Raw genomic sequence first — 57,671 nt, forward strand, 5'->3', positions numbered from 1 at the left:
GTTTGCTTCCTTCAGATCCCACCTCACGGTGGACACCCTTGCATAGGCTAACGGTTCTCGCTCGACTGAGCCCGTAGAGGACTTTCACCTCCTAGAACAACGCCATGCTCGGCGCACCAATAAAAAAGCGAGCCCACAGGCTCGCTTTCCTTTAGGTTGAACAGTTAACGCTCATTACACCATGGCGGCACCGGCAAACAGCAACACTACGGTCACAACCAATACCATAATCACAAACGGCATCACCCATTTCAGGAAACGCTCGTAAGGGATTTTCGCCAATGCCAAACCGGCAACCAGGTGACCGGCGGTTGGGGCGAAGATGTTGATCCAACCACTTGCTGACTGGTAAGCGGTAATGATCAGATCACGGCCGATCCCCGAGAAGTCCGCCAGCGGTGCCATCAGTGGCATTGACACGGTCGCCAAGCCCGAGGTGGATGGGATGAAAAAGCTGAGCACGATATGGACGAAGTAGGTCACGACCACAAACACACCAGAAGACAGGCCGGTTACCACACCCTCAGCCCAATTGAGGATAGTATCGATGATCACACCGTTATCCATCACGACATAGATACCACGGGCAACCGCGACGACCAATGCAACACCAATCAGATCTTTGGCCCCTTCAATGAAAGTCTTGATGAATTCGCCTTCGTGCATGCGGTTGATCACCGCAATCAAGATGGCTGCGGCCAAGAACAGGGTCGACAGCTCATCAAACCACCACCACAGGGTTGGAATCGCGGTGATCCCCATGTCTTCCCATGGAATAACACCGTAGATCATCACCAGGAAGGCACCGAAGAAGATCCCCATGGTCCATTTCTGCTTGGTGGTGAACTCGCCGGTATCCTCATTGACGTGGGAAAACTCATCGTCGAACTCGATATCCGCCAATACCGAATTGGCTTTATCCGCTTTGACCTTCGAGGCGTAGCGCATCACGTACCAAGAAGCCAGTACAATCAAGATAGCCAGCTGGATAACACGGAGCACAATACCATCACCGATTGGCAGGCCAGCAAAGCCGGACGCGATACCGGTTGCAAATGGGTTGACGGTCGAGGCCAGTACCCCGACACCGGAGCCCAACAGGATGATCCCTGCAGCCACCATGCGATCATACCCCGCCACCGCCATCACCGGCAGGATCACCGCCCAGAATGCCACGGTTTCTTCGGCCATCCCGTAAGTGGAGCCACCCAGGGCGAACAAGGTGATCAACACCGGGATCATCATCTGCTCGCGGCCGCGAAACTTGCGTACAATCGCCGCCACGCCCGAGTCCATCGCGCCGGTGCGCATGGTCACGGCAAGGAAACCACCGATCACCAAGACGAACAGCGCCACATCGACAGCCTTGTGGAAGCCCTTGATCGGTGCCATCAGGATATCAATTACCCCCTGCGGCGAGGACTCCAGCTCCTGGTAGGTGCCGGGAATAGGCAGCAGCCGCTCACCGCCGTCGTAATCCAGCACTTCCGCCGCCGGGATCACCACATCCGTGCCATTGACCAGGTAGTCATATTTACCTGCAGGCATGATCCAGGTCAGCAAGGCCACAAGGGCAATAATGGAAAAAAGAATGGTGTAAACAGTCGGCATTTTGAAAGATCGTTTCATTTTGCCAGCCTCTGTAGTCGTGGTCATAGCTCTACTCCCTGCAGCTGATAAATCGCGTTGGCATACACATTCATTGCTTTGAGCATGTCATCAATAATCAAATATTCATTCGGCATGTGCTCAACCTTGTCGCGGCCGGGGAAAATTGCCCCATAAGCCACGCAGTTTGGGATTGCACGGGCATAGGTTGCCCCACCGGATGTCATCGGCTCGCTGTCCATATCCCCGCTGATTTCTTGATAGGCACTCATCAGGGTTTGGATCACCGGGCTTTCTGCAGGCATATACAAGGAAGGTAGCACATCAAATTCCTCGTAGCGCAGCCCATACTGCTCAGCCACGGCCTGAATATCATTATCAAAGTCGGCTTTTTCGAAAGTCACCGGTACCCGGATATCAATCCCGAGCTTGCTTGCCTGCTCATTGATCTCTAGCTGGGCAACATTGAAGGTCAATCGGCCACTGACATCTGCCACCGGGCCGAAAATCTCTTTGGCATTGGCATCCTCCCCGACCTGCTCGGCCACAAATTTAATGGCAGGATGGGTCACTCCAATCTGGCGCAGTGCTAGGCACAGTCGCGCTATTGCATTGACACCTTTGATATCGCTGGCTGCTGAGTGGGCTGCCTTGCCAAACACCGTGACTTCGGCATCTTCGGCGGTAAAGTCATAACCCAGCTTATCGAGCTGCGAGGCGAGCTCTTCCCAGAGCGGCCCTTCATATTTAGCCAACTCGGGTACGGCATTGAGGGCGCCGCCGCACGCCAGCGACAGCACGTTATCGCCCGGGCCGTGCAGCCAGGACTGGATCAGCATTTTTTCTGCATGGATTAACGGGAAGGCAGAATCTGGGGTAAACCCACAGCTTGGTACTTCTTCTATTTCTAAGTAACGATCAATACAGCGCCACAGGGTTTCTTCATCAGTACCGAAGATAAAGCGGATGCGCTTATTGAGTACCACACCGCTATCGAGCAAGGCTTTGACCGCAAAAATCGCGGCTAAGGTTGGCCCTTTGTCGTCTTGGGTTCCCCGCCCGTAAAGTCGGCCATCTCGGATCTCCGGGCTAAATGGCTCCGAGTGCCAAGCCGACAACTCTCCGGTTGGCACCACATCCAAATGGCCCAACACGCCTATCATTTGTTCGCCATCACCAATTTCGGCATAGCCGTAATACCCTTTGTGGTCCTTATAGATAGCAAACCCCAAGTCGTGGCATAGCCGCAGTGTTTCGTCCAGGCAGTCATCTATCGGCTTACCAAACGGCTTACCGCTATCATCTTCCTGGTAGACACTGGGAATCGCCACCAAACGCTTCACTGCGGCAATATAGTCATCACGCAGCACGTCGATATTTGATGCTATTGTTGCTTTCATCGTATCCCTCTTTGACTTCATCTACTTTTATCTGCACAGACGAACGTCCACCGACAAAAGTAGTGAATCTCTATTTTATGCCAGAATTTTTAGGTAGTTGGATCTCATCTGACCAATTCATTCTGCTACAAGCAGTAAGGAATAACTGTGACTACTTTCACTGCTCGTCCGCGCAAGGTGGGATTGCGGTCAAAATATCGACAAAATGTTTCTGGTTCTTGATTTCGCCCACATTTAGGCATCCGCTGTATTATTAGTTATACTTCGCGCCATTCACACTCCTGTCATGTGACGAGATCGATCATGAAAACACAAATCCCCGGAAAAAACGCCGCGCTGGAAGACACCATCGAACGCTTCCAAACCCAACTAAAAGCGTTTGGTTTTAATCTAAGCAGCATTGACAATGCTTCGTGGCACAACCCGATCCCGAATGTCTGGTCTGTACAGGTTCAAGATATCGATGCACCGATGAACGTCACCATTGGCAAGGGAACAACCCAACAAGCTGCACTGGCATCGGCGCTGGGTAAGCACTTAGAGCGTTTGGCAACCAATGACTTTTATGCCAACCACTACTTGGGAGCAGCCGTCGCAAACGGCGAGTTTGTTCATTACCCAAATGAACAATGGTTCCCGATTGATCTTGAGGAAAATCTGCCACCGGAAGCGATCCTGGACGAGCGCCTAACCCAGTTTTACGATCCGACCCTTGAGTTACTGGGTACCGATTTGATCGATCTGCAATCAAGCAACATGGCACGCGGGATCTGCACCCTGCCGTTTGAGCGCCAGAGTGACAAGCAAGTTATCAACATGCCAGTGAATATCATTGGCAACCTGTATGTATCCAACGGTATCGCCGCGGGTAACACCCTATTCGAAGCCCGCACCCACGCCCTGTGCGAGATCATTGAGCGCCATATCAAGCACCGCATCTTGGCCCAGTCAATTGACCTGCCGGCACTTCCTGAGCGCAGACTCAACCACTCAGCGTCGATTAAAGAGTCGTTTGATGCCCTTAAGGCGCACGGCTTTAGCGTCAATGGCTATGACGCATCTCTTGGCGGTAAATACCCAGTGGTCTGCGTAGCCCTGGGCCTCCAAGGCTGCAACATGCATTTTGCTTCTTTCGCGGCTCATCCATCGTTTGAAATTGCCCTCGAGCGCGCGGTCACTGAACTTGTTCAGGGCCAGAGTATTGATGATCTCAAAGCACTACTGAGCCCCTCTTTGCAAAGCGAAGGCGCCAACGAAGACTTCACACCAGAAATTCAATTGGCCGAGTCAACGGGCCTCATCGCTTCAGCCCAGCTTGATAGTGAATCAGAAATGGAGCCCGCAGCATGGGATCTCAGCGACACCTCTGAAGCACAGTTCAACCATTTGATGGGGCTGTTGCAGGCCGCGGGGGCCGACGCCTACATCGCGGATTATGATCATCTGGGCGTGAATTGCTGCCGCATCATCGTCCCAGGCTGGTCTGAGATTACCCCGGTAGAAGATCTGATTGAAGCCAACAACAACGCTGCCCTGGAGCTGCGAGAGGTGTTGTTGGCGCTACCTGCCATTGAGTGGGATGCCGAGCAGTACGCAGAGATGTTCCACATTGTCGAAGAAGAGTTCGATGACGATACCCTGCTGCACAAACTACTTGGCATGGAAGTTCAGGCCGGGGATGCCTGGCAAACCCTTCGTGTCGGTGAGCTTAAAGGTCTAATTGCTTTAGCAGGCGGCGATCTCGAGCTGGCTCTGGAGTTCGCCAACTGGAGCGTGGCATACAACGCCGCAACCTATAGTGCCGAGCGCCTAAACTTTTTCCGCTGCCTCGTCGACAGTTTAGAGCTGGCGCTGGACGAAGAGCGTGATCCGACAACGTGCAAAGCGGACTTCGAGCGTACATTTGGCAACGATACTGTCGCAGCCGCCTGGGGGGCGATTGAAGGCAATATTCATTTCTACGGCCTGACAGCTGGTGATCTCACCATGAGCCAGTTCCCTGCTCATCAGCAACTGCTGCAGTCTTACCAAAAGCTGCAAGTGGCTAAGAAAGCCGAACAACGCTAATTCCCGCCAGTAATCGCCCAGGTTGGTCACCTTCAACCTGGGCTGTTTTGTACTTTGTTTACAAGCTTGCCGCCCTTCCTGACTCGCCAATCATTCAAAAAAAGTTGAATACAATCTTCAAATTGCTGTTACGTGCCTGCTACTTTTTAGGTAATCCGACTGTAGCCCGCAATATCCGCACGTCAGAATTAAAACCACACTAAAAACAATTACATAAAGACCAATAACCGGCCAAGCACACATTTCACAAATTTACTTTTGTTATAAAGTTTCTTTCATATTTAGCAACAATTGTACTTTGCGCTCAATTTTTTTTGGTTTTTTTCTTACAAAATTTTAGTGAGAGTGATCGAGATCAATTCAATAAAAGTGGACAAGCGGTACACTGCAGCCAAATTTGGTGAAATTAAATTACACTTAACAACTGCTTGGCTTAAATTTCGATGAAATGCAGATATGTTGAGTGAATTTCAACCAGCATATAAATAAAAATTATCTTAAATGTAGAACGAGGCACTTATGTCATCACAAGAAAGAAGTTATCAGGAGCTGCACCGCCCTGCATCTGACTTCGCTAGTCGCTCAGACTATCTTGATCATGAGCTGAAAATCATGAAGCCACGCCGCTGGAAGCTTAACCTTCCAGGCCGTGACTTCCGTTTTGAGCTTGAAGATTTGGTTCCGGCACTAGCGGGTACGATTGCTATTATCGCGATGTACTCATCAGTTGCTATGTCATGGGCTGATGGCCTGACTGCCGCTTGGGATCACGTTGAGCTGGGCAAAACCTTCGCTATCGAAGTTGCCCGTGTAGAGATGCTCATCCCAGCACTTCTTTTCTGTATTCTTGCCTCGGGCTTCTTTAACCCACGTGCCAACCTGGCGGGTAACCACGGTCCAATGATCCCGTTGATCGGTACCATTGCACTGGCAGGTGCTCACCCACTGGCGCTGGCTATCCTGATTGGTGTGTTCGGCCTATTGCTGAGCTACTTCAAAGGGGGCTCGAAACTGGTCAACCTCACCAGTGAAGGTGTGGCCGGTGGTCTGCTTATCTTCCTCGGCTTTACCGGGGCAATGAGCCAGATTGGCGACATCCAGTCTTGGGCTGTGGGTCTTGAAAGTGCTGACGTCGCAAAAGGTAGCTTGGGCTACATCGGCTTGGTGGTTCTGGCGGTAAACATCATTCTCTATGCTTACCTTGCCAAAGTGAACAAGCGCTGGCTGGCGATCCCTGCTTGTGCGGTAACCGGCTTGGTAGTTTCACTTGCACTTGGTGCGGGCTTTGACCTAGTATTCGAAACCGAGACAGGTTTGCCTAACCTAAACCCAGTTTACTGGTGGGGTAGCACAGAGCAAGGTTGGATGCTTGGTCTTCCTGGTGTTGAGCACTTCATTGCTTCTCTACCGTTCGCAATTCTTGCGGTAGCAATGTGGTCACCAGACTTCCTGGGTCACCGTATCTTCCAGGAGCTGAACTACCCGAAAGGCACTGACCGCGTTCTGATGGACGTTGATGACACCATGACAACGTGTTCGCTTCGCCAGATGGTAGGTACCGCGGTTGGTGGTTGTAACATCACGTCATCTTGGGGTACTTACATTATCCCAGCGGGTATTGCCAAGCGTCCGATTCCTGCGGGTGCGATCCTACTAGGTACTTTCTGTATCATCGTAGCGATCCTTGGTTTCCCGATGGACGTAGCAGTATGGCCACCAGTGATGCGTATCGCACTGCTTGTAGGTGTATTCCTACCGCTGCTTGAAGCGGGTGTGCAGATGGTGAAAGACACCAAAGATTCACAAGCTGCTGGTATCTGTGTATTTGCAGCTATCGTTGCTAACCCAGTTCTAGCTTGGGCACTGACCATGCTGCTGGATAACAACGGCCTAATCGGTAACAAAGAACGTGCAGCTAAGCTGTCTGTTGTCGATAAAATCGTCATTCCGGCGGGCGCACTAATCATTTGTTTGGTTGCGATGCTGGCAGTAGGTATGCTTGAGGGCCAGTACGGCATTCCAGCACTACTGTAAGAACGACTTAAGGGCAGTGCGTGCACTGCCCTATCAATTAGTGTTTTTAGCACTAATACGAATAATCAAAACATCGCTATCCTGACACGTTTTTTGGTTATCCGTATTATTGTTTATATAAAGTGTACTGTTCACCGTTTGGTGAGGCTGGCTCAACAGTCACCGCAGTACGTGTTTTTTCTACTAAAAAGGTAGGTATGTCATGGCAGAGCAATTTGCTAAAGCTTGGGAAGGGTTCGCTGAAGGCGAATGGCAGAACGAAGTAAACGTTCGCGACTTTATCCAGAAAAACTACACTCCATATGAGGGTGATGAGTCTTTCCTAGTTACTGAAGGTACTGAGGCAACTAACAAGCTTTGGGATCAGGTAATGGAAGGTATCAAGCAGGAAAACAGCACTCACGCTCCTGTTGATTTCGATACTTCTCTTATCTCTACCATCACTGCTCACGACGCAGGTTACATCAACAAAGATCTAGAGACTATCGTTGGTCTTCAGACTGAAGCTCCGCTTAAGCGTGCAATCATGCCTAACGGCGGCGTGCGCATGATCGAAGGTTCTTGTAAAGCTTACGGCCGTACTCTAGACCCACAGGTTTCTAAGATCTACTCTGAGTACCGTAAAACGCACAACCAAGGCGTTTTCGACGTTTACTCTCCAGACATCCTTAAGTGTCGTAAATCTGGTGTTCTAACTGGCCTTCCAGATGCATACGGCCGTGGTCGTATCATCGGTGACTACCGTCGTGTTGCACTGTACGGTATCGACTTCCTAATGAAGGAAAAAGTTGCTCAGTTCCACTCTACTCAAGCTAAGCTAGAGTCTGGCGAAGATCTTCAGATGACTATGCAGCTTCGTGAAGAGCTTCAAGAGCAGCACCGTGCACTAGGTCAGATGAAAGAAATGGCAGCTAAATACGGCTTCGACATTTCTAATCCTGCAACTGACGCGAAAGAAGCTATCCAGTGGCTATACTTCGGCTACCTAGCAGCGGTTAAATCTCAGAACGGCGCGGCAATGTCTCTAGGCCGTACGTCTACTTTCCTAGATATCTACGTTGAGCGTGATATCGCGGCTGGTAAGATCACTGAGGTTGAAGCTCAGGAAATGATCGACCACTTCGTAATGAAACTACGTATGGTTCGTTTCCTACGTACTCCTGAGTACGATGAGCTATTCTCTGGCGACCCAATCTGGGCAACAGAATCTATGGGTGGTATGGGTGTTGACGGCCGTACGCTAGTAACGCGTACTAACTTCCGTTTCCTAAACACGCTATACACTATGGGTCCTTCTCCAGAGCCGAACATCACTGTTCTATGGTCTGAGCAGCTACCTGACGGCTTCAAGCGTTTCTGTGCGAAAGTATCTATCGATACTTCTTCTATCCAGTACGAAAACGACGACCTAATGCGTCCTGACTTCAACAACGATGACTACGCTATCGCTTGTTGTGTATCGCCAATGGTTATCGGTAAGCACATGCAGTTCTTCGGTGCTCGTGCAAACCTTGCTAAGACGCTTCTATACGTTATCAACGGCGGTGTGGATGAGAAACTTAAGCTACAGGTTGGTCCTAAGACTGAGCCAATGATGGACGAAGTGCTAGACTTCGACAAAGTTTACGCTGGCCTAGACAGCTTCATGGACTGGCTAGCTAAGCAGTACGTGACTGCACTAAACGCAATCCACTACTCTCACGACAAGTACAGCTACGAAGCAGCGCTTATGGCTCTACATGACCGTGATGTTCGCCGTACTATGGCTTGTGGTATCGCTGGTCTTTCTGTTGCTGCTGACTCACTAGCTGCTATCAAGTACGCTAAAGTTAAGCCAGTACGTGACGAAGACAACATCGCAATCGACTTCGAAATCGAAGGCGACTATCCGAAGTTCGGTAACAACGACGCTCGCGTTGATGACATCGCTTGTGAGCTTGTTACTAGCTTCATGAACAAGATCCGTAAGCTTAAGACTTACCGTGATGCGGTTCCTACTCAGTCTATCCTTACTATCACTTCAAACGTGGTATACGGTAAGAAGACTGGTAACACGCCTGACGGTCGTCAAGCAGGTGCTCCATTCGCACCAGGTGCTAACCCAATGCACGGCCGTGACGAGAAAGGTGCGGTAGCGTCTCTAACTTCAGTAGGTAAACTACCATTTGCTGATGCGAAAGACGGTATCTCTTACACCTTCTCTATCGTACCTAACGCACTAGGTAAAGAGCAGGATACTCAGCGTTCTAACCTTGCAGGCCTAATGGATGGTTACTTCCACCACGAAGCTGGCATCGAAGGTGGTCAGCACCTGAACGTTAACGTTCTTAACCGTGAAACTCTAGAAGACGCAGTTAAGCACCCAGAGAAGTACCCTCAGCTAACTATCCGTGTATCTGGTTACGCTGTACGCTTTAACTCTCTAACTGCTGAACAGCAGAAAGACGTTATCGCTCGTACTTTCACTGAGTCTCTATAATTTAGAGTCTTAGTTAGCCATTGCCGTCATAGGCAATGAGAAGAAAAGCCGGCCTTTGTAGGTCGGCTTTTTTATTGCCGCGTTCCGCTATATTTTCTCCCCCAGCAAAGGCATCTCCGCAGCCGCTCAGTCATACAACCAGTAGTATCCTTACGATTTAGATGCTTTTTTAACTACTTTGCCCGTCCATTTTGTAATAAAATAACAAGCAAAACACGCCCCCAAGCGGAGAAGCAAAGTAATGTCACTAAAAGGTCGAATCCACTCTTTTGAGTCCTGTGGTACTGTCGACGGTCCCGGTATTCGTTTCATCGTCTTCATGCAAGGCTGCCTCATGCGCTGCCAGTATTGCCACAACCGAGATACTTGGGATCTACATGGCGGCAAGGAAATCACCGTTGAAGAGCTGATTAATGAAGCCAAATCCTACCGTTTCTTCATGAACTCTTCTGGTGGCGGTGTCACCGCATCAGGCGGCGAAGCCATGATGCAGCCAGAGTTTGTCCGTGACTTCTTCCGTGCCGCTCAAGCGGAAGGGATCCATACTTGCCTTGATACCAACGGCTATATCCGCAAACACACTGATGTGGTTGATGAGGTGCTGGATGCTGCCGACTTGGTCATGCTCGATCTGAAACAACTTGATGACAGTATCCACCAAAACCTGGTCGGTGTGCCGAACAAGCGCGTGCTGGACTTTGCTCGCTACCTGCATCAGCGCGGCCAGAAAACCTGGATCCGCTATGTGGTGGTTCCTGGCTTTACCGATGACGAGCGTTCTGCCCACCTACTGGGTGACTTTATCAAAGACATGGACAACATCGAGAAAGTCGAGCTGCTGCCGTACCACCAGCTGGGCGAGCACAAATGGGAAGCGATGGGCTTTGATTACCCACTGACAGGTGTCAAACCACCATCGAAGGAAGTGATGGAAAAAGTCAAAGAAATCATCAGCAGCTATACCCAGGCGAAAGTGATTTATTAATATCAGCTTTTGTCATAGATACTATAAAGGAGAGCCGAAGCTCTCCTTTTGTGTATTTAAGCAACAAAACTCATATTCCAGGCACTTGACAGTGAAAACGCAGTAACAATCCTGTGTGCCCCTCACGCTAACCGCGAAGCCGGCATTGCCGCCCCTTATTAATCTATTAGTTAATTAGATGCATATCATCAGGAAAATTGAAACTAATGGCATATGGCTTAACAAGCCTGCTCTGCCATACGATGCTTCCTAACTAGAAAGACGGAATCGCTGCCTCATGAAGATCTGAGTTTGTGGTTCTTCATCATTCGGTGCCCTTCACGCTTGATACACTCCAACAGCGGGTGATCCCCCATTTCCTTACGCCAAATAAACGAAATGGCCCGATCCATTTTTAATTCAGGCACATTCAATGCCGCCAATTCGCCACGCTCAATATGTGGGGCCACATCCAAATACGGCAAGCACGTAAGGTAATTGCCATTCGCCACCATGGTTCGGATCACCGGCACATGGGAATACTCTCGCCACACATCCAAATCGGGGATCAACGGTACCATCGCGCTTTCGAAAATCGCCCGCGTCCCCGCTCCGCCCTCACGCAGTACCCACTGCGCCTGCTCCAACTGTGCCAGGCTGACTCGGGAATTCTTGGCAAAAGGGTGATGGGACGAACTGACAACAACCAAGTGATCCCGGCACCACTCTTCCTGATGAGTACGATTATCATCACAACGGCCTTCGATAATGCCGATGTCATACTTGTAGTTCAGTACCCCCTCGATAACCCCCTGGCTACTTTTTACTTCCAATCCGGTTCTAACTTCAGGAAAGTCTGTATCAAGAATACTGATAAGCTCCGGCACCAAATGTTCAGCCGGTGTTTGGCTCGCACCAATTGTGATACTGCCGCTAAAAAGGTGCTGATCGTAAAAACCCGCCTCGATCTGCTCGGCATCTTGCAACAAGCGCCGGGCTTTCGGGCGCAACCAGTTGCCCCAGTGGCTCAAGCGCATGTCTTTACCCTGGCGTACGAAGAGATCTCGACCTAGCAGTTTCTCTAATTGGCTGAGAGACATACTTGCAGCAGACTGGGTGACCCCCAACCTTTCCGCCGCTTGGCTAACACTGCCCAACTCAGCAACCGCATCAAACACTGATAACTGTTTCAACGAATAACGCACTTTTACTCCTAGATATACAACAGGGGCTTAACACCGATAGATAGGACTTATACCAAGTCACTTTGGTATTTTTGCCAATCAATAAATCTGATTAATGGATAAACTCAAGCAATATTGTATCAAGTTTTAACAGCCGGGTAATGTAAACCGTATGCACATTAACGTCTATATCTTGCTCTGCTATTGAAAAACTGTAAGTAAATACCTAGCAATATGACATCTTTAATATCCCGTTACTTCAAGGATAATATTCTAGTTAAGTTTTAATTATTTAACAGTCAAGGTATAATCAATAATATTGATACACCATACTGCCAAATACGATATTCGATACCAGTTCAATGCTGGCGAAAAAATCAGCAATCTCACTTAATTCGCCCTCATATAACCTAAATTGATTCAGTTTTTTGAGGACACTTCCTGAAATACTTTTAAACAAAGTATCAGATAAACTGAATGACAACCTAAATAAAATCAATTTTACTAATGACCCGGTGCTGAGTAACATTTCCGTCAACAGCTTAAGGGGCCATTTTCCATGGTTCTTGGCGAGTTACTGCAACAGTGTTGATTTTGATTTAAGGAGATTGTTATGAGCGCATTACTTACAGTGAGAGACATTGTAAATACGCAAGCCCCAACCTTGGGTATAGAAACCAGTTTGCCTTCGGCTATCGATGTATTGTCAAAAAACCACATCAACGGTGCGCCGGTTTGTGATGCCAGCGGCCAGCTAGTCGGCTTTTTATCTGCTCATGACATCATGGTGGAAATGTGGTGCCAAGACTACCTGCCAGATGACGACGTCACAGTAGGCAACCTAATGAAAACCGATTTGGTCACTATGGATATTGAAGATCGCCTGACCGATGCTCTTGAGTATCTGGCTCTGGACAAAGATCAGCTATACCCGACAACGGCGATGGGCTATGCAACGCAAATGACAACCTTGTCGCTCGAAGAGCGTGCCAAATCAATCAAGGTTAACAAGCCACAAATTCTACCGATATTGGATAACGGTAAATATGTAGGAGTCGTATCCCGCCAAGAAGTGTTGAAAGCCCTTCGCGCCCTCTTCAATGATGCGGCGACACCAACGCCAGTTGCAAAAAATGTTGCCCCACAGGTTGTTACCTAATCAGTAACGGACAAGTCACTCGCCCACAGCCAGCTTAAACCCAGCATTGGAACGTCATGTGCCAAGGCATGAGGTGCACCTGTGAGCAGTTCGAAAGAGTTTTTGGAGTTATAATGGAACAAGTTTCCCATCTTTATGCTTTTAACCATTTTGTTATTGCAATAGCCGCCTTAACAATAATGGTATTGGTTGCCCGTACCCTGGTCGCAGGGACGAAGTATTCATCACTATTGGTTATCGTTGTATTTGGCCTCGCGTTAGGCTCACTATTGGTACACAGCGACATGGCAACGCCGGGGCTGGAACAGTTCCCTGTTGTGGCCCTGATTGGCCAGACAACCGTGATTGCATTGATCGCCTCCTTCTTCGTTGGTGGACAGGAAATCCGCCGCCTGCTGTCGAAGAAAGACTTTGATGAAGAATGTGATTTCTTCTCCCCGTCTTCGCAGGAAGTGGTGTTGGGCACCAGCAGCACGCAGCTGACTTATATTATCCGTGCCTTCCTACTGCTGATTGGTATCCAGACGGCTGATGTGCTGATTTCTGACCGTACCACAGACTTCGCTCTGGGTGACTCTTTCCTTCTGCTCTCCTACATCTGCTTGGCACTGGCGTTCATCCTTGTTGACCGCAAAGCCGTGATCTCGAACAAAGGCCAGTACATCCGCAAGGGCCTGTTCGAAGTGGTGGCGATTATCGTGGTGTTAAATACCTCGCTATGGCTGTCAAATGTTGTATCGTCGGTCATCGGCCTACCGCAAATCTTCTTTGCGATGATCCTGTCTTCTGGGCTGGGCGCAGTATTACCGAAATGGAAGCATGGCCCAACAATGAATGCACTGCTATTTGCCGGTATCCCTCTAGTACTGGCCGGTAGCTTCCTGGTTGGCGGCTCTCATATGGTTGAAGCCTTTGGCATCCCAGGCCTGCAAAGTGTTATCGTTTATGGCTTCTCTGGCCAGATCTTCTGGATGTTTGGCGGCCTGGCCCTGTTGATCTTCGTCGGTAAATCCAACCATATCCGTAACCTGGCACCGGGTCTGGCAGGTGGTCTGTCTCACTCGGGTCTAACTGGAGCCTGTACGGCTGGCGACTTCGGCCGAACAGCGGCTTCCCGGGCACCGATTATGATTAACATCCCGTTTGCCGGCCATATCTTCGTCTTCACAATTCTGGCTGCCAGTGCCGAGCGTGGCTCACTCATGGTCGGTTGGACACTGCCGCTCCTGCTTGCAGGTACCACCTTCGTCTTCCTTGCCTTGAAGAGCCTACGCGCAGCTAACGGCTGTGAGAAGACTGAAGTCAAAGGCTTGATGCTATTCTCGCTTGGCTGGCAGATCATGGCGGTATTCGGCAGCTTTACGCTGCTGAGCGTTGCCGGTATGTCACTTGAGCATGCATCAATGTCTGCGGCTTCTGGCCTGTCCCACTTCGGCCTGTTCGCCGCGGTACAAGAAGGTATGTTCGGCTCGGCGGCAGCAAGCCTGATCACCTTTACTTTTGCCATGACCTTCCTGGTGCACCCGTTTGTTTTCGCAATGTTCGGCAAGGCTGCTGAAAGCAATGGCAAAATGGCTGAAAAAGCCGTTACCGCACTGGCGAGTGCGGGCCTGATCGGTGTTGTATCTTCAACCCTGATGATTTAATAACGGTTAAAAGATATAAGCCTACGGCTTTGAGTAACAAACTCGTTTCGAATGGCTTAAATCGCTAAACAGGGGGCTGATAATGTATCAGCCCCCTTCGCTAACCACTCACCCCACTCGACCCACCCATACCAATAAACAATCACCTCGCTGATATCGCTCCACAAGCACTGATTAATGCAATTAGTCATTCCCTCTCGTACCGAATATAAAAAAAACCTGCCCATAGTTAATGGACAGGTTTTTAGCCGTCACCTAGCACGCTGACGTTGGAACTTGGTTAGCCGACAGGTTGGTTATCGTAAGCTGCCTGTTTAGCAGCTTCCATTGGCGATTCACCATTGTCGCGGCCAAATAGCATTTGCAGTTGCTCTTCGGTATCAGACGTTAACACCAAAATCTCAATCCGACGATTCAAATGGGAATAGGGTGCATCTTCATCGAGCAGCATGGTATCGGACATGGCCGTTACCTGGGCCACACGCTTGCTTGGCATTCCCCCGAACTCCAGCACTTCCCTGGCCCGCTGGGCGCGCTGGCCTGACAGAACCCAGTTATTGCCCGATGAATGGCGGCTAAAGCCACTGGCATCAGCATGACCGGAAATCATGATCGGGTTTTCAATCGTGGCAAACGTCGGAGCGATGGCCAACAGCAAATCTTCGAAAAACGGGGTGAGCTCTGCGCCCCCCAGTTTGAACATCGGCTTCTGATTATCGTCGTTAACCAATACCCGAAGGCCCTGAGGGACAACTTCAACCGTTAACTGGTTACCGGCAGAGAGGAATTCACTGACATCTTTGAGATACTGCCCCAGCACCACCATCTGCTCATGGGTTTCATAACGCCCCGGAACCAACGACGGCCCCTCTTCTCCTAATCCGCCAAAATTGTTGCCATCGCCATCGACCACATTGATGGTCAGCGAGTTGCCCAGGTTACGCGGGTTACTCGGCTGCTGGCTCTGCAGACCGGGCAACGCCCGGCCTCCGAAGTCAACCAAGAACGGGCTGTTTTCCTCGAACATTTCATCATATGGCAGCAGCTGCTGCTGGCCGCTGAGACGGCCAACGATCCGCTGTTTTTCATCCTCCGTGGTCACCTGCAGCACCCACATCACCATGAAAAAAGCCATCATTGCCAATGTAAAATCGGCAAAGGCCACTTTCCATGCCCCACCATGGCGCGCCTCCTTGTCGCGGCCGCGGCGCTTTTTGATGATGACCGTATCAGCAGTATTGCTCTTTATCATTGGAACACCTGCTGCGTTACCCAGCCTTCCATTTCAGCAAAGGTTGGTTTGACATCGAGCAGGATCAATTTACGGCCGGCATCAGCCGCAACCAACGCCGGCTTGCCCGCGGTATAGCTCACCATCATGGCTTTGACACACTCGAATGCCGACAGCTCACGCTTGACCTGGTTACCCATTGCCGAGCTCAGTGGGTCAAAGACACAGTAACAGAAGAAGATACCAAGGAAGGTACCGACCAAGGCATGGGCCACACTGATCCCGATCTGCGCCATGTCACCGTCAATATTGGTCATGGTGATCACAATCCCCATCACCGCGGCCAAGATACCGAAGCCCGGCATCGCCTCGGCAATACGGTGCATGGAATGAGACGGCTCCATCAGATCAGCCTCTATGGACTCGAGCTCAAGCTCCAGCATGCCCTCCAGTTCATGGGCCGTGATTTTACCCATCGCCATCAAGCGGAAGTTATCGGTGATAAAGGTCACCAGCTTCGGATACTCCAGCACTTCCGGGTAGCTTAGAAACAGGCTGCTCTGGTGCGGCTCTTCAATATGCTCATCAAGCACCCGCATACCGTTTTGGCGGACCTGCTCAAGCAAGTGGTACATCAGCGACAGCAATTCACGGTAGAGCTTGCGCTCATCACGTTTGGCCACCACCCCTCGGGCCTGGTGCCACATATCAACAATCACATGGTGAGGGTTACCAATCGCCAGCGCACCGGCACCCGCCCCCAGGATAATCATCAGCTCAGCCGGCTGCCACATGGTGCCGAGATACCCGCCAGCCAGCACAAAGCCGCCGAACACACAGACGATAATGATTAAGACACCGATAATTTTTTGCATAACCTTTCTCCTACAACAAGCTCTTAATCATGGCGTTCATTTGTTTGATTGCCTGCTTATGAAGCTGGCAGATCCTCGCTTCGCTCAGGCCGACCACAATGGCGATCTCCTTTAGACTGAGCTCTTTCTGGTAGTAAAAATCCAAGATAAGCTGTTCGCGCTTTGGTAGCTGGGACAGCACATGCTTGAGCAAATCATCATTGATCAAATGCTGAAGGTTGCTGTCATTCTCGCCAAAATCGACGCTGGCACTGTCCGACTCAAACAGCTGCTCCAAGCTATATAGCTCTTCCGCCTGAGCGGCGTATAGCAAGCGGTGGCATTCATCCAGGCTGATCTTCAATGTCTCGGCCAACTCATGCTCGCTAGGCTGACGCTTGAGCTGTTTGGTTAGCAGCTTGGTCACCTTATTCAGCTCATGCACCTGCTGGCGTAATTGGCGCGGACGCCAGTCTCGACGGCGGAGCTCGTCTAAAATCGCGCCCCGAACCCGGCGGGCGGCAAAATAGCGGAAGTTGTCATCCATCTCGCCATACCGACGCACGGCCTCTAGCAACCCGAGCAAGCCGATTTGCTCCATATCATCAATTCCCATACACCCCGAGGCATGGTGATGAAGCTGCTGGACAATACGCTTTACCAACCCCAAGTGCTGGCGCAAGATCTGCTCTTCATTGTTTTGCGAAGGCTGTGTTTGCCACTGGGCATACTCATCCTCGAAAGGTAACTGCTGTGCTTCTAACATGATTCCGTTCCTTTATTGCAGCACGACCTTGGTAAACAGCACTTCTTCAATCTGATAGGCGTATCCATTTATGGCCATCGCCTGGCGAAGCTTTCCTAACACCTGTTTTTGCAGGCGGTCAATGTCATCCATCTGGCGCAGCTCTTCAAAAGTGCTTTGACTAAACATTTTGAGCAGCACATTGCGAGCCAGCGGCTTGTACTCAATCAGCTGATCATGGGCTTTGGAGGAGTTGGTCTTCAGCGCCAGCTCAAGCATCAGATAATGGGTGCGCTCCTCGCCATCAATAGTGATCACAAACTTGTCCAAGTTCATAAAATGGGCACGAGCTTGTTCGTTGCTACGGGTAAAAACACTGAACTCGGCAGATTGGTCGTTGACGATGAATGCGTAAGTTGCAATTGATGAGAGAGCAATAAGCACCGAAGCGGCAAGTGCTGCTAAAATCACTTTCGCGCTCATTACGTTTGTTCTAGCCATTATTATTTATTCCTTACACCATACGAGTGAGACGGTATTGGTCCGCCTTTGAAAAGAGATCTTGCGACGCATGCCAATCGGACTCGTCGATCACAGGCTGCATGGCCAGTGACATATCCGCTGCCTGTTCAGACGCTTGCTGCTCAGAGTGGTCACTCACATCGACATCGACCATGGCACCTGCAAGCTGCTTGCCTTCAAGCTCCGCGCGCAAACGCTCGGCCCCCTGCTGGGCAGCTTCACGCAAGGCCGGATCGGCGGCAGCGATATGAACTTGGATCTTGTTGTTTTCCATTTTGACCGACAGCTCCAGGCTGCCAAGATGCGGCGGGTCGAGACGGATACGGGCATGCTGGACATCTTGGTTAAGGTGCATCTGCACCCGCTCTTTGAGGACCGAGACCAGTTGCTGGCCCCATTGCTGCTGGTTTTCCGCCATTTTGACAGGAGCCCATTCCGCCCGGGACGGCGAATGGGTTAGCGTTGGCTCTGAGGCCGAGGCTCCGTGGGTCGCCTCTTGCAGCGATAGGGTGGTAAAGCCATTGGCCTGAGTCAGCTGCTGCAACAGCACAGGGTTGGTCATTTCCTGCCTGACCGGTGTCATCGCATTGGAAATCACCCGCTCGATCGCCTGCTCAAACGACAGCGACTCACCCTGGGCCGTGCCATTTGCGGCCAGATAATGCGGGATGGCCGGCTGTGCCTGACCCAGCTGTACCGATGCACTGTGCATACCGTCGGCGCGGCGCATCATGCCAAGCAACTGCTCGCGGACATCACTGCTCAGCGCATTGGTGATGTTGAACAGGCGGAACTGGCCTTCCGGCGGCAGCTGTTCGATGAACGGGTGGGCGCTGCTGAACACCCACTCCTCGCCCTCGGCCAGCCCCTTGAGCTGATCATAGAGATCAAACCAGTAGCGATTGGCCTCTTCGGCCATGGTGCTTTCAGCCCCTTGCTCGGCCCCTAGCCCCAGCAACACGGCAAAGCTGTCTAACCAATCGCCGCTGGCCCCGTTTTGCGCCGGGGCCGGCAAGGCAGAGGCGGCACTGGCGCGGCCTTGGGGCATTGATGGCGGTATCGAGAGTTGGCTCATCGGATAAAACCTCCGGCCATCTCGACCTGCTGGTACTCAGAGACACCTTCTCGCTGGCTCTGGAACTTGGCCAGCATCTGGCCGAGGTGGGCTTTTTCTATCTCGCAGGCCGACATGGCCGCCAGATGCACTTTCTTGAGCTGTAGAATATCGCGGCGAAGCGATTCGGCTAGGGCCGGCTGCTGCTTGAGCTCAGCCAGCATGCTGTAGATCTCCTTGTCTATCTTGCGGACCGTCTGCCACTCCTTGCGCTTGTAGCTTTGGTTGAGCTGGACGGTAAGCTGGCGAACCTGGGTGTTGTTAAGCATCATGGGCCACTCCAAAGTTATGCCAACCTTGTTGGATATTGCCCATCACGGTGCGTACCTCTCCCAGCTTTCCGGCATCGTTATGGACACTGGCTTCGAACAAGCGCATGCTGCAAAAGTCATACAGCTGGTTCATCTGCTGGGCAAGCTCCCCGCCTTGGCGCATATCGAGCGCGCTGTTAAGGCCACCGATGATATCGATGCACTTACCAATGGCTTCACCTCTTTCCTTCAATCGGTTGGCCGCCATATGGCCCTCTGCACGAGTCAGGTTGTCCATAAAGCCGTCGATCAGCATCAGCACCAGCTGGTAAGGGCTGGCCGCAGCCGCTTGCGCTTCCACTTCGACCTGCTGGTACGCATCGAAGCCAGAATCATCCATTAACATTATCTATTCCTCTAAAACATAAACATGGAGCCAGTCGACTGCATCTGCGACATGGTCTGCTGCATCGCGGTATATTGGCGCAAGTAGCGGTTGTAGGTCTTTTCCATCCGGTGATCGAGTCGCTCTTTTTTCTCGTCAACCCGGTCGATATTGCCCTGCAGGGTATCCTGGCGGCTTTTCAGCAGGTTGCTGCCCGAATTGGATGAGCCGGTATAGGGTTCAATCGCGGTTTCCAATGCCGTCAGCACCCCGTTGTCCCCCAAGAAAATGGCATCGATTTTTTCCGGTGTCTCTTTCAATGCTTTTTCAAAACGGGCACTGTCGATTTTCAGTGTGCCGTCACGGTTAGCCTCGATCCCGATACTGTACAAGGTGCCTTCATCGAACTGGCCTCGGGTCACGCTGTTGAGCATGTTTTTAAGGCCACGGGCGGTAGAGTCACTGGCTAGCGCGCCGGCCTCGGTGATCTTGACGCTACTGTCATCTTTGTCGTCATCGTCATCATCACCGCTCTTGTCATCCTCATCCTGCTCAAGCTTGTAATCACTCATGGTGTGCTTGAGGATGGTATTGACTAAGTCGTTATAGGCATCGACGAACTCCTGCACCGCTTCTTTCGAGGCCGATTCATCGCTGCCAATGACCAGGGTCAATGGCTTATCGCCCGGTTCATGGGCCTTGGTGAGCTCCAGCGTCACACCATAGATAGCGTCATCAATGGTGTTGTTGCTGCTGCGAATTTCCAGTCCATCTTCACCGCCGAGCATGACAATGGCATCCTGGGCGGTGCTCAGCACCTGCGGCGGCTTAAAATAATCGGTCACAGCTTGATCCGCCGTGACGCTGAATGCATGCTCTTCGCCGGTTTCGCTGCTGCTCAGTACCAAACTGACCTCATCGCCGGAGCGTACTACCGAGGCGGAAACACCCTCGTCAAACTCATTGATGTAATCAGCCAGGTCATGGAGGTCCTTGTCGCCATCGGCATTGAAGGTCGCAAAATCAACCTCGATAGGCTCGCTCCCCGGCACCTCAATGGTGATCACACCGTCGGTTGGCAGTTCGTCCCCTTTCAGGGTAAACGCTTCCTGTTGCGCCGTAGCCAACTGCTTGACGAACAGGTCATAGCTGCCATGGCGGGCAAAGTTACTGGCCGAGGCATTGATGTAACCGTCTTCACTGGTGGTTGCGCTGTTTTTGACAAAGCTGCTGTCGGCCTTGTTCATTCGATCCAGCGCCGATGAAAAGCTGCTGAATGCAGAATCAATATCTTTCCAGGCATCTAATTGCGCCTGGTACATTTTTTGTTGGTTCGCATATTGGATATCAAATGGCTGGCGTTGCATCATCACCATTTGCATTGCCATTGAAGCGGGATCCATCATCGACATTATTGTTCTCCTCAACTCACCAGTTATCAGCAAAAACTATTCCAACTTTTAATTAAGTAATATTCTGCTAATTCGTGTCGATAAAATTATTAATTTGCTGGCTAAATAGCCAACAGCGATCGGTTAAATGCTCTTGCGGTATTTAGGGCGGAATTTTTACTTCCGCCAGCGGAAGTATTTTATTTCCAAAGCTTCCGCCCCTATTGAAAAACGGGCTATATAATTGTATTAAGCGACAAATATTGGTTTTTCTTAATTGGCTATTGGCTATTGGCTATTGGCTATTGGCTATTGGCTATTGGCTATTGGCTATTGGCTATTGGCTATTGGCTATTTAATAAACGGGAAAGTAAATATAAACACCAATAACCTAAATCCTACGCAAAAATAAAAAAAGCCGCAGCTAATGCTGCGGCTTTCACTATTATGTGGAGTGGTTTGATTGCAGTATGAATTCTGAAAAGAATTAACCTACTAGGCTCATTACCATGCCAGACATGCCGTTCGCCTGAGATAGCATAGACATGCTCATCTGCGTCAGCATCTGGTTCTTCATCATGTTTGAAGACTCAACCGCGTAGTCAGTATCCATGATGCGGCCTTTCGACATTTCTGTGTTTTCCGCCATGTTGCCAAGGTTCACAATTGTGTGCTCTAGACGGTTGATGTTGGCACCTAGCTCTGAGCGAACAGCACCGACCGCTGAAAGTAGTGTATCTGCAGCATTCATCGCAGCATCTGCATCACCGTTTGTAGAGTCAAGACCGCCCATACCAGCAATCGCATTATCGATGTCACCCAATGCACCGCCGATGCTCACGGTAAGTTTTTCGTCAGTTGTTGCACCAATCTGGAAAGATACATCACCACGGAACAAACCGTCTGTCTGTTCAAACAGCTTGTTACCTGCGCCAAACTCAGTGTTGTCGATAATGCTCTGTAGCTCACTGGCTAGCTGCTGGTATTCGGCATCCATTGCATCTAGCTCATCAGCACCGTTAGTACCGTTAGCAGCCTGAGTCGCCAGGTCCTTCATACGGTGAGTGATGTTGGTAATCTCGTCGAAGGCACCTTCTGCAGTTTGCATCATAGAGATAGCATCTTGCGAGTTGCGCTGAGCTACACCTAGGCCGTTAACCTGAGACTGTAGGCGAGTGGCAATCTGTAGACCCGCTGCATCGTCAGCCGCTGAGTTAATGCGGAAACCGGTTGAGATACGCTGCATCGCGTTATCCATTGCACCAGATGTTTTGTTCAGGTTGTTCTGAGTAATTAGAGATGTGTAATTAGTATGAATCGATAGCATGGTATTGCCCTCTGTGGATTATTCTGTATTAGTGTCTACACCTCTATAAAACGACACCTAAACCTGCTCCTTAAACTGGCAATTGATAATTTTTTAGTGTTTTTTCACCAACGACGAAAATTAATTTTTCTTAAATTTAAAAGAAAGAAAATAGGCAATAGGCAATAGGCAATAGGCAATAGGCAATAGGCAATAGGCAGGATTAAACCTAAGAAAGGAAAAAAGTCTTTGCTGGCAAGATAAGTCTTAAAACAACCAGTAGCACAGGGAGAAAACGATAACCGTGATAATCAGACCGGTGCGCAACCATATCTTGAGCGAGAGCGCCGTATCCACGCCAGCCCCTGCGTTAGCACTATTGTCATACGGTAACCACAGTAGCTGCAGCGGTTCATGGTGCAAAAAGCCCTTGGCGACCAGGCGCCAGCCTTGGTCAACGGTAGGCAGCAGGGCTAACGATAGTCCCGCGGGCAAGGTGGAGCTAAGCTGTTGCACCTCCCCTTGGCTAACCTGCCAACGGAGGATCTGGGGCAGGCCTTCAACCTGGACACGTACTTGCAGCTCCCCTTCCCCGCCGGTCAGACGGAAGCTGGACGATTGCAAGGGAGGCGCACTATATGCCGCAGTGTGGCTCAACACCATCGCGGATGAACTGGCCAACATACGGACTACTTGCCACTGGGCTTGTGGCAAAATCTGGAGGGGCGATGCGGAGCTCGAAGGCTGCTGGCTGGCACCTTGCTTGGCGCCCTGCGGCAGTGGCGGGGTAAATTGATCGGCTTTGAGCTGCTGGGGCTCAATACGCAGTAATTTGTTAATTGCCGCAGAGATCGGTGACAGCATGCTCATTCCTTTCGTTGCCCAGTGATAACTGAATCTGCGAGTGCGGGCTCAGCTTTTACTGACTGAGCCTTTACCCGCTAACCCTTTACCTGCCAAGCCTTTACTGGCTCAGCAAGGATACCACGGTTTGGCGGTGGACGTTGGCCTGGGCCTTGAGGTTTTGGAAGGCCGAGCTGAAACTGTCGCCTTTTGGCAATATCCGCGACAAGTCGGTCTCAATACTGCCCAGCACCTGCTCATTCAAATAGTGGTTACGCTGGTTGATGGTATCAATCCGCTGCATCACATCTTGGTTATGTACTTTGAGCTCTTGGATACTGGCCTTGATCTGTTTCATCATCTGCTGGCTTTTCACCAGTGTCTGGCGCAGCTGCTCTTTGTCTGTTTGCCAGGTCAGCGGCTCGAACCGGCTCTCCGTGGTCTCAAGCTTGACCCGGTTTGGCTGCCCGGCCGGAAAACGATCCCCCTGACCGACGACCCGCATTTTTTGTGACAGGTGTTGCCAGTCGGCTTCATTGGCCGAGAACACCAGTTGGCGTTGCTTGTTGAGCGCAACCCCGATGCCGTGCTCATTGAGCGCCTGGCGAAACTGCACCGCCTGCTGCTCCGGAGTGGTATTGGCACCGAGCTTGACCGGCACGGCATTGGCGCCGCCCTTGGCAAGATTGAAGATCAGGGTTTCGTCACGAGGGCTGCTGCGCTTGGTGTCCAGCCCGCGGATTTGAAATGCGGTACGCGGCTCACCATGGAAAACCGGTTTGAGCTGGCGGCTTAGCACCGGCTGCTCTTTATAGCTGGCCTGCTGCAAGCGTTGCTCCATCCGGCTAGCCAATTGCTCAATCTCACCGGCGATTTTTGGTGAAGCGCTACCAGCACGCATGGCAAACTCGACCCGCTTGCTGAGCTGGGCAAGGTTCTTGCCAATATCGTTAAGGCTGGTCTCCGCCACCCGGGAAGCCGCCACCTTGTGCTGAGCTCGCTGGATCAAGCTGTGCTGGCGGGTATGCTCGGGGGTGAGGGTTTGCGACAGGCGCAATGGGTCCGGCTGCTTATTATCAGGTAGTGCAGCTGTTTTTTGGGCAGGTCTGGCAATTACCTGCTGCTGGTGACTGGCACCCGCCGCTGCCGAACGAAAATCATTTACCTGAGAAACCATATGCTTTCCATCAATCAAAAAACACCCTGCCGGGCTCACCGGCAGAGTAACTATTACATAATACTAAACAGTGACAGGCTGGCGGTCTTGACATAGGTCGCCTGGGTGGCCTGCAGTGCCAACAGATAATTGTTGTACTGCACCATGGCATCGGCGTAATCAAGATCTTCCAGCTGGCCAATCAAGTCATTGTTGAACAGCTCGACCTCGCTGTGGCCATCTTGCATGGTCGTCAAGGAGTTCTGCCGGCTACCGAGGCTGGTCACAGTACCGGACACTGACATCAAGGTCTCGTCCAGCACGTCGACACTACGTTCAATAATATCGCTTGCCGCCAAGTCATAGCCAGGGTCACGCAGCGCGACCACTAACTCATCCAGCTGGTTGAAGATATCCGTGCCGCCCGAGAAAAACATATCCTCGGCATTGACGTTGAGCTGAATCGTCACCCCATCGCCCACTACCACCTCGCGCACACCGGTATCACCTTGGTAAATCCAGTTACCGTCATCATCTTTGACCAGTGGCTGGGTATTGACCTCATTGCCCGAGAAAATGTACTTGCCGTTTTCATCCTTGGCATTGACCAGGCTCACCAAACTGTCTTGCAAGTGCTCAAGCTCATTGGCCATGGCTGCCCGCTCATCCGGGCCATTGGTATCGTTACCGGCCCACAACATCAAATCGCGCATCTGGTGCAGGACATCCACCGCACTGCTCAGGTAGGTTTCCTGCTTCTTGAGCGCCACGTCGGCCTGCTCGATATTGCCCAGGTACTGGCCAATCGACGCCTGCTCACGTTTGAGGCTCATCACCCGTGTCGAGGCCATCGGATCATCAGAAGGAACCAGCAGACGCTTGCCGGTTGCCATCTGCTGCATGATCTTGTTTATGCCCAAAGAGTTCTGGCTGAGGCTGCCAGACATCATCTGGCTGTATTGATTGGTACTTACGCGCATTGCTAACTCCTTAGAACAACTGCATGATAGAGGCGAACACCTGGTTAGAGGCGTTAATCACTTGCAGGTTGGCCTGATAGGCTTGCTGGTACATCATCAAGCTCACGGCTTCCTCGTCGAGGTTAACCCCGCTGGTCGCCGACTTCTCAATCGTTGCCTGCAAGTAGATATTGCTGGCGGCATCGTGATCGGACTGCGCCTGACGGCTTTTCACCGCAATATCCCCCAGCAGGGAGTTGAACGCACTGCCCAAAGTCTGCGAGCCCAGGTGGCCAATCTCGAACTCCTGATCTTTAATCTCGATCAGCTTCATCAGGTTGTCGGTATTGCCCGGGGTCCCGTCGCCGGAAAGTGCCAGATCTTCCGGCTTGAAGTCCGGGTTGATTGACATGGTTGCAGCAGGGTTTTCCGGATCGAACACAAACAGTGGTTTACCCGGCTCGCCGTTGAGATCAAAACCCTGGGCCAACTGATCATTAAACGCCTGGGCAAACTCAGAAGCGATGTCATTGATCGCAGCCTGGGTCGGGATAAGAACATCCTTTTCGTATTCGGCCAGCGCCCCGAGCTTACCGCCGATATCATCATCAAGCGGGAAGTTCTGATCGTTGAACGACAGCGACAGCACATCGCCGCGCGGGTTGTTGGGATCCGACTCCAAGCTGAACTGGGCGACTTGGTTGCCCATCACCAGCGGCTGCCCGTTTGGCAGAGCAATGTTGAGCGTACCGTCACCGGCATCGGTAATACGGACGTCGACGATTTCCGACAGCTCGGCAATCAACACGTCCCGCTCGTCCTGCAGCGCCGAGGTGTTAGCACCTGTTGCCTCGCCCTTACGAATTTCTTCGTTGAGCTTGCTGATGTTGCCAAGCAAACTGTTGGCCTGAGATACCGCGCTGCTGCGCTGCTGCGACAAATCGTTGTACTGGCCATCGAGCGAACTATTGAGCTGGTTGAAGCGGTTGCTCAGGGCTTCCGCTTCACTGATGATCTGGGTGCGGTGGGCCGAACCATACGGTGACACGCTGGCACCATTGAGGGCCGAGAAAAAGCTGTCGAAGCCCTGGCTCAGATCCATCGAGTCCCCTGACAGCAGGGTTTCCAAGCGCTTTAACTGCTGGGCAGAGGTTGAGGTGGCCCCCAGCATCGAGCCGGCACGAAAGATCTGGTTGGTTTGGTACTGGTCGGTGACCCGGCGGATCGAGCTGACCGAGACACCGTTGCCGGCATCTTTCATACTCATGCTGGTCGAGCCCACCGCCGACAGGTGTACCTGCTGGCGGCTATAGCCCGGGGTGTTGATATTGGCAACATTCTGGGCGGTGACGTTCATGCCCACTTGGCTGGCCTGGATCCCAGACAAACCGATATTCATCAAACTCATACGTTGGAGTCCCCACGGTTAAAATGCAGCAAAGACTGGCTGAATGCGCTGCCCGCAACCGGAGCTTGCTCTGCCTTACTTGAAGTTAAAGCGACCTCATGCCCGGCTTCCTTAAACGCCGAATCCCCCCCCAGCTGACGGACAATCACTTCCGCCAGGCCGAGCTGGCTTTTCGACATTTCGATGGCCACCTGGCCATCGAAAAATTCCTGGTAGGTCTTGTGCTCACGGCTGCCGAACAAGGCATTGTCATCATCGCTATTGAGTGCTTCGCTCGCTTTGCGCATCTGTTTCAGGACCATCTGCAAAAACAGGGACTCAAACTGCTCAGCCACCGTTTGGATGGCCTGCTGCGGATCCTCACTCCCTTTCAACCCGGTCAACTGACGGCTGTCGAAGGTGGTGACCGTGCCCATATGGGAGTTCGCCGCAATTCGGCTGGTCGCCATGGGTTGAAGCGCCATGGTATTGACCGGTAAAACAGTTACTGTCATGGGTATCCTTAAATCACGACCAGTTCGGCATCCAATGCCCCAGAAGAATGCAGGGCCTGCAGAATAGCGATCAGGTCATCGGGAGAAGCCCCGAGGCTGTTGACGGCTGAAACAATCGTTTCCAGCTCAACCCCTTCCGGCCAGATGAACATCGGATTGCGCTCATGATTGATATCGATGTCACTCTCCGGGGTCACAACGGTGTTACCGCGGCCAAAGGCATTAGGCTGGCTAACGTTGAACGACTCGGCAATCGTCACCGTCAGATTGCCGTGACTTACCGCAGCCCGGCCAATCCGGACCCCATTGCCGACCACCACAGTTCCGCTGCGGCTGTTGAACACCACCCGCGCGCGCTGGCGACCAATATCGACCGTCATATCTTCAAGCATCGACATAAAGATCACCCGCTGTTCAAAATCCTGCGGCGCAAAGACCTCGACCCGAGCATTGCTGATCGCCACCGCCGTATCCGGGCCAAACACCTCGTCGATCTGGCGAGAAATATTACGGGCAGTGGTAAAATTCGGACGCAGCAGGTTCAGGGTGACTTTTGGCTGGGTGATGAAATCCGATGGGATTTCTTCCTCAATAATCGCACCACCTGGAATACGCCCGGTAGTAGGCACGTTAACGGTGATACTCGAACCCGAACGGCCCTCGGCCTTGACCCCGGCTACAACCAAGTTGCCCTGGGCCACCGCGTAGATCTGCCCGTCGATTGCCCGCAGCGGTGTCATCACCAAACTGCCGCCCCGCAGGCTCTTGGCATCACCGATCGACGATACGGTGACATCGATGGTTTGCCCCGGCCCTGCCAACGGAGGAATAGAGGCATGGACGCTCACCGCGGCCACATTACGCAGCTTAGGGTCGATATTGTCGGGAAGCTGCAAACCGAACTGGCGCAGCATATTGGTGACAGACTGGCTGGTAAACTTCACCTGGTTACGGTCACCAGTACCATCCAAACCTACCACCAGGCCGTAACCGATCAGCTGGTTTTCCCGCAGCCCCTGAATATCAACCAGGTCAATCAAGTGACGCTCGTTGACTTGCGCATGGGCAGCATCGACAAACAAGAAAGGCACGACCAGCATCGTCAGTAGTATGATAAGTTGCTTAAACATAATGCCTCGCTAGATTGGGAACAGCGGATTGACAAACAGCTTGGTCAACCAGCCCGCTTCGTTGGCATCTGCCAACACCCCGCTTTGGGAGTAAGTAATCCGCGCATCACCGATACGCTGGGAAGAAATCTGGTTGCCGTTGTCGATGTCATCGACCCGTACCAGGCCATCAAGGCGGATGAATTCATCTCCCTGATTAAGGCGGATCCATTTCTCCCCTTTGATACGCAATACCCCGTTTGGCAATACTTGGTGCACCATGACGGTAATGGAACCACTCAAGGAATTGCGCTGGGAGCTGGCCGAGCTGCCACGAAAATCTCGGTTGCCCGAAATATCCCCGCTGGCACTGCCACTGCTGGAGTTGGTGGAAAAGCTGCCCATCAAGCCGCCGCTGGCATTCTTGCCAAAATTGGTATTGGCCTGCTTGCTCGAGCGGGTGTCTTCATCCAGCGAGACCGTCAGCATGTCACCGACCCGGTAGGCGCGGCGATCCTGAAACAAGGTCCACATATAGCCGTCACGGTAAACGGAACCACTGCGGGCATCCGGCAGCGAGTAATCAAGCATCGGCGGCGCATAGTCCAGATCATCGGGGGCCGGGCGCTCATCAATCAATGAAGGGGTTGATGAACACCCCGCCAGAAGCATGGCTGCCAGCCATGCCCCCAACCGCTGGGTAATATTATCCTTCGTCAGTCCTGCCATGGCTTACAGTACCTGGGAAATGTACTGCAACATCTCATCCGACGATGACAGCGCCTTCGCATTCATCTCGTAGCCGCGCTGGGTGGTGATCATATCCACCATCTCCTCGACAACCTGCACATTCGAGCCTTCCAGGACACCCTGTTTGATCTGGCCAAAGGCCCCTTCACCAGCAATACCGTCAATCACCTCGCCGCTCGATGCAGTGGCGCGGAACATGTTGCCACCCAAGGCTTCGAGACCGGCCGGATTGATAAAGTTCGCCAGGGTGATCTGCCCGATTTCCTGCGGCATTTCATCTCCGGCAATCTTGGCCGACACAATGCCATCGCGACCGATAGTGATCGTCTCAGCATCCTGCGGCACTTGGATTTGCTGGGCCAACGGCAGGCCCTGGGCATTCACAATCAGGCCGTCGGAGTTAAGGTGGAACTGACCATTGCGGGTAAAGGCCTGCTCACCGTCAGGGGTTTCCAGCTCGAAAAAGCCCTGGCCGTCAATGGCAATATCCAGGCTCTGGTTGGTCGTTTGGTACATGCCTTCGGTGAAGACTTTCTGGGTACCGATCACACGGACACCAGACCCCAGCTGAATACCACTTGGCAACTCGTTGACTTCATCGGCCATGGCACCCGGCTGGCGCTGGATCTGGTAGAACAGATCTTCAAACGCCACGCGATCGCGCTTAAAGCCGACCGTATTGACGTTGGCAAGGTTGTTGGAAATGGTCGCCATTTTGGTATCTTGGGCGGCCAAGCCTGTTTTGCTGATCCATAGTGCTGCGTTCATCTTTTATCCTTTACGCTCTGATCAGGCGGTTGCCTGCTTCTGCTAATTTTTCTGCGGTCTGCATCATCTTCAGCTGCATTTCGAAATTGCGGCTCAGCTGCATAGATGCCACCATTTCCTCCACAGCAACCACGTTACTTTGCTCGAGAAAGCCCGACACCATCTTCACGGTCTCGTCATCATTGAGCGGCTGGCGGCCGTTGGTCACGAACAGGCCGTTTTCCAACTTGGACAGATCCTGCACTTCGGGGTTGACCAACTTCAACCGGCCAACTTCAACCGCCAAGGCCTCACCTTCCGGCACAATATTGATCAGCCCGTTATCACCGAACTCAATGCTGCTGTACAACGGGACGTTCATCACGTCGCCGCCGTCAGCGAGCACCGGCAGCCCGCCGATCATCAGGTCCCCGTTCTCGGAGCGCTCTATTGCCCCCGAGCGGGTATAGGCTTCCTCGCCTTCCGGCAGGCGGACCGTAAAAAAGCCCTCGCCACGGATCGCCAAGTCGAGCTCGCGCCCGGTAGTTTGCAGTTCGGCCGCATCAAAACGCGTCCCCGCCGACTGGGCCTCGACCATGGTCCGGGTGTCAAAACCGCTGCCCTGCACGGCAAACGCCTGGGCACGCTCCATGTCAGCACGGAAACCATGGGTGTTGATATTGGCCAGGTTATTGGCGCGTACTTGCTGAGCATTGAAGACCCGCCCAGCACCGCTTGCCGCGGTATAAATAAAACGATCCACGCATCAGCCCTTACATGTTAAATAGCACTTGAGTCAGCTGCTGCTGGGTGGACAGAGACTGGGCATTGGCCTGGTAATTACGCTGTGCTGTCATCAAGCCCACCAGCTCACCGGTCAAGTCAACATTCGACTCTTCGATATACCCCGAGTAAAGACCGCCCAATGTGCCCGAGCCCGGAACCCCGATCAGCGGCTGGCCTGAGGATTGGGTTGCCGACCAACCGGTGTTACTCACCTGCATCAAACCGCCGCTGTTCGGGAAGTCTGCCAGCACGATCTGGCCCTGCAGCATCTGCTCGCCATTGCTGTAATTGGCAAAGACCATGCCGCTGTCATCAATGGAGATCCCGGTCAGCTCGCCGGAGGTATGGCCGTTGCTGCGGTTGGTCGATACGGCAAACTCGCTGCCGAACTGGGTCGATCCAGTCATCGACAGAGCAATATTCATCTCCGCGGCCCCTTCTGGCGCATAGGTCAGGTTGATATTGCCGGTAGGGTCAACCAGCTTGCCGCTTTCATCGAATTGCAAAGCCTGGCCGCTTTCGTTTTCCATCACCTCGCCGTTCATGGCGTAGTGCACTTCCCACTCGTTTTCGCCGGTCTTGACAAAGTACTGGGTCAGGGTGTGCTCATTGCCCAGCGAATCAAAGACCGTGGTGGTATAGGAAGAATTGAAGCTGTCGCTGTCTTCCGGGTCGAACGGGATACGATCACCGTTCTCGTCGACAATGATGCTGGCCCCCGCATCCAGATTGGCGGAGAAATCGACACGGTCAGTGGCTTTCGCCGCCACCGAACCGGTTTTGACCTGAATATCCCCGACCGTACCGGTCAGCAGGTTGCCGTTGTTGTCGGTGGTGTAGCCCTGCAGACGAAGACCTGCGCTGTTGACCAGGAAATTGTCCTTGTCCTGGTTGAACATACCGGCGCGGCTGTAGGTGTAGGCACCGTCTTCGCCCTGCAGGACAAAGAAGCCATTGCCACCAATCGCTAGGTCAGTGGTGCGGCCGGTCATGCTAAAGCCCCCTTCGTTGAAGGACTGGGACAGGCTGGCCAATTCAACACCGCCGCCCATGCCGCCGTTCATCAATGCCGAGAATTCAGCACGCGATGACTTGAAGCCAACAGTCGAGACGTTAGCGATGTTGTTACTAATGGTGTTCAATTCCTGAGAGGTGGTGTTTAGCCCACTCATTGCAATGTTAAAGCTCATTATTATTTCTCTTCTAACCTAGATTTTTGCAAACCGCTATCGGCGGCCAGCCAACGTAAATAAGGGAGTGGGTTCCGGAGACTGAGAGGCTGAACCCTGGCTTTCACCGTACTGGTTAACATTGTAAAACGGCACATAACCAACACCGGCAATCAGGAACTCCGGTGAGCCGCCGCCCGGTGGAATTCGCATCTTCTCAATCTTGCCGGCCACCATGACATCGGGCTTGTAGTCGCTATCGTTTGTCACCACAGTGAGATCATATTGGCCGTCTTTAAGGCCCATAGCTTTAGGATCAATGACAAACGCCACTTCACCATCACTGTTCGCGCCCAGCTCGATGGTGTGCACCAGCTCACCGGCATCGTTGCGGATCTCCACCTTGAGATCATCGACCGTGCTGTCGAGCTCAATGACCGCATCGAGCGGTTTGCCTGCCAACTCCAGACTATCCGTGGTCACCCGGACATCCTGACCGACCATACCGGCTGTGGTCAGCACCTGGATGTTGTCGAGCAGTACCATTTGGTTGAGAACCGTACCGTTCATGTTCTGCATCGTCTCGACCTGGGTCATCTGCGCCATCTGGGTCATGAACTGGGTGGTATCCAGCGGATCAAGCGGTGTCTGGTTCTGGATCTGGGCAATCATCAGGGTCAAGAAAGTGTTGTCCTGCTGGCCATTGCTGGCAATCGGGTCCTGACCCGTTGTTGTCGTGCCGCTGCTGCTGGTCACATAGGGAGTACTCATCGGCTTATCCTCACTGTCCGAGTTTTAACAGGCCCTGCTGCATGCTGCGCGCACGCCCGAGGACATCGACACTGGTTTCAAAGCTGCGTGACGCCGACATCATATCGGCCATTTCCGACACCACATCCACGTTAGGGTAGAACACGTAGCCATCGTCATCGGCAATCGGGTTGCTTGGTTCATAGCGACGTACCAGCTCCCCTTCAACCGGTACCACATCGACAATCTGCACCCGGGCGCCGGCGCGCTGGTTGGCCTGGAACTGGCTGTTTTCATACACAGTCGAAAACACCGGCTTGCGGCTGCGGTAAGTGCCCGCTTCGGTGGTGGAGGCCGCATCCGCATTGGCCAGGTTACTGGCGATGGTGTTGAGACGAAGCGTCTGCGCTGTCATTGCCGAGCCGGCTATTTGGTAAATCTCACTGAATGACATAATGAATTACTGTCCTTGAATAGCTGTCGCCAGCCCTTTAAATTTCATGTTCAAAAAAGTCAGGCTGGTTTCAAAATCCATAGCGTTCTGGGCATAGTGCGCCTGCTCCACCCCCAGCTCAACGGTATTGCCATCCATCGAGTTGTTGTAAGGGTTACGGTATTGCAGCGCCGGTGCCGTTTGTGCCGGTGCCTGCCCTCCCAGACTTTGCGCTTCCACGGATGCTATCGCGGCCTGAAAATCAAAATCTCGCGCTTTGAACCCCGGTGTATCCACATTGGCCAGGTTACCGGCCAGCACCTTGGCACGCTCGCCGCGAAGGTTTAAAGTGTGCGGGTGAATCCCGAGGGCTTTGTCAAAACTGATCCCCATTTGGTGTCCTTGATTGCAAGAGGTCTTAAGCTGACCAGTTACTAACAAATAACGTGCCAACTTTTAAATCATTGATTTTTAAAAACAAAAAATACCAAACCACTCAAGGCGGAAGTGACACTTCCGTTGCAGGAAGGTGAGCGGAAACAACGAAGCGGAAGCCGTTCCGCTATCAGGAAGGCACCAATGGCAACAGAAAAAAAAGGACAAAATGATCGAGATACCCCGTCACTCAGCACTCATCGCCTTGCTACTCACCCTGTCGCTCGCCAGCAGAGCGGGGGAGCCAGCCAAGCCAAAATCACCCGCCCCTGCCGAGGCCCAGATAATGCGCCAGGTCTCGCAGGCGATAGAAAGGGCAGTCAACCACGCGGCAAAACTACACCGCTGGCCACCGGCGACACCAGAGATCACGCTGCGGCTGCCAAGCGGTAGCCACCGCTTGGTCGAATGCCCCTCTGCGCTTGATATTGAGCGTATAGACCGGCGCCGCTATCCGGCAGGCCGCTTGCGATTTGCGGTCAGTTGCCCGCAACCGGACTCTTGGCAGCTGACGGTCCAAGCCGATGTCAATGTCACCGTGCCGGTTGCTTTTGCTGCCCGTACCGTCAGTAAAGATGCGGTGCTCAACGCCGAGGACATCACCCTCAAAGCCACCAACATCGCCACCATCAACCGCGAGTTCATTGCCTCGCCCAAAGGCTATCTCGGCCAGCGCGCCTTGCGGCAAATTCGCCGAGGCCAACAACTCTCCCCCTCTCACCTGAGTCCGGCCTACCTGGTTGCTGCCGGGGACAAAGTGATCATCCAAGCCAGCAACGGAGAATTTAGCGCGACCATGCCGGGGATCGCATTGGAGGGGGGGTATGGCGACCAACAGATACGGGTCAGAAATACCAGCTCCGGCAAAGTGATCAAAGCTGCGATTACCAAGCCAGGCCTGGTAACTACACTTTTCTAAATTGATTTAATCATCTAGCCCGGTTGGTCGCTTAACAAAAGTATCGGAGAAACAGTCAGGAATTTGCCATGATCGAGTCAACCAAAGCGAGTTTGCAGCTAGCGCCTGCGGTCCAAAACCAAGCACCAAAAACCTCAGAAGAGGCCAACAATCACCCAGTTTCCAAGTCACCAGCACCGGTATCGCAAGTGACCAAGGCAAGTGCCGGTGTCAGCGCCCAAGCCCAAAGCCTGGACAGCCTCCAGCAGGAGCTTAAGCGCATCCCTGATGTCGATATGGCGAAGGTCAATGAAATCCGAACCTTGCTGGCCAGCGGAAATTACGAGGTCGACTTGGACGGGTTAGCAGCCAGTATCCGCGGTGCGCACCGCCGCGATTAATTAATCGGCATTAAATTAATGCCCGGTTTACACCTCGTAAGTTGAATACCATGAGCCAAAAATCAATATCAATAATCAAGCGCTTTATTCAAGATATCCACAATGACTTATCTGATTACCAGCAGCTTTATCAGCTATTGAAGGTGCAGCATTACAACATGCTGCACCGCAATGGTGATAAGCTCACGGCGATGGCCGAGCCCCATCAGCATTTACTCCAGCAATTACAGCTACGTGCGGAGCAACGGACGCGGTTGCTCAACCAACTGGGTATGGATAGCTCCCCTGATAGTATCAATCGCCTGATCGCCGCCCTGCCGAGCCAATACCGTCACCCCGTCAGTGGCAAATGGCAAAAACTCAAGGAACTGGTTCACACCTGCATGGCACAGAACGAGCGCAACAGCCGCCTGTTGATGATGCAGCAAGACATCCTGACCCAAGTGCTTCACCCTGACAATGATGCGACCTACCAGCCGGCATAAGCCCTCCCCTTCCAGACCACTCCTGGCCTTAGCTTTTCGCAACCAATAAAAAAAGCACCACAGTAATGCCTGGGGTGCTTTTTTTAAGCGGGTTGTGCCAGTTAATAATTGGCGCGGATAAACCGCTGCATCGCCATTTCATCCATCAACTTCTGCTCGCTCCTTGTCGCCAACTGCTGATGTTGCTGGCGGCGCTTTTCAATCACGCAGTCCAAGCTCTTGACCTTCACATGCTGGCGGGCAACATGCTGCTTCAAACTCGCCTGCTCCGATTGTGAGAGGGCCAGGGTTTGGGTCTGGATGTCAGTCAGGTGCTTAAGGTGATCGCGAAGGGCAAAGCGATTGGCCCAAGCCAGCCCCGTCTCCCCTGCGACTACCTGACACGAGTCGTAAAGCGCATCGAGCTGTTCCAGCTTTTCCTGATGGCGGGCACAGTCCTGCTGCTTTTGCTGGTACTGCTGCCCCATTTTTTCCAGCTCGTCTTGCCTTAACTGGCGAAAACGCGCCAATGCTTTTGATTGCCTAGCCAAGGTTTAGCTCCTGTATCAACTGGGTCATTTGACCATTTACGGTTTCCCAGTCAGCCTTTTCATCCATTGCCTGCTGCAGGAAGGCCACCAGTTTGGGATGAGCCATCACCGCCTGATCCATTTCCGGATCATTACCCGGCTGGTATCCACCCAGCGGGATCAGCTCGCGAACCTCCTGGTAACGGCTGTAAAGCCGCTTGAAGCGCATCGCATAGCCAAGCTGCTCCTTGCTCACCACCTGTGGCATGGTACGGGATATCGACTGGGAGATATCAATGGCCGGATAGTGCCCAGCCTCTGCCAGCTGGCGGTTGAGGACCACATGGCCATCAAGGATTGCCCGGGCACTGTCGGCAATAGGGTCTTGCTGGTCATCCCCTTCCGTGAGCACGGTATAGATGGCACTCATGCTGCCCTGCTCCGAGGCGCTGTTACCTGCCCGTTCAACCAGTTGCGGCAACATGCTAAATACCGATGGCGGATACCCCTTGGTCGCAGGTGGTTCGCCCAACGCGAGGGCGATTTCCCGCTGTGCCATGGCAAAGCGGGTCAACGAGTCCATCAACAGCAACACATCCTTGCCCTGATCGCGGTAGTACTCCGCAACCCGGTGGCAAAGCTGAGAAGCCCGAAGGCGCATTAAGGGGGATTCATCAGCCGGTGCGGCAATCACCACCGCCCGTGCCAACCCTTCCGGGCCCAGAGAGTGCTCGATAAATTCCTTCACTTCGCGGCCACGCTCACCGATCAGGCCGACCACCACCACATCGGCACTGGTCTGGCGGGTGATCATGCCCAACAGAACACTTTTGCCCACCCCGCTGCCGGCAAACAGGCCTATCCGCTGGCCTTTGCCCAGGGTCAGCAGGCTATTGATGGCTCTGATCCCGACATCCAGCGCTCCATCAATCGGCCGCCGTGACATCGGGTTAATGTTTTCGCTTTCGAGGCTAATGTCATCTTGGCCCAGCACGGGCCCCAAACGATCAAGAGGCTCACCCAACCCATTGAGCACCCGGCCAAGCCACTGCGGTCCGATACGGATCTGGCTCTCGCCGTCAAGAGGCCAAACCTTGGCGCCAGAAAACAAGCCAGAGGCATTGCTGACGGGCATCAGATAAGCAACATCCCGGTTGAACCCGACGGTCTGCGCCTCAATCTTGGTGCCGTTGCCGGTTTCCACCAGGCAGCGCTGACCGGTCAGCAGCCGGCACCCCACCGCTTCTAGCATCAGGCCGGTCACTTTCACCAATCGCCCGGTGACTTTCGCCACCGGGACAGAATCGAGTGAGGCCAGTGCTTGCTCCAGGCGGTAATCGATTATGTTGCTCATGATGCCTGCCTGATCGCTCCACTCGTCTGATCGGTCGAGCTGGCTTGCTCACTGCCCGCGGAGTCGGCTTCGCTATTGCCTTCCACCACCACTTGCTCATCAAGCAGGTGCCCCTTTACCGCCGCCATGCAAGTCTCAAGGCGCTGCTCGCATCCGGCATCGGCCTCGGCATTTTTGGTCACCACTCGACATTCGCCCTGGCGTAGACTGTCGTCACAGACAATGTTCCATTCGCTGATTTTGTCGCTGGCCACTTTCTCTAGGTGAGTAAACTCTTCCTTGGCCATTTTCACTTTCAGGCCCAACGGCTCACCCGGCAAACTTTCGAGTGTTTCGTCAACCAGGGCCAAGATCTGCTGAGGCTGAAGTGCCAACTCACAGCGGATCACCTGCTGGGCGACCTTCTGTACCAATTCGCACACCTGCTCGCGCTGGCGGCGTTCGTGTTCAGCAAAAAGCTCAGCCGCCTGCTGGTACACGCGGGCAAAAGGCTGGGTCGCCTGGACAAACTGGGCCTGACCTTCCTCAATACCCTGCGCCACACCTTGCTCGCGGCCTTGCAGCAACCCTTGCTCGAAACCTTGCTGCTGGCCCTGTTCGATCCCTTGCTGCAGTCCCTCTTCATGGCCGCGGGTCATCCCCTGCTGGAACCCCTGGTTAAACTGGGCCTGGAAGTCTTCGCGCTGATCCGGTTTTTCAGCAGAATCGCTAAGTTGCGGAGCTTCGTCCATTCCGGCCAACAACCGGGCATCTTCGGTCATTGCATCGAGGCCAAATTCGTCCATCGCCAAGTTATCAAAACCCAGGTCATCCATACCGAACTCATCACCCAAGCCCAGGCCGTCATCAAAACCATTCTCCATTTCTTCGCCAAAATCCATCCCCTTCTGAGGGTGTGTCGACAACGGAGACTGCGCTAAAGTCGTAGGGTCAACCAAAGGCGGAAAGCGATGGCTGCGAAACTGACTGGGTTGCAGGCGCATGATCTTATTTCGTCTAAACATCTCTATTCCACCGTCGTCTCTTGATATAGCTGCAGGCTGATCACCTTGGACTCATTGAGCTCACGCACATAATCCATGATTTCCGAACGGGCTTCTTGCACCTGGCGCAAGGATACTTTGCCAAGCTGGGCAATTTCCCCTTCCATTGACTGCTGCATACGACGCGGCAAAATAGCAAGCAGTGACTTGCGCAGGGAGGCATCGGAGCCTTTCAGTGCCATCGCCAACAGATCGGTTGGGATCTCCTCGAGGATCCGCAAGCGAACGGCTTCCGGCTGGCGGGTAAGAATAGAGAACTCGTACATTTTATTCTTGAGTCGCTCTGCCAGCTCGGTATCTTGTTCTTCAAGGGCGGTCATCAGGCTGAGCTGATCCCCGGTGAAGCGGTTGATGATATCGGCAACCTGTTTTTCGCCTTCAATGACCGCGCCCGAATTCTCAGCCAGGAAGTCGATGCAACGGTCGACCAGATCCTGCAGCTCGACGGCCACTTCTCTGCTGACTTCGGTCAGCACCGCTATCCGGCGCAGCACGTCCTTTTGTTCATCCTGCGACAGCTCAACCAGAACCTGGGAAGCGATGTCTGGTGGCAGGAAGGCGATGAAGACCGCCTGCATCTGGATGTGCTCATTCTTCAAAAATTTGGCAAGCTGCTTGGGCTCTATCCACTGTAAGCGCTGCATCGAGGTCCGGATCTCGTCACCGTAAATGGTATCGAGCAGATTACGGGCCAGTCGGCCACCCAATGCTTTGTCCAAGGTACGCTGCAAGAACGGGCGCGATGCCCCGCTGATGCCCGACTGGGCGCGGAACTCTTCAAAGAAGCCCTGCAACACAAAGCGAGCCTCGACACTGCGAATAGCCGGTTGCTGAGCCATGGCATGGCTGACTTTAAGCAGCTCATCACGAGACATATGGCGCATCACCTGAGAGGCCGACTCCTCACCCATACTGAGCAGCAAGATCGCGGTTTGTTCCATTGGTTCTAGCAGCACTTCACCGTCTGCCAGGTGGCTAAAATTACTTAGACTCATTGCTATTCACCCACTTCTTGATAACTTCTGCGACACGCTCTGGCTCAACTTCTGTCAATTTCTGCAGGTGCTTCACCTGTACCTCAAGCTCGGATCCCGGAGGTGGCAGCGTCGACAGGTCAAAATCGAACTCTTCAGAGGATGCTGTCGGGCTCTCCTCTGCCACCATACCGCCCTGAGCAATTGAATCGAGTAGTGCATCAGCCAGATCCTGCTCGCTTCCCCCAGCAGGGGGGATATTGGCAGACTTGAACGCAGCAACCGGCTCAGCACTGCTCTGACTCTCGCCTGTCGCCATTTCAATCCCAGCCGAGGTGGTGGCCAGTGCCGTGCTCATCGGCGCAGGACGTTGCAATGCCTTCACCAACGGGCGCAACACCAGAATAATGAATGACAAGCCCAGGAGGGCGTAAACGCCATATTTCGCCAGCATCAGCAGCTGCTGATCGTGCCACCACGGGGTGTCAACCGGGACGGTCTCTACCGCTCGGGCGAAATTAAAGGCATGCAAGCTGAACTGATCTCCTCGTTCAGCGACAAATCCAACGGAATCTTTAACCATTTGAGCTATTTGCTCCAACTGTGCTTGTTGCCAACCTTGTTCTTGAACATTGTCGTTGAGCAACACTGAGACGGATAACATTTCGATCCCCCCCTGGGCGTGGCGGGTATGGCGAACCTTACGGCCCACATCGTACTGGCGGCTTAACTCGGCACGCTCATTTCGTGTTTCATTGTTTGTGCTGCCCTCTTCTCCCGTCGGCTGATTGCTCAGCGCCCCCGGGATCCCGATTGCCAACTGCCCCTGGGTATTGTCTTGCTTGGTGAACTCTGTTCGCAGCACCGGATCACTATCAATCGATTCATGGGTCTCTTCGGTTTGATCAAAGTTGAGCGTCGCCGCAACCTGGACTCGGAAGTTACCGACACCCAGCAATGGAGCCAGCATATCGCCCGCCCGGCGAACAATGTCACGCTCCACCCGCTGCTGCAGCTCATGGAAACGCACATTGATCTGAGACTGCTTGCCCAACGCTAAATCGGCACTCAGCAGATTGCCGTGCTGATCGACCACCGATACCGCATCGGTTGCCATTCCAGTGATGCTACCGCTGACCAAATTGACGATCGCTTCCACCTGAGGCTGGTCCAGCTGCATGCCTGGCTCCAGCTCGAGCATCACCGCCGCCGAAGGCTTCTCTTCGTTGATCCCCACAAACAAGGTTCGGTTGGGGATGGCCAGGTGCACCCGAGCATGGCTCACCGCACGGATAGCCAAGATGGTACGCGCCAGCTCACCTTCCAGCCCCTGGCGGTAACGGGCATTTTCAATAAACTGACTGGTACCAAGACCAGAGCTACGATCCAGGATCTCCAGCCCTTCCGGTAACTTGGCCTTTACGCCGCGCGCTGCGAGGAGGATCCTGGCATCGGCCAAACGGTTCGCCGGCACTTGGATCTGGCCTGACTGGGTATCCAGCTGGAACTTGATTTTTTCCTGTTCAAGCACCGATAGGATCTCGCTATTATCGTAACGCTCCTGGGTACCATACAGCGGCCTGTAAGGGCTGGTCTGGGTCCACATCGCCACCACGATAAACATCGATACCAGTACCGCCAACGCAGTGATAAGGGCTACGTTTTTGTACTTACCGTCCAAACGTTGTTGGATCTTCTCTTTATATGACAGCCATTTATTTGATGGTGCCTGTTCTGGATTTTCAGCTACTGTTGTACTCATTTTTTTCTCACTACAGAGGCATCTTCAGTACATCGTCATAGGCAGCCAGGATCTTATTCCTTACCTGTGTCAATGCTGAAAAAGAAATACTGGCTTTCTGGCTGGCGACCATCGCGCCGACCAAGTCATCAGAACGCCCGGCATCCACATCCGTCGTCATCTGATGAGCAATATGCTGCTGGTTATCTACCCGACGCACGGCTTGTTGCATTGCCGTCTGAAAAGTACCGGTTGGGGGATGCGAAAGATTCACCGAGACCTGAGAGCCGGCCTGGGCCTGCGAACGCATAACCTCCATGCGCTGCAGCATCTCGTTCTGCATCATTGAAATTTGATTCGACATCGTGTCCGTCCTTATGCCGCAGTGCCTGATTGATGAATGTAAGAGTCGATATTGATCCCCTGCTCACGCATGGCAGCAATCTTGTATCGCAGCGCACGGGTCGACATCCCCAGCGCTTCTGCGGTGTCGTTACGCTTGCCATTGAAGCGAGCAAGGGTTTCAAGAATAAATTGGTGCTCGGCGTTCTTTCGGCTTTGCTTGAGGGCGTGCTTGGCATCTTCCACCACCTCGGTGATCGCCCCTTCCACCATGGAACTCAGCATGTCATTGAGCATCAGATCCTGTGCCGTGATCCAGTGGCCGTGGCGCATCACCAACGCACGCTGGATGGTATTCTCCAACTCACGGATATTGCCCGGCCAGCTATAACGCAACAGGACCTGCTGGGCTTCTGGCGAAAGACTACAAGACGCCATACAACCGGCATTGAGCTTGCGAATAAAGTGCTCGGCCAGCGGCAAAATATCTTCCCGGCGATCACGCAGTGGCGGCCATTGCAATGGCAGCACATCTAACCGGTAATAGAGATCCTGGCGGAATCGTCGCTCGGCAACCGCCTGCTGCAGATCCACATTGGTGGCGGCTATGACCCGGATATCCAGTGCAATCGAACGGTGACTCCCCAGCCGCTCGACCTGGCGCTCCTGCAGTACACGCAGCAATTTGGCCTGCAAGGCCGGGGGCATTTCACCTATCTCATCCAGCAGCAAAGTGCCACCGTTAGCCTCTTCAAACTTACCGGCTTGGCTGTGAGTTGCCCCGGTAAAGGCCCCTTTGATATGACCGAACAGCACCGCTTCCAGCATACTCTCAGGGATCGCCGCACAGTTAATGGCAACAAACGGGCCAGTGCTGCGAGGTGAGTTATCGTGAACATACCGCGCCAGCACTTCCTTGCCGGTACCGGACTCTCCGGTGATCAACACCGTGGCATCGGTTTGCGCCGCTCGGTGGGCCATTTGCAGCACCTGAAGACTGCGTCGGCTGCTGGCCACAACATCACGCTGTGGAGACTGAACCGTCTTATTGCGCTTCATCAGAGCGATAATTTGCTCTGACTGGTAAGGCTGCAGCAGATAATCATCGGCCCCAGCCTGTATTGCATCACTGGCTAACTTGCTCTGCTGATAATCAACAATGGCCACGACCATGGTGTTCGGCTGCGATTGCTTCACCTGCTTAATGGTCTCGAGCATCCCCATATCCGCAAGGTTATCGGCAATGAACAATAGGCTCCCAGGGTGTTCACTTAACTTGGCAATGGCATCTGCTGCCGTTGCCACGTTAGACACCTGATACCCTTCAGCACTGAGGATCTTGATGGCTGCTGCTGCGTGAACCAGACAACGATGAGCAAAAATCACATTGCCCGCTTTCATACCCCCTCCTTGACGATTCGTAACTGCACACGGCGGTTCTGCTGGTTGGCGCTTGCCCCAGTTCCTTGAGCTACGGGATAACGCTGGCCATGAGCGCGCAGCTGAATGAGCTGACGATCGATCCCCATAGCCACCAATTCATCAGCAATGGCTTGGGCACGCTGCCGAGAAAGCCAGAGATTATCCAGTGATGTTCCGGTTAGGTCGGTATGACCATCGATCAACAGTGCCGCGATGCGCTGGTCGTAGCGGATATACCGCGCAATCTCACTGAGCGTCTGTCGCTGCTCGTCCACCAGCATAGTCTCACTACTTGAGAAGAAAAATGTATTGTCTTTTGCCTGCTCGTAACCCATCGGCAGCAGCGCCGCAACACAAGACTTAAAATCTTGATATGAGTCGGCAAAATTAACTGATGGGATATCCCATACTTTCTCTTCCTGATGCTGGTTATAGCGAACCTTGATTTGTGCCCAGGCCCCTTTCTCCATTTCATTAAGCAAATAGTGGAGCGCTTCTGAGCCGCTAAAATCAAGCCCGTGTGGTTCCACGACGTGGCCATTGAGCAAGGTTGTTGTTTCCGGGTCCAGCTCCCACGGCGAAAAATTGACGCTGAGTTTCACCTCATCGACAAAATAAGGTCGCTGGGTACTCGCAAATGAGACTGAATAGGGTTGAGCAGAGTTTGCAATAAACGCAACACTGCCATCAAACTTGAGTTCCTTTGTTAATTTGCAAGAAAAGCGATCTCCTGAGAATTGCCAATCCACTTTATCCAACGGCGCTTGAATGTTTTTTGCCTGAGCACTAGTTGATAAAAAAACTAACAAAGAAAGCATTGCTGTTGATTTGATTGCTTTCATATAAAACATATTGCCTAACTGGTAAAAAATACTTATTCCAACTTGATAACAAGTATGGATAAAAATGCTTACAAAAGTGTCATTGCTATTAATTTGCACAATCCATATGCAACAAAGCACCTTAATTATTATATTTGTCAATAAAGCAAGACATTACGAATGGATATTAGGCAGCATTTAATTGATTTACTAGGCAGTAATCTAGGCCATTTATTTTGATTGGCTTAAGATCACAATTTCAGGTTTTGTTACAACAAGCCAAATTTAACACAAAACAAACAAACCCCAACCAAGCAAAACAACTCAGCAACCAAACAAGAACAAACAAGCTGAAAAAGCATGCAGTAGCGCACACTTTCAAGACAGGTGAAATTTTACTCCTATATAAAAACTAAATGTTTTTGTGATCTTGATTCATTATTTTTCTCGTTTTTCATTTAATAAATTTAATTTGCTTTGTTTTGACAAACTTTTTCAAGCATTTGAAATGTTGAGCCAATGCTGCTAGAAATAACCGCCTAATCGATACATGCAAATAACTGAGCATATTCAGCAACCAATTTTAACTTTTATATCTTCGGGATTATTAATGAAACCGAGCATTAGCAAGAATAAAACTAAACCGAGGAATATACATAGTTCAAAAAATGTATTTCCTATCGACATCCGTTCATTAGGAAGGCCATTAAATGCTGCTCAACAGTCTTTATCTCCCTATATTTCTCAGTCAGTAAAGGTGCTTGAACAAACGCTTAATAGCATGACTCGCCGAACAGACTGCCATGTCAAACTTCTGAGCTATGGCTTGGAGGTTAGCTATCAGGAAATAAAAGATAGAGAGCCTATTTGTTTTACCCATAATCAACTTGATGGCCAGTGCCTGGTTAGTATTTCACAACCTTTAATCCATCTTATTGCCGAAGCATTCTACGGTGGTACCCCGGACTTTTCTCATCGGGACAAAGCGGAGCCCGTCGACCTTGCTGATGGAAACACCGATGCGGTGACTGAGGACGGCATCGCGAATGGTGGACCAGAGGTTAGTGCTAGCACGGTCAACAACGCTGTCGCAATGAACGCCAGTGAGAAACGGGTTCAAGCCAGGCTGGCCGCTACCCTGCTAAACCAGATCAGCCACCAGTGGCAAGTGTCACCGGAGCAGGCAACGTTCGGCAATGGGGTACTTCATGCCAAGTTCGCCATCCAAATTGAAGATAGCCATGGCGAAATTCACCTTCATCTCGATGATGATCTCCTGCTGCAACTGACCGCCCAGGATGTCGTTACCCAGACTGAGCCGGCCAAAGTTGAGAGCCTAAGAGAAATGCACCTCAAGCAGGTTCCTCTGCGGCTCAGTGCGGTATTGAGCCGCCAGACCCTGACCCTCGATCAAGTCATCAACTTAAACGTTGGCGACATCATTTCCACCGAAATCCAAGAAGTTGTCGATGTTCATGCTGGGACGCTACCGCTTTATCAAGCCCATATTGTTGAGCGCAATGGCCATCTTGTCCTGCAAGTTATTGATAACATTACTCCTCAGGAGCAACACTGACTATGAATGAGCAAAACATCCAACATCTCCTTGATGGCGATCTCAATATCGATGCCGATGTCGCAGATATCTTCGACACTCCCGCAGCCTCGGAAACCTTAGGCAATACCGCAGCCGCGCAGGCATCGCGCGATCTTGGTTTCTTCCGCCAGATCCCGGTAACGGTTACCCTCGAAGTCGCCAGTACCGATATCGCCCTGGGTGAGCTGCTTACTGTCGGCCCTAACTCGGTCATTGAACTGGACAAGCTCAATGGCGAGCCGCTGGACGTCAAGGTTAACGGCCGCCTGCTGGGCCACGCCGAAGTCGTGGTGGTCAACGACAAGTACGGCCTGCGCCTTACTGACATTGCCGAAGATGCACTGCATGACGTTACCGCATAAGCACCCGAGGCCAGCCTGGCTGAAATACCTTCCCCTCATGGCGCTAATGCTTGGCTTCTCCGGCCAAGCATTGGCGGATCAGGGGATTGCGTTTATGTCGGTCTTCGATGGTGACAGCAATCAGGAGTACTCGGTCAAGGTTCAGATCCTACTGCTGATGACTGCATTAAGCTTTCTGCCTTCGATGCTGCTGATGATGACCAGCTTTACCCGGATCATTGTGGTGCTGGCTATCCTTCGCCAGGCATTAGGCCTGCAGCAAAGCCCCCCAAACCGGATTCTGATCGGCATCGGCCTCACCCTGACCATGCTGCTGATGAAGCCGGTTTGGGACCCTATCTATACCGATGCTTATGTGCCTTACGAGCAGGGTAACATCACTCTTCAGCAGGCAGTCGCAACGGCGGAAAAGCCCGTTCGGGCCTTTATGCTGGCGCAAACCTATGAAAACTCTCTCGAGCAGATGCTGCGTATAGCCGGCGACCCGCTTGATCTCGAACCGGATGAAATCAGCTTTGCCGTGCTGATGCCGGCCTTCGTGCTCAGTGAGCTAAGAACCGCTTTCCAAATCGGTTTTATGCTATTCATTCCTTTTCTGATTATCGATATTGTGGTTGCCAGCGTGCTGATGGCGATGGGTATGATGATGCTGTCACCGCTGATCATCTCGCTGCCGTTCAAATTAATGGTATTTGTCATGGTCGATGGCTGGACCATGACCGTCGGTAGTCTGACAGCCAGTTTCGGAGGCTTGTGATGGGGGTTGAAGCAACCGCTAACCTATATGCCGATGCTATCTACATGATCATCTCGATGGTGGTCATCTTGATCGGCCCGAGCCTGCTGGTGGGTCTGGTGGTGGCGGTCTTCCAAGCGACCACCCAGATCAATGAACAGACCATGAGCTTTCTGCCCAGGCTGCTCACCACCCTGCTGATGCTGATATTCGTCGGCCCTTGGCTGCTGCGCAGCATCAGTGATTTCTTCACCTCGCTATTCCACACCATTGCCAATGTCGTTAGCTGACAGTCTGGTCAACCTCACTTTTGCCGAGATCACGGCGATGGCCGGCCAGTTGTGGTGGCCGTTTTTCCGTATCTCGGCTGCTTTCATGACCATGCCGTTTCTCGGCAATGCACATATCAACAACCGAACCCGGCTGCTGCTAGCCCTGTCGATCACCCTGATTTGTGCCCCTCTCCTGCCGCCGATGCCCGCAGTTGATCCGGTCTCGCTCAAAGCCTTGGTTTTGGCAGGTGAGCAATTGGCAATCGGCGCCCTGCTCGGTATGTGCTTGCAGTTCCTGTTTGCGGCCATGGCCATGGTCGGCCAGATCATGTCGATGCAAATGGGACTGGGGATGGCAATGATGAACGACCCAGCCAACGGGGTCACTGTCGCCCTGCTGGGCAACTACTTCTTGATGTTCACGACCCTGTTGTTTCTGGCCTTGGATGGCCACCTGGTTGCGGTGGATATTGTGGTTCAGAGTTTTGCCCGCTTCCCAGTTGGTGGCGGCTTTGATGTGGCCTCCTTTGCCCGCCTGATTGACCTGTTCGGTTGGATGATGACCGCAGCGGTGACTATCGCCCTGCCCACAATTGCTGCCATGCTGACCGTTAACCTGACTTTTGGTGTGATGAACCGCGCCGCACCGTCGCTGAACGTCTTTGCCTTGGGCTTCCCGATGTCAATGATGCTCGGTCTATGCGCGGTATTGCTGTCAACCTCGGGGCTGCCGGGCATTTACGCCGAGCTGTGCCACCAAATTTTAGCCGAGATGCGCCTGATGGGAGGATACTAGTATGTCCCAGCAACAAAGTAGCCAGGACAAGAGCGAGAAGCCCAGCCCCCAGAAACTGCGCAAAGCCAAGCGGGAAGGACAGGTTGCCCGCTCCAAGGAGTTCGTGGTGGGGGTGCTGTTTATTACCATCGCCCTCTTTCTCTGGGCCTATGGCCACTTCCTCGCAGAGCAAGCCGAGAAGTTATTTACTATCAACTACCAGCTCAGTGCCGCCGAGCTCAGAGAGCCCGATATCATGGCCCGCAAGCTCGGCGAGAGCGTGCTGCTGCTGGCCGGCATTTTTGTTCCGATGGCGATGGTGCTGCTGATCATGACGGTGCTGGCCTCGATGATCCCGGGCGGCTGGGTGATGGCACTCAAGCCAATCCAGCCCAAGCTCAGCAAAATCAGTCCACTGGCTGGCCTCAAGCGGCTTTTTTCCATCAAGTCGCTGGTTGAACTGGTCAAGTCGATTCTCAAGATCACCCTGATCTCCATCGTGCTCTATGTCCTGCTCGACAACAACCTCGGCACCCTGATCGCCGCCCAGCGGGCGCCGTTCGAGCAAGGTATGGGGATCACCCTCAGTCACATCATCAAGGCTCTGATTTATTTCGGTATCGTGGTGCTGCTGATCGGCTTGATTGATATGCCCTACCAGCTTTGGAGCCATATCAAGGAGCTCAAGATGACCAAGCAGGAAGTGAAAGAGGAGCACAAGAACAGCGAGGGCCGCCCGGAGGTCAAGCAGCGCATCCGCCAGATCCAGCAGCAGATGTCGCGCCGCCGGATTGATAACTCGGTCCCGACCGCCGATGTCATCCTGACCAACCCGACCCACTATGCTGTCGCCCTCAAGTATGACCTCAGCCGGGCCGGGGCCCCTTTTGTCGTCGCCAAGGGCGAGGACGAGATGGCCTTTCGCATCAAGGCAATCGCCGAGCAGCACAATATCGAGGTGATGAACCTGCCGCCGCTGACCCGGGCTATTTACTTCAATACCCGGGTTGATCAGGAAATTCCAGGGCCGCTGTTTGTCGCCGTGGCGCATGTACTGACCTATGTCATGCAGCTAAAAGCGTATAAAGAAGGGAGAAATGACAAGCCGCAGCCGTTGCCGAGCTTTGCCATCCCCAAACAGCTGTTAACTAAAAAGCCGTAACAGCCCTAAAGAATCTCAACCAACACAATAACAAGCAACGTCAACTTTGAGCTAGAAGTCCTATGAAAGCGAAACTGCAACAACTGTTTCCGAGCCTGACCACCAGCTATTTTGGGATCCCCATTATGCTGTTGGCGATCCTTGCCATGGTCATCCTCCCCTTGCCGCCGTGGCTGCTCGATGGCCTGTTCATCTTCAATATCGTACTGGCAGTCATCGTGTTGCTGGTTGCGGTGTCGAGCAAGCGCCCGCTGGATTTTTCGGTCTTCCCGACCATCCTGCTGGTTGCCACCTTGATGCGCCTGACCCTCAATGTCGCCTCGACCCGGGTGGTGTTGCTCAATGGCCACCTTGGCGGGGATGCCGCCGGTAAGGTGATCCAGGCCTTTGGTGATGTCGTTGTTGGCGGTAACTATTTCGTCGGCATTGTCGTTTTCGTCATCCTGATGATCATTAACTTCGTGGTGATCACCAAAGGTGGCGAGCGGATCTCCGAAGTCTCGGCCCGCTTTACCCTGGATGCCCTACCGGGCAAGCAGATGGCGATTGATGCCGATCTAAACGCCGGGCTCATTGATCAGAACCAAGCACGTACCCGCCGTGAAGAAGTTGCACGCGAAGCCGACTTCTACGGCTCGATGGACGGTGCCTCCAAGTTCGTCCGCGGGGATGCCATCGCCGGCCTGATGATCCTGGTCATCAATATCCTGGGTGGTATCACTATCGGTATGGTGCAACACGACTTGGCCGCCAGCGAAGCCTTCCAGCGCTTTGCCCTGCTCACCATTGGTGACGGCCTGGTCGCGCAAATCCCATCATTGCTCCTGGCAACAGCCGCCGCCATTATCGTCACCCGGGTCAACGACAGCGGCGATATCTCGGTGGATGTCCACCGTCAGATGCTGGCCTCCCCGGCCACCCTGTTTACGGCCTCGGCCATCATGCTGATCATCGGCTTGGTACCGGGCATGCCGCACCTGGCATTTTTCAGCTTTGCTGCTGTCCTGGCCTACGCCGGCTGGAAGCAAAGACAAGTGGAGAGCAACCCTGAACCGCTCGAACAAGCCGAAGCCGTCGCCGAGGCTATCGCCCAGGACAATACCCCGAGTTTAGGCTGGAGTGATGTGCCGGTCATCAACCCGATCGCCCTTGAACTCGGATACCGACTAGTGAACCTCGTAGACAAAAACCAGGGCGAGCCACTGGCGCAGCGTATCCGCGGGGTTAGGAAAACCATTACCGAACAGGTGGGCTTCTTGATCCCGGAAATTGCCATTCGCGATAACCTCAAACTCAAGCCGACCCAGTATTCCTTGCTTCTGCATGGCGAAGTCATTTCACAAGGCGAAATTGATCCGGAGCGCCTAATGGCCCTTGCCGTCGGCGAAGTCTATGGCCAACTCGATGGAGTGCTCGGTAAAGATCCGGCTTACAATCTTGATGCTGTCTGGATTGAACCGGCCAACAAACCCCAAGCGCTCAACCAGGGCTATTCCGTGGTTGACGGCGCAACCGTGATCGCCACCCACCTGAGCAAAATAGTCAAGGAGCATCTGGCCGAGCTTTTCTGCCACGACGATGTCGAGCACTTGATGGAACGCCTTGGGGGCACGGCTCCGAAATTGATGGAAGCGCTCACCAGCCAGCTCAATCATCAGCAGCAGATGCGGGTGTTCCGTCAGCTGCTGATCGATCAGGTACCGATCAAGGACATCGGCAACATTGCTTCAATCATGGTTGAAAGCAGTGAAGTCACTAAGGATCCCATCCTTATCGCCGCCGATGTCCGCTGTGGCCTCAAGCGTTCGCTGACCAACAGCCTGGTCGGCTCGGGCAAGGATTTCAACATCTATACCTTGAGCGACAACCTTGAGAAGATGCTGCTGACCTCGCTGAGCAAAGCTCAGCAAAGCGGAGGACCGACAGCGCTCGATAGCTTCCCGGTCGAGCCTACTCTGCTGGCCCAACTGCAGCAGAACATGCCGGCGGTCAAAGAGCAGCTCAAGCAGAACGGGTTCAAACCCATCCTGCTAGTCACCCCGCAGCTAAGGCCTCTGCTGGCCCGGTATGCCCGTACCTTTGCCAAAGGGCTAGTGGTTCTTTCTTACAACGAGATCCCAGAAGACAAGAACATCAATGTGCTTGGGCATTTGGGATAATACAGAGCGGGATGAGAAGAGGCAGGGCTGACAGCCATGACCGGTTAAGCCTCTGCCCGTTTTCACGCTCAGGACTGGATACACACCGGTATCCAGTCCCGAGGCACGCCAAGTCAGCCCCTGCAAAATACCGCAACACAATATAGCCGCCGCCAACACGGCAAAATGAGGCTGCAAACACAAAAAAGTAACACCTTATTTTCCCTTTACCTTCAACAACTTCAGAGAAACAGCAAGTTACCACCTTAACATCTCGATAAAAATCAACCAATCTCGTGACATAACTATCCGCATTTATCGCTTTACCCGTGATAAAATTATGGTATAAATCCAGCGCAAACGATTGCGCAACTCATAAAATCCAATTGCGCGATATATACAAGTTACCAATGCGAGGTTATGGCCGCCCATGAAAAGTGATATTGAAATTTGCCGTGAAACAACGCTGACACCGATAGATCAAATCGCCGAGCGAGCTGGCCTGCTTCCTGAAGATCTGACCCCGCAAGGCACACTCAAGGCCAAGATCAAGCCATCGGTCCTTAAGCGTCTGGCCAACAAAGAAGAAGGCAAATTGGTTGTCGTCACCGCCATTACCCCGACCCCGCTGGGTGAAGGTAAGACAGTCACCACCATCGGCCTTGCCCAAGGCCTGGCCAAAATCAACCAGTCGGCAATGGCATGTATCCGCCAGCCTTCGATGGGCCCGGTCTTCGGAGTTAAGGGCGGTGCTGCTGGCGGCGGTTTCAGCCAAGTTGCGCCAATGGAAAAGCTGAACCTGCACCTGACCGGTGACATCCATGCCGTAACGGCAGCCCACAACCTGGCTGCTGCAGCCATTGATGCCCGCGTCTACCACGAAGAGCGCCACGGTTACGAGGGCTTTACCGAGAAAACCGGCATGCCGGCTCTGCGTATCGACATGAACCGCATTGTCTGGAAGCGCGTGATGGATCACAACGACCGCGCGCTTCGTATGATCACCGTGGGCAAGAACCAGCCGGGTAAAACCATCAACGGTCTTGAGCGTGAGGACGGCTTTGATATCTCGGCGGCTTCAGAGCTAATGGCCATCCTCGCCCTGTCAACGGATCTGGCTGACATGCGCCAGCGTATCGGTCGCGTGGTGCTGGCTTATGATCTTGATGGCCAGCCAGTAACCGCAGAAGATCTGCAAGTCGCCGGTGCCATGGCCGTCACCATGGTCGAAGCCATTGAACCGACCATGATGCAAACTCTGGAAGGGGTGCCGACGCTGATCCACGCCGGCCCTTTTGCCAACATCGCCCACGGCAACTCGTCAATTATTGCCGACCGCATTGCCCTTAAGCTGGCAGACTACACCATTACCGAGGGCGGTTTCGGCTCCGACATGGGCTTTGAGAAAGCCTGTAACATCAAGGCACAGCAAGCGGGCCGTGGTCCTGATTGTGCGGTTGTCGTTGCTACCCTGCGTGGTCTTAAAGCCAACTCAGGCCTGTATGACCTGCGCCCTGGCCAGGCTCTGCCGCAGGCGATCTTCGAAGCAGACGAAAAAGCATTAGTGGCAGGCTTTGCCAACCTGAAATGGCACATCAACAATGCCGCCAAATACGGTGTGCCTGTGGTCGTGGCAATCAACCGCTTCCCGCAAGATACTGACGCCGAGCTGGCGCTGCTTAAAGGCATGATTGAGGCCGAGCAATTTACCACCCACGTCGATGTGGCGATCAGCGAAGCCTTCGGCAAAGGCGGTGACGGTGCGGTTGAATTGGCGAAAGCGGTAACCCGTGCATGTGAAACCCCAGCTCATTTCAAACCGCTGTACGAGCTGTCGCAGACACTGGAAGAAAAGCTAATGACCGTGGCCGAGGTCGGCTACGGCTGCCGCGGAGTTGAACTGTCGGAGCTTGCCAAGGAGCAGCTAGCCCAGTTCAAAGCCCAGGGTTATGACAACTTGGCGCTGTGCATGGCGAAGTCCCCCATGTCTATCAGCCACGACCCGAGCCTGAAAGGCGCCCCAAGCGATTTCATCGTGCCAGTTCGCGAGCTCAAGCTGTGTGCGGGTGCCGGCTTTGTCTACGCCCTGTGCGGCAACGTCATGACCATGCCAGGCCTGCCGGAAAAACCGGCTTACCTCGGCCTGGATATTGATGCCGACGGTAACATTGTTGGCTTGAGCTAATCACCGAGCCTCGATATAACAACGCCAGCTTTCGCTGGCGTTTTTGTGTTCCGACTACAAGCCGTATCTCTGGCAATTACATTGCCAGGCTAATAAACAACCCGGCAACGGTGGCATTGAGTAGGTTGGCCAACGTCGCTGCCACCAGTGATCGTACCCCCAAGGTTGCAATCTCATGATAGCGGCTTGGCGCCATTACCCCAATACTGCCGAGCATAACCGCAATCGAACCAAAGTTGGCAAAGCCGCACAGAGCAAAGGCTATAATGGCTTCAACACGAGGCTCCAGTACGCCACTAGCAATCATTGGGGCCAATTGCGAGAAGGCGACGAATTCATTGATCGTGGTCTTGGTACCGAAAATCACCGCCATCTGCTGCGCGGAGTCAAAATCCCAGATCCCGGCCATGAAGGCAAACGGCAGGAACAGGTAGCCGAACACCACATCCAGGCTCAGCTCAGGCATACCAAACCAGCCGCCGACGCCCGACAGCATGCCGTTTATCAGGGCAATCAGACCGACAAAAGCCAGCAACATAGCACCGATGTTCAAGGCAACCTGCATCCCTTGGGCTGCCCCCTGAGCTGCCGCATCAATCACATTAGCTGGCTTTTTTTGTTCCTGTTGTTGCTCCTCGACACAGCCTGCCGCATCCTCGGTTTCCGGGATCATCAGCTTGGCCATCATCAGGCCAGCAGGGGCGGCCATAAATGAAGCCGCCAGCAGATACTCGAGGGGAATACCCATCTGGGCATAGCCTACCAGCACCGAACCTGCGACCGAGGCCATGCCACCGACCATCACGGCGAACAATTGCGAGCGGGTCATAGTTGGTAAATAAGGACGAATCGTCAAAGGAGCTTCGGAGATACCAAGGAATATATTGGCGGTGGCTGAAATAGACTCAGGACGACTGGTGCCAAGCACGCGTGCCAGCCCCCGTCCCAGAGTATTTACGAGCAACTGCATGATACCAAGCTGGTAGAGCACCGACACCAGGGCGGAGAAAAACACCACCACCGGCAGTACCCGAAGAGCAAGGACAAAGCCATTACCGCCAAACAGCTCGAACATTTTGTCAGACACCAGGCCGCCAAACAGGAAACCGATCCCGTGGTTGCTGTAGTTGATCACCGTCTGCACGCCAGCGGAAAAGTCCGTCAAAGCCTCACGCCCGACCGTGCTATAGAGCACTAGGGCAGCAAAGCCCATCTGGATTGACAGAGCACCTAAAACAGTACGCCAATTAATACGATCACGTTGTTCAGAAAGGAAATAAGCCAAGACAACCAGTAGTAGAATACCGATCAGACTAGAAAAGACTTGCATAATAAACTCATAGAAACAATCAGGCAGTGCCGCACCCTGGCTGTGTTGTCCACAGTCAGCTGTTCAAAACAATCCGATCCAAAGTGCTTGGGGCGCTACCTAGGTACACCTCTGCCCGGGACAAAATCTCAGGCACCAAATGCACTCGATTTCCCTCTGCTTTGAATCCTTGCCTCCTGGCGGCATTTTGTTCGTATGAATGAATAAAACGGGGATTCTCGCGCAATATGCGAGTGGGCACGGACAAGCCGTGCGGAAAAACGCGCGCAGGGTAAGCCGTTTTGACACCGAGTTCAAGCCACCCGACGCCAAGCGCTAGCGAAAGAGGCAAAATGGGGAAATGGCCACCACCTCCATTCACCGGGCAAAACCACCACCCCGAACTCATTGATTCAAGTAATCATTGTCATGGAAGGTCCTCACCCACTGAGGCCGGTAAACCACCAGTAAGGTGATTGCCATCCCGTTAAGCAGGGCTTCGGGGAACAGTAACAGCGGTATCAGTACCAAATAGTTATCGACAATGTAATGCCAGCTATACCCCCCCGCGAGCCAGATGATCCCGCCATTAAGCAGCTGATGTATCGCAATGGTTAATGCCCCGTTAAGAAAGGCCGCCACGAAGATATAGACAAATAGGTGCCGAATCAGATACCGGTACGTCAGGCGAAATAGCAAAAAACTCAGCCAAGCCGGGACAATCACCGATACCACCAGATAAATCCCTATCTGGGCGATAGGCAGCTGGTCGAAGAGTGCAAGCAGGAGGGTAGGCACAACACCGATCAGGGCGGCAATTCTCCAGCCATGACACAAGGACAACGTAGTCAGCACCAAGAAATGCACCTGCAATCCGTCGGCCAGCCCCGCAGTCAGGCTCCAGAGCAGAAACAGCACCACCACACTGGCCAGTACCCAGTGCTGATAGTCTTTCTCGGCACGGAACTTGGGCCAAAACTCCCGAGGAAAGCAGACTGCGAGGATCACCGCAGCGGCAGCAAAGCCCGCTAACTGTAACCCACTTACCATGCCTGACATGCCTGCACCTCCCCTTTCCCGTTGCGACTCTCAAACAGTACTGATTACCACCGACATCACCCCACGCCATTAACGTGCTTCAAGACAATTATCTCTCCCCGACAGGGCCCTAAATCCATGTAATAATTAAGGAGATTGTCGGATTATTTCATCTAACCATAGTAGAGTTGGATAGACTTTATACGATTAGTAATTTTTAACAAAAAAAAGTTAGCAAGACGTAACCAGATCAATTTTTTTTCGTTTTATCCTGTTAACCTCAATGCCAGCTCAATAAATATTAAGGCCTATCATTATGGAAATGACTAACGCGCAACGCCTGATCCTGTCGAATCAATACTATTTGATGTCAAAGCTGACGCCGGAGAACGAAGCCAAATACCGCCGTCTGCAAACTATCGTAGAGCGTGGCTACGGCCTGCAAATGCGCGAACTGGACAAAGAATTCGGTGACCTGCCTGAAGAGAAGTGCCGTGAAATCATTGACTTCATGGAAATGCACCATGCCATGCAAGAGTCATACAAAATGCTGACAGAAGACAACCAGAAACAGGTTGACCAGCGCCGCCTGCAGTTCCTCGGCTTTGATGCGGCAACAGAGGCCCAACATGTCCATTATGTGCGCTTTCTGACCGAGGAAGAGGGGCTATACCCGCAATTTGACAAAACAGAACACATGTTCAACAGCCAGGTTCCGATGCTTGACAAGTACCAGCGCATGCTACGTACTTGGCGTAACTGCCCGCGCCAGTACCACTTGTCTACCTCAGAAATCCAGCAGATCCTTAACGCCTAATCTGACGATTTCGACAACCAAACCGGAGCCTTTGCTCCGGTTTGCTGTATATGAACTTTGGCACTTTTTGCGTCATCTGAAAAGTGTGACCCCGACCAACACTCCCTCGCCCGATGTGTCAACTTTGACCCGCAAGTTGGATTGGACAGGATAAAAGCGATAATCCTTTAATAATTAAAAAATATCGTTGCTGATTCCACTATTCTTGACGCCATTTTCCCTGTATACAAAGAGGCACTTTGGTTAGCTGATCACCGATGATGAAATTACTCTATGCCGTCATTTTGTTTCTCTCGCTCTCAAGTTGGGCCAAGCCGACCGATCAACTGATCATCCTGACCACTTTTACCGCTGAGTCGCTTCAGCCAATCTTGAAACAATTCAAGCAACAATACCCTGAGGTGCACTTCACCATCCTTCACCGCCGAGAGGCTTCAAGCTTGCGCCTGCTAAGCCATGACGACCATGATATCGATATCGTGATCTCCTCTTCACGTACCCTGTTTACCCCGCTGGTTGAAGAGGGGCGCTTACTGCCACTCAACGCGTTAAATTATGACTCAACCTTCCAGCAGCAGCGCTTTATGCAGGACTCTATTGCCAATGTCGCCATCTTCGGCTACTCCGGCTACGGCTTGATGTGGAACGACGATTACCTGGCAAAGCACCATCTCCCTTCCCCCGACAGCTGGGAGAGCCTGACCGATCCACGTTTCTTCCGCCATCTGGTCATGAGCAGCCCGGCCCGCTCAGGCACCACCCATATCATGGTCGAAAATATCCTCCAGCACTATGGCTGGAAGCACGGCTGGCAATTGCTGATGCAAATCGGTGGCAACCTTTCCTCGGTCTCGGCACGCAGCTACGGCGTCAAGAACAGCATTGCCCGCGGCTTGGTCGGCATTGGACCGATCATTGATAGCTATGCCTACGAAAGCCAGAAGCTATTCCCTTTTATCAACTTTACTTACCAGCCGAACAGCCCGCTGATGCCAAGCTATGTCGCCGCAGTGAAAAACATCAACCAGGCACAGCACAGTATTGAGTTCATTAAATTTTTGCTTTCCGATGATATCCAACAGACATTATCGACCAGCTCACTCAACAAATATGCCCTGCACCAGACCATGCGGCAGCCTTACGAGATAGCCGCCCTCGATCACCGATTGATGGAACAGCGCTCAACCTTAGTCAAACAACTGTTCGAGCAAAGTATCAACTACCAGTTGATCCGCCTCAACCAGGCCTGGCAGTTGATCCACAAAATCAAACAGCTCAACGGGCTTAGTTCCGAAGAGCAGCGCCAGTTCAACCTGGCTATTCGCTTGGCCTCGACCCCTCCGGTTTCCGAAACCCAATCACGCAACCCCATACTGCGCAATAGCCTCTCGTTGTCGAGAGGCGACATACCCACGGCCCAGCTAACCAAAAATTGGCGCACCATCATGACTGAACAGCTCGATCAGGCCATCCGTATCTGCGAACAGTTGCTCGAGAACCACGAGTCTAAGAGGAAGCGCTAATGTTGTTCGGCAATACCATCGGCAACCGCCTGATCGCCTCGATCGCGTTCATGGCCTTTTTGACCATCAGCGTCAGCCTGATCGCCATTATCAACTGGGAGAGCCTCGACGACCAAATCCAGGCAATGGTCAACAAAAACATGCCGACGCTGCGGGCCAGCTACCAGCTAGAACGCAATACCGCCGGTTTGCAAACAGCGCTCAACTTACTGAGCGACAATACCGATCCTGTCCTGCATGCGGACCTGAAGCAAAATATCAATACCAAGCTGGCCCAGATCAATGCCGCCATTGCCCAAACGGCCCGTTTGCAATTTCATGCGGCAATCAAGAACGAGCACGATGCTCTCTTCAATGACATCAAAGTCTACGCCGACCTGTTGTACCA

Annotated in this window: 55 protein-coding genes (1 of these 55 running past the window's edge); 20 read left to right on the plus strand and 35 right to left on the minus strand. The window is 52.8% G+C overall.

Annotated elements, in window-relative coordinates; genetic code table 11:
* Positions 1 to 174: 174 nt before the first annotated feature.
* Positions 175 to 1,656, minus strand: a complete 1,482-nt coding sequence (locus C9J03_RS20985; RefSeq protein ID WP_039463549.1) for a YfcC family protein — start codon at positions 1,654 to 1,656, stop codon at positions 175 to 177.
* A complete protein-coding gene (locus C9J03_RS20990; protein WP_044622708.1) occupies positions 1,653 to 3,008 on the minus strand; it encodes a M20 family metallopeptidase in 1,356 nt (451 codons plus the stop codon). The genes C9J03_RS20985 and C9J03_RS20990 overlap by 4 nt, the downstream gene beginning before the upstream one ends.
* Positions 3,009 to 3,311: 303 nt before the next feature.
* On the opposite strand from C9J03_RS20990, the gene C9J03_RS20995 reads away from it, so the two are divergent.
* From C9J03_RS20995 to pflA, 4 genes are all read left to right on the plus strand, one after another.
* On the plus strand, positions 3,312 to 5,075 hold the full coding sequence (locus C9J03_RS20995) for a 30S ribosomal protein S12 methylthiotransferase accessory factor YcaO (RefSeq protein ID WP_044622707.1): 1,764 nt from the start codon (positions 3,312 to 3,314) through the stop codon (positions 5,073 to 5,075).
* Between the two features lie 519 nt (positions 5,076 to 5,594).
* A complete protein-coding gene (locus C9J03_RS21000) occupies positions 5,595 to 7,109 on the plus strand; it encodes a DUF3360 family protein (protein WP_044622706.1) in 1,515 nt (504 codons plus the stop codon).
* Between the two features lie 202 nt (positions 7,110 to 7,311).
* Entirely contained in the window at positions 7,312 to 9,588 is a 2,277-nt protein-coding gene (gene pflB, locus C9J03_RS21005) for a formate C-acetyltransferase (protein WP_039463557.1), read from the plus strand.
* Positions 9,589 to 9,829: 241 nt separating this feature from the next.
* Positions 9,830 to 10,573, plus strand: coding sequence for a pyruvate formate lyase 1-activating protein (gene pflA / locus C9J03_RS21010; RefSeq protein WP_039463560.1), 744 nt, complete (start codon positions 9,830 to 9,832; stop codon positions 10,571 to 10,573).
* Positions 10,574 to 10,848: 275 nt separating this feature from the next.
* Here the strand turns inward: pflA and C9J03_RS21015 are convergent, their stop codons facing one another.
* The gene (locus C9J03_RS21015; protein WP_039463562.1) at positions 10,849 to 11,757 is read right to left on the minus strand and encodes a LysR substrate-binding domain-containing protein; all 909 of its coding nucleotides are present in this window, start codon (positions 11,755 to 11,757) and stop codon (positions 10,849 to 10,851) included.
* Positions 11,758 to 12,349: 592 nt separating this feature from the next.
* On the opposite strand from C9J03_RS21015, the gene C9J03_RS21025 reads away from it, so the two are divergent.
* Both C9J03_RS21025 and C9J03_RS21030 read left to right on the plus strand, forming a co-directional pair.
* The gene (locus tag C9J03_RS21025; RefSeq protein WP_039463566.1) at positions 12,350 to 12,895 is read left to right on the plus strand and encodes a CBS domain-containing protein; all 546 of its coding nucleotides are present in this window, start codon (positions 12,350 to 12,352) and stop codon (positions 12,893 to 12,895) included.
* 113 nt (positions 12,896 to 13,008) lie between these two features.
* A complete protein-coding gene (locus tag C9J03_RS21030; RefSeq protein WP_044622704.1) occupies positions 13,009 to 14,541 on the plus strand; it encodes a hypothetical protein in 1,533 nt (510 codons plus the stop codon).
* Between the two features lie 280 nt (positions 14,542 to 14,821).
* Here the strand turns inward: C9J03_RS21030 and C9J03_RS21035 are convergent, their stop codons facing one another.
* The 22 genes from C9J03_RS21035 to flgB form a co-directional block, all read right to left on the minus strand.
* Positions 14,822 to 15,793, minus strand: a complete 972-nt coding sequence (locus tag C9J03_RS21035; RefSeq protein WP_044622703.1) for a flagellar motor protein MotB — start codon at positions 15,791 to 15,793, stop codon at positions 14,822 to 14,824.
* Positions 15,790 to 16,647, minus strand: a complete 858-nt coding sequence (gene motA, locus C9J03_RS21040; RefSeq protein WP_044622702.1) for a flagellar motor stator protein MotA — start codon at positions 16,645 to 16,647, stop codon at positions 15,790 to 15,792. The genes C9J03_RS21035 and motA overlap by 4 nt, the downstream gene beginning before the upstream one ends.
* 10 nt (positions 16,648 to 16,657) lie before the next feature.
* Positions 16,658 to 17,392: an RNA polymerase sigma factor FliA gene (gene fliA, locus C9J03_RS21045; protein WP_044622701.1), complete on the minus strand. Its 735-nt coding sequence runs from the start codon at positions 17,390 to 17,392 to the stop codon at positions 16,658 to 16,660.
* Positions 17,393 to 17,404: 12 nt separating this feature from the next.
* The gene (locus C9J03_RS21050; RefSeq protein ID WP_082008579.1) at positions 17,405 to 17,872 is read right to left on the minus strand and encodes a flagellar basal body-associated FliL family protein; all 468 of its coding nucleotides are present in this window, start codon (positions 17,870 to 17,872) and stop codon (positions 17,405 to 17,407) included.
* A 13-nt stretch (positions 17,873 to 17,885) separates the two neighbouring features.
* Positions 17,886 to 18,968, minus strand: a complete 1,083-nt coding sequence (locus C9J03_RS21055; protein ID WP_052829723.1) for a flagellar hook-length control protein FliK — start codon at positions 18,966 to 18,968, stop codon at positions 17,886 to 17,888.
* The gene (locus C9J03_RS21060; protein WP_039463581.1) at positions 18,965 to 19,279 is read right to left on the minus strand and encodes a hypothetical protein; all 315 of its coding nucleotides are present in this window, start codon (positions 19,277 to 19,279) and stop codon (positions 18,965 to 18,967) included. The genes C9J03_RS21055 and C9J03_RS21060 overlap by 4 nt, the downstream gene beginning before the upstream one ends.
* Positions 19,269 to 19,664 (minus strand): flagellar export chaperone FliS, encoded by a 396-nt coding sequence (gene fliS / locus C9J03_RS21065; protein WP_044622700.1) that lies wholly within the window; start codon positions 19,662 to 19,664, stop codon positions 19,269 to 19,271. The genes C9J03_RS21060 and fliS overlap by 11 nt, the downstream gene beginning before the upstream one ends.
* Before the next feature lie 11 nt (positions 19,665 to 19,675).
* On the minus strand, positions 19,676 to 21,055 hold the full coding sequence (gene fliD, locus C9J03_RS21070; protein ID WP_044622699.1) for a flagellar filament capping protein FliD: 1,380 nt from the start codon (positions 21,053 to 21,055) through the stop codon (positions 19,676 to 19,678).
* A 466-nt stretch (positions 21,056 to 21,521) separates the two neighbouring features.
* The gene (gene lafA, locus C9J03_RS21075) at positions 21,522 to 22,361 is read right to left on the minus strand and encodes a lateral flagellin LafA (protein ID WP_044622698.1); all 840 of its coding nucleotides are present in this window, start codon (positions 22,359 to 22,361) and stop codon (positions 21,522 to 21,524) included.
* Positions 22,362 to 22,607: 246 nt separating this feature from the next.
* Positions 22,608 to 23,204 (minus strand): hypothetical protein, encoded by a 597-nt coding sequence (locus C9J03_RS21080; protein ID WP_044622697.1) that lies wholly within the window; start codon positions 23,202 to 23,204, stop codon positions 22,608 to 22,610.
* 100 nt (positions 23,205 to 23,304) lie between these two features.
* Complete coding sequence (locus tag C9J03_RS21085; RefSeq protein WP_044622696.1) at positions 23,305 to 24,360, minus strand: hypothetical protein; 1,056 nt, start codon at positions 24,358 to 24,360, stop codon at positions 23,305 to 23,307.
* Positions 24,361 to 24,413: 53 nt separating this feature from the next.
* On the minus strand, positions 24,414 to 25,319 hold the full coding sequence (gene flgL, locus C9J03_RS21090) for a flagellar hook-associated protein FlgL (protein ID WP_044622695.1): 906 nt from the start codon (positions 25,317 to 25,319) through the stop codon (positions 24,414 to 24,416).
* Positions 25,320 to 25,329: 10 nt separating this feature from the next.
* Positions 25,330 to 26,706, minus strand: coding sequence for a flagellar hook-associated protein FlgK (flgK, locus tag C9J03_RS21095; RefSeq protein ID WP_044622694.1), 1,377 nt, complete (start codon positions 26,704 to 26,706; stop codon positions 25,330 to 25,332).
* Positions 26,703 to 27,200, minus strand: coding sequence for a rod-binding protein (locus tag C9J03_RS21100; protein WP_052260779.1), 498 nt, complete (start codon positions 27,198 to 27,200; stop codon positions 26,703 to 26,705). Before C9J03_RS21100 ends, flgK begins: the two co-directional genes overlap by 4 nt.
* Positions 27,201 to 27,208: 8 nt before the next feature.
* Positions 27,209 to 28,300, minus strand: a complete 1,092-nt coding sequence (locus C9J03_RS21105) for a flagellar basal body P-ring protein FlgI (RefSeq protein WP_231580726.1) — start codon at positions 28,298 to 28,300, stop codon at positions 27,209 to 27,211.
* Between the two features lie 39 nt (positions 28,301 to 28,339).
* Positions 28,340 to 29,038, minus strand: coding sequence for a flagellar basal body L-ring protein FlgH (gene flgH, locus C9J03_RS21110; protein WP_052829722.1), 699 nt, complete (start codon positions 29,036 to 29,038; stop codon positions 28,340 to 28,342).
* A gap of 3 nt (positions 29,039 to 29,041) precedes the next feature.
* Entirely contained in the window at positions 29,042 to 29,827 is a 786-nt protein-coding gene (gene flgG / locus C9J03_RS21115) for a flagellar basal-body rod protein FlgG (RefSeq protein ID WP_039463612.1), read from the minus strand.
* 10 nt (positions 29,828 to 29,837) lie between these two features.
* On the minus strand, positions 29,838 to 30,569 hold the full coding sequence (locus C9J03_RS21120; protein WP_044622692.1) for a flagellar basal body rod protein FlgF: 732 nt from the start codon (positions 30,567 to 30,569) through the stop codon (positions 29,838 to 29,840).
* Positions 30,570 to 30,579: 10 nt separating this feature from the next.
* Complete coding sequence (gene flgE / locus C9J03_RS21125) at positions 30,580 to 31,782, minus strand: flagellar hook protein FlgE (protein ID WP_044622691.1); 1,203 nt, start codon at positions 31,780 to 31,782, stop codon at positions 30,580 to 30,582.
* 36 nt (positions 31,783 to 31,818) lie between these two features.
* The gene (locus C9J03_RS21130) at positions 31,819 to 32,532 is read right to left on the minus strand and encodes a flagellar hook capping FlgD N-terminal domain-containing protein (RefSeq protein WP_052829721.1); all 714 of its coding nucleotides are present in this window, start codon (positions 32,530 to 32,532) and stop codon (positions 31,819 to 31,821) included.
* Between the two features lie 10 nt (positions 32,533 to 32,542).
* Positions 32,543 to 32,965, minus strand: coding sequence for a flagellar basal body rod protein FlgC (flgC, locus tag C9J03_RS21135; protein WP_044622690.1), 423 nt, complete (start codon positions 32,963 to 32,965; stop codon positions 32,543 to 32,545).
* Between the two features lie 6 nt (positions 32,966 to 32,971).
* On the minus strand, positions 32,972 to 33,337 hold the full coding sequence (flgB, locus tag C9J03_RS21140; protein WP_039463625.1) for a flagellar basal body rod protein FlgB: 366 nt from the start codon (positions 33,335 to 33,337) through the stop codon (positions 32,972 to 32,974).
* A gap of 211 nt (positions 33,338 to 33,548) precedes the next feature.
* Here flgB and flgA point away from each other — a divergent pair, with 211 nt between their 5' ends.
* From flgA to flgN, 3 genes are all read left to right on the plus strand, one after another.
* Positions 33,549 to 34,298, plus strand: a complete 750-nt coding sequence (flgA, locus tag C9J03_RS21145; protein WP_044622689.1) for a flagellar basal body P-ring formation chaperone FlgA — start codon at positions 33,549 to 33,551, stop codon at positions 34,296 to 34,298.
* Between the two features lie 68 nt (positions 34,299 to 34,366).
* Positions 34,367 to 34,678: a flagellar biosynthesis anti-sigma factor FlgM gene (flgM, locus tag C9J03_RS21150; RefSeq protein WP_052260781.1), complete on the plus strand. Its 312-nt coding sequence runs from the start codon at positions 34,367 to 34,369 to the stop codon at positions 34,676 to 34,678.
* A 50-nt stretch (positions 34,679 to 34,728) separates the two neighbouring features.
* A complete protein-coding gene (gene flgN / locus C9J03_RS21155; RefSeq protein ID WP_052829720.1) occupies positions 34,729 to 35,163 on the plus strand; it encodes a flagellar export chaperone FlgN in 435 nt (144 codons plus the stop codon).
* Positions 35,164 to 35,264: 101 nt separating this feature from the next.
* Here the strand turns inward: flgN and fliJ are convergent, their stop codons facing one another.
* The 8 genes from fliJ to C9J03_RS21195 are packed head-to-tail and all read right to left on the minus strand — an operon-like array spanning position 35,265 to position 43,489.
* Positions 35,265 to 35,693 carry a flagellar export protein FliJ gene (gene fliJ, locus C9J03_RS21160; RefSeq protein WP_039463633.1) on the minus strand — a complete coding sequence of 143 codons (429 nt, stop codon included), beginning with the start codon at positions 35,691 to 35,693 and terminating at the stop codon, positions 35,265 to 35,267.
* The gene (gene fliI / locus C9J03_RS21165) at positions 35,686 to 37,026 is read right to left on the minus strand and encodes a flagellar protein export ATPase FliI (RefSeq protein ID WP_039463636.1); all 1,341 of its coding nucleotides are present in this window, start codon (positions 37,024 to 37,026) and stop codon (positions 35,686 to 35,688) included. The genes fliJ and fliI overlap by 8 nt, the downstream gene beginning before the upstream one ends.
* The gene (fliH, locus tag C9J03_RS21170) at positions 37,023 to 38,030 is read right to left on the minus strand and encodes a flagellar assembly protein FliH (protein ID WP_082060577.1); all 1,008 of its coding nucleotides are present in this window, start codon (positions 38,028 to 38,030) and stop codon (positions 37,023 to 37,025) included. The genes fliI and fliH overlap by 4 nt, the downstream gene beginning before the upstream one ends.
* 2 nt (positions 38,031 to 38,032) lie before the next feature.
* Positions 38,033 to 39,064: a FliG C-terminal domain-containing protein gene (locus tag C9J03_RS21175; protein ID WP_044622688.1), complete on the minus strand. Its 1,032-nt coding sequence runs from the start codon at positions 39,062 to 39,064 to the stop codon at positions 38,033 to 38,035.
* Entirely contained in the window at positions 39,051 to 40,805 is a 1,755-nt protein-coding gene (gene fliF, locus C9J03_RS21180; protein WP_044622687.1) for a flagellar basal-body MS-ring/collar protein FliF, read from the minus strand. The genes C9J03_RS21175 and fliF overlap by 14 nt, the downstream gene beginning before the upstream one ends.
* Positions 40,806 to 40,815: 10 nt before the next feature.
* Entirely contained in the window at positions 40,816 to 41,148 is a 333-nt protein-coding gene (gene fliE, locus C9J03_RS21185; RefSeq protein ID WP_052260783.1) for a flagellar hook-basal body complex protein FliE, read from the minus strand.
* A gap of 11 nt (positions 41,149 to 41,159) precedes the next feature.
* Positions 41,160 to 42,527 (minus strand): sigma-54-dependent transcriptional regulator, encoded by a 1,368-nt coding sequence (locus tag C9J03_RS21190; RefSeq protein ID WP_044622686.1) that lies wholly within the window; start codon positions 42,525 to 42,527, stop codon positions 41,160 to 41,162.
* Positions 42,524 to 43,489: a MotY family protein gene (locus C9J03_RS21195; protein ID WP_146149098.1), complete on the minus strand. Its 966-nt coding sequence runs from the start codon at positions 43,487 to 43,489 to the stop codon at positions 42,524 to 42,526. The genes C9J03_RS21190 and C9J03_RS21195 overlap by 4 nt, the downstream gene beginning before the upstream one ends.
* A 661-nt stretch (positions 43,490 to 44,150) precedes the next feature.
* Between C9J03_RS21195 and C9J03_RS21200 the strand changes: the two genes are divergently transcribed.
* From C9J03_RS21200 to C9J03_RS21235, 8 genes are all read left to right on the plus strand, one after another.
* Positions 44,151 to 44,945, plus strand: a complete 795-nt coding sequence (locus tag C9J03_RS21200) for a FliM/FliN family flagellar motor switch protein (protein ID WP_044622684.1) — start codon at positions 44,151 to 44,153, stop codon at positions 44,943 to 44,945.
* A 2-nt stretch (positions 44,946 to 44,947) separates the two neighbouring features.
* Positions 44,948 to 45,328, plus strand: coding sequence for a flagellar motor switch protein FliN (gene fliN / locus C9J03_RS21205; RefSeq protein ID WP_039463649.1), 381 nt, complete (start codon positions 44,948 to 44,950; stop codon positions 45,326 to 45,328).
* Positions 45,329 to 45,365: 37 nt separating this feature from the next.
* On the plus strand, positions 45,366 to 46,085 hold the full coding sequence (gene fliP / locus C9J03_RS21210; RefSeq protein ID WP_231569045.1) for a flagellar type III secretion system pore protein FliP: 720 nt from the start codon (positions 45,366 to 45,368) through the stop codon (positions 46,083 to 46,085).
* Positions 46,085 to 46,354, plus strand: coding sequence for a flagellar biosynthesis protein FliQ (fliQ, locus tag C9J03_RS21215; RefSeq protein ID WP_044622683.1), 270 nt, complete (start codon positions 46,085 to 46,087; stop codon positions 46,352 to 46,354). The genes fliP and fliQ overlap by 1 nt, the downstream gene beginning before the upstream one ends.
* Positions 46,341 to 47,132, plus strand: coding sequence for a flagellar biosynthetic protein FliR (fliR, locus tag C9J03_RS21220; RefSeq protein ID WP_044622682.1), 792 nt, complete (start codon positions 46,341 to 46,343; stop codon positions 47,130 to 47,132). The genes fliQ and fliR overlap by 14 nt, the downstream gene beginning before the upstream one ends.
* 1 nt (position 47,133) lies before the next feature.
* Complete coding sequence (gene flhB, locus C9J03_RS21225) at positions 47,134 to 48,273, plus strand: flagellar biosynthesis protein FlhB (protein WP_044622681.1); 1,140 nt, start codon at positions 47,134 to 47,136, stop codon at positions 48,271 to 48,273.
* A 62-nt stretch (positions 48,274 to 48,335) separates the two neighbouring features.
* The gene (gene flhA / locus C9J03_RS21230) at positions 48,336 to 50,432 is read left to right on the plus strand and encodes a flagellar biosynthesis protein FlhA (RefSeq protein WP_044622680.1); all 2,097 of its coding nucleotides are present in this window, start codon (positions 48,336 to 48,338) and stop codon (positions 50,430 to 50,432) included.
* Between the two features lie 409 nt (positions 50,433 to 50,841).
* The gene (locus tag C9J03_RS21235) at positions 50,842 to 52,596 is read left to right on the plus strand and encodes a formate--tetrahydrofolate ligase (RefSeq protein ID WP_044622679.1); all 1,755 of its coding nucleotides are present in this window, start codon (positions 50,842 to 50,844) and stop codon (positions 52,594 to 52,596) included.
* A gap of 76 nt (positions 52,597 to 52,672) precedes the next feature.
* Here C9J03_RS21235 and C9J03_RS21240 read toward each other — a convergent pair whose 3' ends face one another.
* Together C9J03_RS21240 and C9J03_RS21245 are read right to left on the minus strand one after the other, a co-directional pair.
* Positions 52,673 to 53,926, minus strand: a complete 1,254-nt coding sequence (locus C9J03_RS21240; RefSeq protein WP_044622678.1) for a NupC/NupG family nucleoside CNT transporter — start codon at positions 53,924 to 53,926, stop codon at positions 52,673 to 52,675.
* A 384-nt stretch (positions 53,927 to 54,310) separates the two neighbouring features.
* Positions 54,311 to 54,964 (minus strand): energy-coupling factor ABC transporter permease, encoded by a 654-nt coding sequence (locus C9J03_RS21245; RefSeq protein ID WP_231580710.1) that lies wholly within the window; start codon positions 54,962 to 54,964, stop codon positions 54,311 to 54,313.
* 295 nt (positions 54,965 to 55,259) lie between these two features.
* Here C9J03_RS21245 and C9J03_RS21250 point away from each other — a divergent pair, with 295 nt between their 5' ends.
* From C9J03_RS21250 to C9J03_RS21260, 3 genes are all read left to right on the plus strand, one after another.
* On the plus strand, positions 55,260 to 55,760 hold the full coding sequence (locus C9J03_RS21250) for a YfbU family protein (protein ID WP_039463670.1): 501 nt from the start codon (positions 55,260 to 55,262) through the stop codon (positions 55,758 to 55,760).
* A gap of 257 nt (positions 55,761 to 56,017) precedes the next feature.
* Positions 56,018 to 57,283: an ABC transporter substrate-binding protein gene (locus C9J03_RS21255; RefSeq protein WP_052829718.1), complete on the plus strand. Its 1,266-nt coding sequence runs from the start codon at positions 56,018 to 56,020 to the stop codon at positions 57,281 to 57,283.
* A protein-coding gene (locus tag C9J03_RS21260) for an ATP-binding protein (protein WP_044622677.1) crosses the window boundary here: on the plus strand, positions 57,283 to 57,671 show its beginning. 1,975 nt of this gene lie beyond the right edge of the window; 389 of the gene's 2,364 nt are visible here — the first part of the coding sequence; its start codon is at positions 57,283 to 57,285; its stop codon lies beyond the right edge, outside the window. The genes C9J03_RS21255 and C9J03_RS21260 overlap by 1 nt, the downstream gene beginning before the upstream one ends.

This window comes from Photobacterium gaetbulicola, assembly GCF_003025515.1.
In the GTDB taxonomy this organism is placed as follows: domain Bacteria; phylum Pseudomonadota; class Gammaproteobacteria; order Enterobacterales; family Vibrionaceae; genus Photobacterium; species Photobacterium gaetbulicola.

What these genes read in the sequence shown, in the direction of transcription:
- C9J03_RS20985 (WP_039463549.1), bottom strand. Translation starts at nt 1,656, where the DNA reads ATGACCACGACTACAGAGGCTGGCAAAATGAAACGATCTTTCAAAATG.
- C9J03_RS20990 (WP_044622708.1), bottom strand. Translation starts at nt 3,008, where the DNA reads ATGAAAGCAACAATAGCATCAAATATCGACGTGCTGCGTGATGACTAT.
- C9J03_RS20995 (WP_044622707.1), top strand. Translation starts at nt 3,312, where the DNA reads ATGAAAACACAAATCCCCGGAAAAAACGCCGCGCTGGAAGACACCATC.
- C9J03_RS21000 (WP_044622706.1), top strand. Translation starts at nt 5,595, where the DNA reads ATGTCATCACAAGAAAGAAGTTATCAGGAGCTGCACCGCCCTGCATCT.
- pflB (WP_039463557.1), top strand. Translation starts at nt 7,312, where the DNA reads ATGGCAGAGCAATTTGCTAAAGCTTGGGAAGGGTTCGCTGAAGGCGAA.
- pflA (WP_039463560.1), top strand. Translation starts at nt 9,830, where the DNA reads ATGTCACTAAAAGGTCGAATCCACTCTTTTGAGTCCTGTGGTACTGTC.
- C9J03_RS21025 (WP_039463566.1), top strand. Translation starts at nt 12,350, where the DNA reads ATGAGCGCATTACTTACAGTGAGAGACATTGTAAATACGCAAGCCCCA.
- C9J03_RS21030 (WP_044622704.1), top strand. Translation starts at nt 13,009, where the DNA reads ATGGAACAAGTTTCCCATCTTTATGCTTTTAACCATTTTGTTATTGCA.
- C9J03_RS21035 (WP_044622703.1), bottom strand. Translation starts at nt 15,793, where the DNA reads ATGATAAAGAGCAATACTGCTGATACGGTCATCATCAAAAAGCGCCGC.
- motA (WP_044622702.1), bottom strand. Translation starts at nt 16,647, where the DNA reads ATGCAAAAAATTATCGGTGTCTTAATCATTATCGTCTGTGTGTTCGGC.
- fliA (WP_044622701.1), bottom strand. Translation starts at nt 17,392, where the DNA reads ATGTTAGAAGCACAGCAGTTACCTTTCGAGGATGAGTATGCCCAGTGG.
- C9J03_RS21050 (WP_082008579.1), bottom strand. Translation starts at nt 17,872, where the DNA reads ATGGCTAGAACAAACGTAATGAGCGCGAAAGTGATTTTAGCAGCACTT.
- C9J03_RS21055 (WP_052829723.1), bottom strand. Translation starts at nt 18,968, where the DNA reads ATGAGCCAACTCTCGATACCGCCATCAATGCCCCAAGGCCGCGCCAGT.
- C9J03_RS21060 (WP_039463581.1), bottom strand. Translation starts at nt 19,279, where the DNA reads ATGATGCTTAACAACACCCAGGTTCGCCAGCTTACCGTCCAGCTCAAC.
- fliS (WP_044622700.1), bottom strand. Translation starts at nt 19,664, where the DNA reads ATGTTAATGGATGATTCTGGCTTCGATGCGTACCAGCAGGTCGAAGTG.
- fliD (WP_044622699.1), bottom strand. Translation starts at nt 21,055, where the DNA reads ATGTCGATGATGGATCCCGCTTCAATGGCAATGCAAATGGTGATGATG.
- lafA (WP_044622698.1), bottom strand. Translation starts at nt 22,361, where the DNA reads ATGCTATCGATTCATACTAATTACACATCTCTAATTACTCAGAACAAC.
- C9J03_RS21080 (WP_044622697.1), bottom strand. Translation starts at nt 23,204, where the DNA reads ATGCTGTCACCGATCTCTGCGGCAATTAACAAATTACTGCGTATTGAG.
- C9J03_RS21085 (WP_044622696.1), bottom strand. Translation starts at nt 24,360, where the DNA reads ATGGTTTCTCAGGTAAATGATTTTCGTTCGGCAGCGGCGGGTGCCAGT.
- flgL (WP_044622695.1), bottom strand. Translation starts at nt 25,319, where the DNA reads ATGCGCGTAAGTACCAATCAATACAGCCAGATGATGTCTGGCAGCCTC.
- flgK (WP_044622694.1), bottom strand. Translation starts at nt 26,706, where the DNA reads ATGAGTTTGATGAATATCGGTTTGTCTGGGATCCAGGCCAGCCAAGTG.
- C9J03_RS21100 (WP_052260779.1), bottom strand. Translation starts at nt 27,200, where the DNA reads ATGACAGTAACTGTTTTACCGGTCAATACCATGGCGCTTCAACCCATG.
- C9J03_RS21105 (WP_231580726.1), bottom strand. Translation starts at nt 28,300, where the DNA reads ATGCTGGTCGTGCCTTTCTTGTTTGTCGATGCTGCCCATGCGCAAGTC.
- flgH (WP_052829722.1), bottom strand. Translation starts at nt 29,038, where the DNA reads ATGGCAGGACTGACGAAGGATAATATTACCCAGCGGTTGGGGGCATGG.
- flgG (WP_039463612.1), bottom strand. Translation starts at nt 29,827, where the DNA reads ATGAACGCAGCACTATGGATCAGCAAAACAGGCTTGGCCGCCCAAGAT.
- flgE (WP_044622691.1), bottom strand. Translation starts at nt 31,782, where the DNA reads ATGAGCTTTAACATTGCAATGAGTGGGCTAAACACCACCTCTCAGGAA.
- C9J03_RS21130 (WP_052829721.1), bottom strand. Translation starts at nt 32,532, where the DNA reads ATGAGTACTCCCTATGTGACCAGCAGCAGCGGCACGACAACAACGGGT.
- flgC (WP_044622690.1), bottom strand. Translation starts at nt 32,965, where the DNA reads ATGTCATTCAGTGAGATTTACCAAATAGCCGGCTCGGCAATGACAGCG.
- flgB (WP_039463625.1), bottom strand. Translation starts at nt 33,337, where the DNA reads ATGGGGATCAGTTTTGACAAAGCCCTCGGGATTCACCCGCACACTTTA.
- flgA (WP_044622689.1), top strand. Translation starts at nt 33,549, where the DNA reads ATGATCGAGATACCCCGTCACTCAGCACTCATCGCCTTGCTACTCACC.
- flgM (WP_052260781.1), top strand. Translation starts at nt 34,367, where the DNA reads ATGATCGAGTCAACCAAAGCGAGTTTGCAGCTAGCGCCTGCGGTCCAA.
- flgN (WP_052829720.1), top strand. Translation starts at nt 34,729, where the DNA reads ATGAGCCAAAAATCAATATCAATAATCAAGCGCTTTATTCAAGATATC.
- fliI (WP_039463636.1), bottom strand. Translation starts at nt 37,026, where the DNA reads ATGAGCAACATAATCGATTACCGCCTGGAGCAAGCACTGGCCTCACTC.
- fliH (WP_082060577.1), bottom strand. Translation starts at nt 38,030, where the DNA reads ATGTTTAGACGAAATAAGATCATGCGCCTGCAACCCAGTCAGTTTCGC.
- C9J03_RS21175 (WP_044622688.1), bottom strand. Translation starts at nt 39,064, where the DNA reads ATGAGTCTAAGTAATTTTAGCCACCTGGCAGACGGTGAAGTGCTGCTA.
- fliF (WP_044622687.1), bottom strand. Translation starts at nt 40,805, where the DNA reads ATGAGTACAACAGTAGCTGAAAATCCAGAACAGGCACCATCAAATAAA.
- fliE (WP_052260783.1), bottom strand. Translation starts at nt 41,148, where the DNA reads ATGTCGAATCAAATTTCAATGATGCAGAACGAGATGCTGCAGCGCATG.
- C9J03_RS21190 (WP_044622686.1), bottom strand. Translation starts at nt 42,527, where the DNA reads ATGAAAGCGGGCAATGTGATTTTTGCTCATCGTTGTCTGGTTCACGCA.
- C9J03_RS21200 (WP_044622684.1), top strand. Translation starts at nt 44,151, where the DNA reads ATGACTCGCCGAACAGACTGCCATGTCAAACTTCTGAGCTATGGCTTG.
- fliN (WP_039463649.1), top strand. Translation starts at nt 44,948, where the DNA reads ATGAATGAGCAAAACATCCAACATCTCCTTGATGGCGATCTCAATATC.
- fliP (WP_231569045.1), top strand. Translation starts at nt 45,366, where the DNA reads ATGGCGCTAATGCTTGGCTTCTCCGGCCAAGCATTGGCGGATCAGGGG.
- fliQ (WP_044622683.1), top strand. Translation starts at nt 46,085, where the DNA reads ATGGGGGTTGAAGCAACCGCTAACCTATATGCCGATGCTATCTACATG.
- fliR (WP_044622682.1), top strand. Translation starts at nt 46,341, where the DNA reads ATGTCGTTAGCTGACAGTCTGGTCAACCTCACTTTTGCCGAGATCACG.
- flhB (WP_044622681.1), top strand. Translation starts at nt 47,134, where the DNA reads ATGTCCCAGCAACAAAGTAGCCAGGACAAGAGCGAGAAGCCCAGCCCC.
- flhA (WP_044622680.1), top strand. Translation starts at nt 48,336, where the DNA reads ATGAAAGCGAAACTGCAACAACTGTTTCCGAGCCTGACCACCAGCTAT.
- C9J03_RS21235 (WP_044622679.1), top strand. Translation starts at nt 50,842, where the DNA reads ATGAAAAGTGATATTGAAATTTGCCGTGAAACAACGCTGACACCGATA.
- C9J03_RS21240 (WP_044622678.1), bottom strand. Translation starts at nt 53,926, where the DNA reads ATGCAAGTCTTTTCTAGTCTGATCGGTATTCTACTACTGGTTGTCTTG.
- C9J03_RS21245 (WP_231580710.1), bottom strand. Translation starts at nt 54,964, where the DNA reads ATGTCAGGCATGGTAAGTGGGTTACAGTTAGCGGGCTTTGCTGCCGCT.
- C9J03_RS21250 (WP_039463670.1), top strand. Translation starts at nt 55,260, where the DNA reads ATGGAAATGACTAACGCGCAACGCCTGATCCTGTCGAATCAATACTAT.
- C9J03_RS21255 (WP_052829718.1), top strand. Translation starts at nt 56,018, where the DNA reads ATGATGAAATTACTCTATGCCGTCATTTTGTTTCTCTCGCTCTCAAGT.